Below are 57,330 nucleotides of genomic sequence, written 5' to 3' on the forward strand. Positions count from 1 at the left end.
GAGCAGCGTAAGTTGCGGTTTATTAAAGACTTTTTAGGGTCAAAGTCACTCAAATAGCATGAATTATGTCCATTAGCGACTACCTTCTACTTTTTAGCATGAATTTTGTCCATTACACCAATTGTTGGGTTTGGTATAAAAACGATACAGCGAGATGAAAAGTTGTTTTTCGCAGCATCTGTCGGCGTAGGCACAGCACGCAAGAAAAACAACTTTTCATTGAACGATTTGATAGCGACGTATCTGATTTATTTGTATTCAACTATATATTTTTAGTGCAGCTGATAGATGCAAAAAATAGTACACAACGTCATTATTAGTAGAGTATTAGTTACACAATACAGCTTTTTTACTCAATTCGTTTTAGCGCATAATTGTTCACACATTAAGCGCTAAGTATTTGACTAAAATAATGATGGAATGATAGCAAGTGTTGGCTATCTTAAGTACCTTTGCCCTCGTTATTTGACATGGTTTACATGCTCATTTAACGGGGGTTTTTTCTTATATAAGCGTTGTTTTTCTCGACCTTATTTTTTAAATTTTGTTTTTTTGCTACTTCATTAGCGGCTTTATTTACTGCTATTTTAAAGGAATCTATTATGACCACGCCTATCAATACGCCAGCATTTCAGGCTACGAATAAAAAAGCGCTTAAACACGCCTTCATTAAAAAAAACACTATTCCTACAGCCATATCAATGGTCTTAGCGGGTAGTTTTCTGACGCTAACTGCTGCCCAAGCTGCACCTGAAGTCACGGTCGTACCATCTGTGAGCAACAGCACCACAGTGGTCGAAAGTTACTCAGACGGCAAAACAGCGGTTATCACTGCGACGCCGAATGGCATCACCATGCAAGATGGTATGCCGTTTTACCGCACACAAGTGAGTACTGCGCCCCGTTATGTGGTTCGCTCAGGCGCTAATACTGTCGTTACTCAAGGCAATGCCACGGTCACGAGCGTACCTGTGACCAACCAAGTCACTAATCAAACCAGCAGAGTTGACGTCATAGCGGTTCCAACGACCAGCGTGACCGAAGTCTTGCCTGTGACGCCGGTGACCCAGTTGCCCGTCATCCATACACCAACGACCACCGTCGTCACTAATCAACCGGCAACGACGCAAATCGTTTCTACCTCTTTAGATACTCTGCAATTGACCCCAACTTTTAGCACGCCTGGTGTGGTTAATGCCCAAACCAAAGTCATGAAAATATTAAAGAATAAAGATGGTCGTGAAGTGGCCGTACCCGCCAATCATATCGCGCCTGGTGACGTCATCGAATATCACACCACTTATACCAATACTACCGCGCAGCCTGTTACTGATATCAATGCGATGGTGTCATTGCCAAATGGTGTCCAATTAGTGTCACTAAACAGTCCATTACCAACGCTTGCGACTACTGGTGGCGATAGCTATCAAACTATCCAAAAAGTGGGCAATACCGTGGTTGTAAAAGAAAACTATTCTGGTCTTAAATGGAACTTGGTTGATCTAAGTCCAAATGCTGCTCAGACCGTCGTTATACGAGCTAAAGTTCAGTAATGACGACCTTATAAAATATCATATTTTACTAAAAAATTACTCTAAAGCCTTGCAAACGCGAGGCTTTTGTCATTTTAAAGAAGAATAAATCTCCAACTATATAGTCAAGGAATTTTAGAATCGCTACAAGGTGACCGACCGCAGATAGTATATTGAGTACATCTAGGGCGGGTAACACCGTAGCGGTTTAAAAGTGCTGTAACTATACTTGTTAATATTTTTTATTTTCAAGCGACACTATCTGTCGTCTTGTTTATCTAATTATCCTACCTTTATAATGACTTAAGCCTGATTTTGCTAAAATACATACCTATAAATGATTTGGTAAATCGCGCTTATGGCAACCATCAATTATGAACGACTACAAGGTAAGCTCAATATCTTAGCGGACGCTGCTAAGTATGATGTCTCTTGCTCATCCTCCGCAGGCACTCGCAAAAACCAAGGCGGTGGTCTTGGTGATGCTTCAGCAACCGGTATTTGCCACAGCTATACCGAAGATGGTCGCTGTGTCAGTCTTCTTAAAATCCTTTTGACCAATCACTGCATCTACGATTGCGCATATTGTACCTCACGTAAAAGCAATGACACCCTGCGCGCTGCTTTTAGCGTCGAGGAAGTGGTTGATTTAACCATGCAGTTTTATCGTCGTAACTATATCGAAGGATTATTTTTAAGCTCAGGGATTTTTAAAAGTGGCGATTATACGATGGAGTGCTTGGTCGAGGTCGCCAAGATACTGCGTACCCGCGAGCGCTTTAACGGCTATATCCATCTAAAAACTATCCCCGGCGCGTCAAAAGAATTGTTATTAGAAGCGGGGCTTTATGCCGATCGCCTTAGTGTCAATATTGAAATTCCGACCAAATCAGGTCTGGCATTGCTCGCTCCAGAGAAGTCACATGATGAATTAAAAGCACCAATGGAAACCGTTAAAACTGAAATTATCACTATCAAAGAGAGCCGTAAAACCCATAAAAAAACACCTAAATTTGTGCCAGCGGGTCAAACCAGTCAGATGATTGTTGGCGCCAGTAATGAGACCGATTTGCAAGTCATACAGCTATCGAGCCATTTTTATCAGCAATATGATTTAAAACGTGTTTATTACTCAGGTTACGTACCGATGTTGTCTGATAGTCGCCTGCCAGCGATTGGAACGCCTGTGCCGATGATACGTGAAAACCGTCTGTATCAAGCGGATTGGCTGATGCGTTTTTACGGCTTTGGTGCCCATGAAATCGTTGAGCCTGACTCGCCATTTCTAGACTTAGATTGCGACCCGAAACTTGCTTGGGCAATCCGCCACCGCGAGCATTTTCCCGTTAATATCCAAACCGCCACTTACGAGATGATTGTGCGTATTCCGGGTATCGGTACCAAAACCGCTAAAAAGATAGTGAAGGCGCGTAAGTTTAATCAGTTGACGCTTTATCACTTGAAGAAAATGGGCGCGGCGGTCAATCGTGCCAAGTACTTTATCGCAACAACGGGTAAAAACGAGCATTTGGCGCATTTAACCCGTGATAATTTCCGTCAATATGTACTGGCGCAAACGCAGACCAAATATAAAGACCAACGCAACGGTCAATTAGCGCTGTTTTAATCAGCATGGTTTTAGTCGGCATGGTTTTAATTGCCACTATTTTAAATAGGAACATAAATGTCACAGCTGATGCAAAGTCACGATTACATTGTCGGTCACTTAACGCCCAGTATTGTGCTTTATGAGCCAAGTTTTGAAGGTTGGCTGAGTGCCGTATTTTATGTCTATACCAATAAGTTACAGGACGATGAATCCCTACAACTAATTGCTCACGACTGCTATATACCATCGTTGATTGCACAGGCAACAAGCGTAGCAACGGATGCAGACAACGCCGAACGCGTACTAATAATGCTGCATAAACTCTTAGGTCGTTCAGGTATGCGCAATATCCTCTGGGGATTTTTATCAGAAAAAGCTCATATCGGCACCACTTTATTTCAAGTAATTAAATACGCCATTGACTACCCTAGCCGCCATATTATGCAAGATTTGGGTAATTTGAATGTTTTGGAATTGGTACAAACCGTCAAATCGGTCAGCCGAGAAAAACACCGCATGGAAGCCTTTGTGCGTTTTGAGCACACCACTGACAATATCTACTTTGCCCGCGTTGAGCCTGACTTTAATGTACTGCCTTTGATTGGTGAGCATTTTCGTCAGCGTTATCAAGATCAGCATTGGGCGATTTATGATGTGGCGCGTGGCTATGGCATTTATTATGACAAAAGTAAAAGTACCCCGTCGCGCCCTGCTGACCTACAAACCATCACTAACCTAGATGATACGGTACTGCGTAATCCTGCCAGCATTCATAGTAAGGACGAACAGCGTTATCAAAAGTTTTGGCAAGGCTACTTTACTAATGTCAATATCAAAGAGCGTAAAAACCCACGGCTACATAAGCAATATCTGCCGCAGCGCTATTGGAAATATCTCAGTGAAAAGCAAGTGCTACCAAATGCTGAGCATTTACAAAAACGTCGCTAGTTTAGTAACGTTACCTATTGCCAACTGCTTATTCTCAGCTAAGAAAAGCATGGCAAATTTGACCTTATCTTTTTATCTTGGTGGTTGAGTTTTCGGCACTTTTAACTGACAATAGCAGCTTGATATCCTATTTGGTGACCGACGCTATTATGAAAGTTATGCGCTTACTGTCGTCCTTAAAGCATGATGAATCCGAGCGCGGCATTTTTCATCTGGGTCGCGCTTTGGTTAAAAATGGTCATACTTCCATTATCATTGCCAGCGCCGATGAAGAAAATGACTTGGTCAAACGCCTAAAGCGCGATGGTAATATCTACCATCAGCTTTATATGAATAAGAAATCTTGGCTGTCACTGCTACAAGTCGCCCCGCTGCGCCGCCTGATTGAAAAATACGACCCTGATGTCATTCATGTGCATTCGCGCACCCCTGCATGGATATTGCATTTGGCCTTGCGCCGCGCCCGCCTCAAGCGTCGTCCCAAACTGGTCTCGACCATGTACGGTTTTTATCCGATTAATAAATACTCGCAAGCGCTGCTCGATGTCGATACCATCATCACGGTCTCTGATAGCGTCACCAATTATTTAAAAAAAGGCCTGCGCCGTGAGGAGCTAGAGCCCAAAGTTATTAAACGTATTTACCGTGGTGTCGATACGCGCCGTTATCCGTATCGACACAACCCTTCTGTGTATTGGCTGCGCCATACGTTCGCCGAATATCCTGAACTTGAACACAAAAAATGGCTGGTTTTTCCGACTATCATCGGCAATGAATATGGGCAAGAATGGCTGATTGATATTTTGGGCAATCTGCAAGAACAATTTCCCAATATTCACGTCATTATTATGGATGATGATTACCGCGAAGGTGATGTGGCGCATGAAGATTTTCGTCAACGCAGTAATACGCTTGGATTGTCTGAGCGCATAACTTACGTTGGCAGCAAACGTAATGATATGCGCGAATGGCTGTCGGCGGCCAATATCGTCATGGCGCTTGCCAATGAGCCAGAATCGATTGGCATTAATGCGCTGCAAGCAATTCACTTAGGCACGCCAGTCATTGGCTGGGATCAAGCGGCCTTTAGCGAGATACTACAGCCACTTTATCCGCAAGGATTGGTCAAAAAATACAACGCCAAAGCGCTCTGTAAAGCGGTGCGCAACCAGCTAGAAAGTGTTACCCGTCCTGAGATGACCAATAAATTCACCATGCGTGAGATGATTGAACAAACCCTACTCGTCTATCAAGGGTTATATGACCAATCGCTTGCAGAAGAACAAGCGCAGGCGGATGCAGCGGCGATTAAAAAAATTAAGAAAGGCCTTAGTAAGGCATCTAAATCTATTCCTGAATCTCCTTATGTAAAAATCGAGCCCGCGGATAAAATCAGCAAAGTCAGGTTGTTTAAAGACTCTACTAAAACGACAGATGCTAAAGCAGAGACTAATGCTGCAACCGTTAAAGTAGAAAATGATAAGGCAATACAAACGATAGAAACAGTAAAACCAGCCGATAAACAAAAAGCAAACCAAGACCAAAGCAATATCTAATAGCTTATTTATGACCCCTTATTTTTAGCGAAAAAAAGCACTGCTTCTATTGCTAGATACAGTGCTTGAGATAGTGGCTAATAAACTCTAAACTCTTTATAAATAATAGGCTTTTGCAAAACAGTTTTTAACGCCAATTGAACTTTAATATAAACTTAGTAAGTCGTCGGCGTATGCGCGCTTACGATACGAGTTATGCCATCAGTAGGATTGATAAAGGTGTGCGGTTTAATGGTATCAATCACATAACTGTCACCTTCATTCAACAAATAAGTCGTCTCTTCGATACGAATTAAGACTTTGCCTTCAATAACGGTGCCAATCTCTTCGCCTTCGTGAGCGATTTTTTCTTCGGTCGAGCTATTGGGCTGATAGGTCTCAATCAAAAACCCCAGATTTTTGGTGGTGCTACAGTTATATACCTGTTTGAGCGACACTCTACTGCTTGACTCGCTAAGCTCTATCAAATCCTTTGGTGTGACCACCACACGTGCTTTGGGCTCTTTCCACTCATCACTGAAAAAAGTCGTCAAATCAGACCCTAGCACCTGTAAGATGGCTTTAAGTGTATTGACCGCTGGGCTGACTTTATTACGCTCAATCGCACTGATTGAAGTATTGGTTACCCCTGCCATCCTTGCCAGCTTGCGTTGCGAGTAGCCTTTTGCAAGGCGCAGTTGATTGATTTTTTTACCGATATCCTCTTCAGGCTGGCTGTCCATTTCGAGTTCAGATTCTGACGCATCTTCTTCAGCGCTGTTAACGTCATCAGCATCGTCTTCGTCTTGTTTTTCAGCCTCGTCTTCGAGTAAGTCCATTTCATTTTCAGGCGCAATGTCCTGTTTTTCAATATCGTTTTCTGCACTATTATGAACCGTGTTTTTTGCTGGCATAGTGGATAAATTCCTTGAATAGAAATTTTGACAAATCGTCTTGTGCATAATTTAACTCAGGATGCCATTGTACACCAATCATAAATGGATGTTTTATTAAGCTGATGGCTTCTACCAATCCATCCGGTGCACGTGCTTCGACAAATAAATCTCGACCTACTGTATTGATGGCTTGTTTGTGCAACGAATTGACGTGCCATTTTTCGCCAAACGCTGCCAGTCGCCCCTCAGGCTGAATAATCACGTCATGCACCGGCTGGTATTGCACCTCAAGCGGCTGGGTATTGTCTTCCAAATGCGGCTCATAAAACCCTTCTACTTCACGCCAATCTGGATGCAGGCTACCATCAAAATAGACATTCATCTCTTGCAAGCCTCGGCATACTGCCAATAAAGGCGTACCCGCCTTCTCTGCATGAGCAAGCAGTTTAAAGCTCAGCTCATCACGACCTAAGTCCTGCTTTTCTTCAATATGCGAAGCGCCATAACGTGCAGGCGCGACGTTACTGTAACTGCCCGTCAATAAAATACCGTCAGCAATGGCAATCAAAGCCGCGAAGTTCTCACTCTCAGCGGCAGTATTGGGCAGCAAGATAGGATTGCCACCATAAAAATGTACCGCATCGATATATTTTTGGTACACCGCTTGCGCAGGTTGACCGTCGACCATTTTATGACAGGAGACGATGGCAATAATGGGGCGATAAGTTTGCATTTTATTCTTCCTTGAATGTGATATCTGAGCCTCAAAACTTCAATATACCGAGATTTCTTTGATTAAAATCTAACACAAAATTTCGGACATTGTAAACTATAAACTTCATTTTTAGATAATTAAAACCAATATGAATATAATTAATTACTTTTTAATAGTTTTAAATATCATTTGACAACTATAAATTTCAGTCATATATTGAAGGACATCAGTAAGACAAAAGGTGAATTACCGTCTCTACACCCCAATGTCATTACCGATAAAAACAAGGCTAAGAACAATGCTAAGTGATTCATTTTGCAGTAAAAACATCAAGCAATGATAGGAAGGAAATACTTAGTAAAGTAAACCATGTGGTATCAGCCACGGCAGTTATAAGTGCTGTTTTATTTAGCAATACTGTTTTATTTAACGTCATTCACCATCAGGATTTGTCAATTATGAATGACAGCGGCCATAAACGGCGCAACTATAATCAGAGTAAAAATCAACATCAATAGGGATAATAGACATGACGACAACCAAGGGAATGGTCGAATCTGCAAATAATACGGAATATGTGTATGTTGCAGCGGGGGATATTAATGGCTTACTTCGTGGTAAGCGCATCCCCTTTAATCAGATGGAAAAAGCAGAAAATGGTGCCATACGCTTACCTTTATCAATTTTAGGCGTCGACATCTGGGGCGCTGACGTTATCGAATCCTCTCAGTGCAATGGCGATATCGATGCCATTGCTCGTCCTACCGGCCGCGCTGCCTATCCGCTCCTCAATACCAGCGCGCCCTCATCGCTATTGCCCGTTTGGCTTTATACCGAAGACAACGAGCCTTATTACGGTGACGCACGCCACGTCTTAGATTATGTCAGTAAAAAATTCAAAGCACTCGGATTAACGCCAGTCATGGCAACAGAGCTTGAATTTTATTTGATTGATTACACCGAAGGTGAAAGCCCAAAACCGCCTATCCGTCCAAAGAGCGGCTTAAGGCTAAATAAGACTTCTATTTTAAGTATCAATGACTTATTGCAGTTTGATGAGTTTTTAGACGAAGTTTATGAGCAATGCAAAAAACTTGATATTCCGGTTGATGCCGCTTTAGCTGAGAACGGCTGTGGTCAGTTTGAAATTAACTTATTACACGTCGATGACCCGTTAAAGGCTGCTGACGATGCCATTTTATTCAAACAAGTAGTTAAGTCCGTCGCAGCACGCCGCAAGCTAACGGCTACTTTTATGGCAAAACCCTTTGGATTGCAATCCGGCAACGGCTTTCATGTACACTGCAGCCTGCTCGATAAAGATGGCAATAATGTCTTTGATGATGGCTCAGAAGAAGGGTCAGACATCTTGCGTCATGCGGTCGCAGGTTTATTAAAAACCATGTCGGATTGCACCTTATTATTTGCCCCCCATGTCAACTCTTATCGCCGCTTTACCCCAGGTACACTGGCACCAAACAATGTGTCATGGGGCTATGAAAACCGCACCGCTGCTGTGCGCATCCCAGGCGGCGACTCACAAGCACGCCGTATCGAGCACCGCGTTTCTGGCGCCGATGCCAACCCTTATCTGGTCTGTAGTGCGGTATTGGCAGGCATGCTTTATGGCATCGAAAACAAGCTTGAAGCGCCAGAGCCGGTCAATAGCATCACTTATAACGAAGCCGAGCTTAAAACTTTGCCATTAGACTGGCTGTCCGCTATCCGCAAATTTGAAAGCAGCGACATCATCGATTCTTTATTTCCAAGCGAGATGATTGAGCTATTAATTGCAGTCAAAAAACAAGAAGCCAAACGCTTTGCTCAGCAAGTGACCAACCTTGAATACCTCACCTATTTACAGGATGTTTGATATGTCAAATAACTCAAATAGCAACTTAAATGGCAATGCAGCAATGAACCAAAACCCGCCTTCGAATAACACGCGCAACATTCCGCATTATTCAGACAATGGGCAATATCCTGATAGCTATTATGCAGCCAGCCGTAATCCTAAGCCCGACAGACCGACGCTAAAAAATGATATTCAAGTGGAAATCTGTGTAGTCGGTGGCGGTTATAGCGGCTTATCAACGGCGCTGCATCTCATTGAAACCGATCACGAAGTGGTGGTTTTAGAAGGTGCGCAAATTGGTTGGGGCGCATCAGGGCGTAATGGCGGTCAAATCGTCAACGGTCTTAACGCCAGCCTGCAAAAAATCAAAAAGTCTTATGGTCAAGAAAACGCAGATTTCGTCGGTCAGCTTGTGACCCGTGGCGGCAAAATCATTCGGCGCTTTGTCGCTGATTATAATATCGACTGCGATCTTAAAGAGAAAAATATCTTTGCGGCGTTAAATAATGGTCAGTTAAAAGACTTACAAGAGACGCATGCCCTATGGGAAAGTCATGGGATGCATGATCGAGAAATGCTCGACAAAAATGGCATCCAAGAACATATCAAAACAGACGCTTATGTGGGCGGTATTATTGACCATTCAGGTGGTCATATCCATCCGCTAAACCTCGCGCTTGGTGAAGCCGCTGCCATCGAAAAATCTGGCGGTACTATCTATGAAAACACTTTAGTCGTTGATATTGAATATGCCGATGACCACATCAAAGTTATTACTGAATTTGGTAGCGTCACTTGTAAGCAAGCGGTGCTGTGCGGCAATGCCTATCTCAATAAAGTCATACCTAAATTAACTGACCGCGTCATGCCGGTATCGACACAGATTATCGCCACCGAGCCCTTAGGTGATTTAGCAGACCAGCTGCTACCAACCGACGTCTGCGTCGAAGATGTGCGCTATATCCTTGATTACTATCGCCTGTCAGCGGATAAGCGCATGTTATTTGGCGGCGGTACTGTCTACGGTGGTCAAGACCCAGCCGATATCACCGCCAAAATACGACCAAATATGAATAAGATTTTCCCAGAGCTACGTGATGTCAAAATTGACTATGCGTGGAGTGGTAACTTTGCCTTGTCTTTTTCTCGCGTACCGCAAATGGGCAAACTGCATGACCGTGTTTATTTCGCTCATGGCTATAGCGGTCATGGGGTGACAGGCTCGCATTTATTTGGGCAGATATTAGCTAATGCCATCAATGGTCGCACCAAAGAGTTTGATACCTTTGCCAAGATTCCTTGGATTCCTTTCCCAGGTGGCCGCGCCCTACGCGTGCCGTATTCTGTCATGGGCTCATGGTGGTACGCACTAAAAGACACCACTGGCATGTAACGACGTCAAAATCTAACCATCATTATCTGTCATAACAATGGATTGTTGTGATGGCGCTCGATAGAAAGAAGATGCACTGGTGCGCTACTGACTATCGAGCAACAACCATAAAACAGAGTTTTAAAAAATTAGGTTTTACAGGGAGCGTAAATATGAACATGAAACTCAGCGAAGCTGTCGAGGGGCAGTTTCATAACAAGCGAGTATTTTTGACGGTATTAGCAGGGATTGCCATATATATCGCTTTTGCTTGGCTATCGACCACCCGTGCGCCAAACGAATCTTGGGGTGCTTTATCGCTATTACCTACATTATTAGTATTGGTCACTGCCATTGTTTCTAGGCGTCCATTTGAATCTATGATTGCAGGCTGTGTCGCGGGTCTTGTGATGCTCAATCCGTTTGATTTGGTTTCGCCTTTTGCTGAAAATATATCCCTCGTACTCGGTAATGAAACCATTGTCTGGGTAGTACTGGTTTGTGGTTTGATGGGCGGTCTGATTCAGCTGCTTGAGATCAGCGGTTGTCTCGATGGCTTTAGTGAATGGCTACAAAAAATCATCAAATCACGCCGGCAATCATTACTAGCGACTGCAGGACTGGGCGTGGTGGTCTTTATTGATGATTATTTAAACTGTCTTGCTGTATCGACGTCTGTTAAGAAATTGACCGATTTTTATGGGGTATCGCGAGAAAAACTTGCCTACATCGTCGATTCAACGGCGGCGCCGATGTGCGTTATTGTGCCTATTTCGACTTGGGCGGTCTACTTTGCCGGACTTTTAGAAGAAAATGGCGTCGCAAAAGACGGTGGTGGAATGGCACTTTATATGAGTGCCATTCCTTTTATGGCGTATGCTTGGTTTGCACTGGTGATTGTGTTTTTGGTGGCATATGGCATTTTGGGCGATTGGGGCCCGATGAAAAAAGCGGAAGCTCGCGCCAAAGGTGGCAACCCTGTACCTGAAGCTTTTGTCGATGAGCAATTGGTTTCAAACGTCAAGGCCAAACGCAAGCTATCGTTTAAAGCCAATATCATGAACTTTGCTTTCCCCATGATTTTATTGATTGTTTCAACCATTTATTTTGAAATTGATTTATTAAGAGGGGCATTACTGACCTGTTTCGTTACCGTTCTTATCTATTGGGCGCAAGGTATCTTAAGTTTCGAGACCCAAATGGAAGCCATTTTTAAAGGTTTCCAAGTCATGCTCTATCCATTATCAACGGTAGTCGGTGGCTTCTTCTTAAAAGCCATCAATGATGAGCTTGGCATGACGACGTACGTAATCGAGGCCATCACGCCTTATATGACGATTGTCATCTTTCCTGCTGTCATCTTTGCCGTCATGGCGTTCTTAACCTTTGCCACCTCATCAAGTTGGGGTTTGTATATCCTGGCAATGCCGATTGTATTCCCTATTTCGTTAGCACTTGGTGTCAGCACGCCATTGATGATTGGGGCACTATTGTCAGCGTCTTCATTTGGTAGTCATGCCTGCTTCTTTAGTGACTCGTCGTTATTAGCCTCACAAGGAGCGGGCTGCTCACCCATGCAACATGCCTTTAGCCAATTCCCCTATGCCATGCTTGGCGCGGTTTTATCCATCGTGACATTCCTAGGTTTGGGTTATATGATGGCTTGAGTATTATTTAAAGTATAGGCTGCATACGATGAGCGTTAAGGATTTGCTAAAGCATACAAATAACGACTGAGACAGTGCTGTATCTACAATACAATGATCTTGCTGCTTGATAGTATTAATAACTACCAACCATCACAGATTAAAAAAAATTTAAAAGATAGTGATAATAAAACAACCACAAATGGATTTTGATCAAAAGGAAATAACAATGAGCGACTATCAAATTACTAACCCAGCGACTGGCGAAGTAGAGGCCACCTACCCAACCTCTACTGAGCAAGACATTCAGCAAGCGATTGAAAAAGCTGATCGCGCTTATCAAGATTGGCGCAAGGTAACATTAGAAGAACGCAGTACGCTACTGCATAAAATTGCTGACATCTACCTTGAGCGTCAAGATGAGCTGGCGCGTATCGTCGCAGCAGAGATGGGCAAGCCTATCGCGCAAGCAAAAGGCGAGATTGGCTTAGTGGCTGATATTTTTCGTTACTATGCTGATAACGCCGCGCAGTTATTAGCGCCCCATACCATCGATGTTGATAGCGGTTCTGCCCTTATAGAGAAGCGTCCTGTCGGCGTGCTTTTAGGCATCATGCCGTGGAATTACCCGCATTATCAGGTTGCACGTTTTGCCGCCCCTAACTTTATGGCAGGTAATACGCTGATTTTAAAACACGCGCCGCAGTGTCCGAAAACAGCAGAAGTAATCGTTGATATTTTTAAAGAAGCAGGCTTGCCAGAAGGCGTCTATAACAATGTATTTGCGACCAATGAACAAGCGGCGACCATCATCGAAGACCAACGCGTACAAGGTGTGTCGTTGACAGGTTCTGAGCGCGCTGGACAAGCGGTGGCAAAAATAGCTGGCGGTGCACTTAAAAAAGTCGTATTGGAGCTTGGTGGCTCGGATGCCTTTATCGTTGCAGCCGATGCCGATATCGAACAAGCCATACAAGGGGCAATCGAAGGTCGTTTTGGTAATACAGGACAAGCTTGTAATGCCGCCAAACGCCTTATCGTCGTCGAATCTGTCTATGATCAATTCGTCGAAGCCTTTACCCATGCCGTACGTAACATGACATTGGGCGACCCTCTTGATGAAGAAACCTTTATCGGACCACTGTCCTCTAAAGCGGCGGCAGTCAATCTACAAGCACAGCTCGACAGCGCTATTCAAGCTGGCGCGACGGTACTGGTCGAGGGTGGTATGCTCAAAGACAAACCAGGCGCTTGGTTTGCGCCTGCTGTTCTCACAGATGTTGACGACTCTATGGATGTCTATTACGAAGAGCTATTCGGTCCGGTCGCTGTTGTCTATAAGGCTTGTGATATTGAGCAGGCGATTAAAATCGCTAACGATGTGCCTTTTGGCCTTGGCGCTTCTATCCAAACACAAGATGCGGCGCTGGCTGCTGATATTGCTGATAAACTAGACGTCGGTATGGTGACTATTAATGCACCGTCTGGTAGTGAAGCCAATACCCCATTTGGCGGTGTCAAACGCTCAGGGTTTGGTCGCGAGCTTGGTACGCTAGGTATTACCGAGTTTTTGAATTATAAATTGATTCGTGATAAATCCTAATCTATTTAAATCGCATTAAAAAAGCCTAGCATCTATTGATAGACGCTAGGCTTGTTATGATAAAGGCATTCTTTACTTTTTAGGCGGATTGTCTTTCAACCATAGCTGATTGACGATTTTTAACTCGCGTAGCTCTTCTGCCATGATAGCTTCACTGATGCCTGGATATTTGACGACGGCATAGCTATAAAGACCGATACCGAGCGCTGTCCAACCAAAGAAAATCCACCACTCGATAGCGCTCAGTGCTGACGGCATACCCGGCATATATAAGATGAGCAAGCCAATGCCCAGTACGATGGTAAACATACCGACCAATTTACCCGCTGGCACTCTAAACGGGCGCACCATATCTGGCTCACGGTAGCGTAAGACTAAGAAAGAGATGGCGACACAGGTATAAGCAATCACAATCCCAAAACCACCGGCATCAACAATCCATACTAGCATTTTACGACCAAATAAAGGCGCAAGCGTCGCCAAACCACCAATCAATAAAATAGCATTTTTCGGGGTTTTATATTTGGGGTGTAGTTTACCCAAAAATGCAGGCAACATATGGGCTTTTGACATGGCATAAAGTAAGCGACTGCCACCGATTAAAAACGCGTTCCAACTCGATAAAATCCCAAGTACACCGCCAATAACTAGTAAAATACCCGCCCATTTGCCATGCCACGCATTGGTCATCGCGTCAGCGGTCGCTAAGGTTGATCCTTGTGCTTGAATGAGCGGCAAAGTGCGGCCGACACTCCATGCCACGCCGACATACCACATCACCGCAATAATAATAGAGACAATCAAAAACTTACCGATATTAGGACGGGTCAGATCAATCTCTTCGGCCGCTTGCGGAATCACGTCAAAACCGACAAACATAAACGGCACCATGACAATCACCGTCATCATACCGCCGATACCACCGATAAAGGCAGGCGCCTGCACGGCTGTTGAGTTCGCAGGATTGTAAATTACCGCACCAATAAACAATAACGTACCGACGAATAAAATACCGAGTACGGCTGTTTTTTGGAACCAAGCGCTAACTTCCATGCCGCGAATATTGAGCCAAGTGACGATGATTGAGCCTAGCATACCGACCCCGACCCACGTGGCATACACATCCCAGCCCGCTATCGTCCATAGATAGCCTTGGTTATAATTGGGAATAAAGTATTCAACCACCGTCGGCAACGCTACTGCTTCAAAAGCAACGACCGAGAAGTAACCAAATAAAATACTCCACGAGCAAATAAAGGAAACCGTGACGCCAAGCGCTCGATGGGTATAGGTATGCTCACCGCCGGTGACTGGCATTGACGAGGCTAGCTCTGCATAGTTAACACCAATCATGATAACGGCCAAACCACCAATCATAAACGCTAACATCGCGCCCCATGTGCCCGCCGCTAATATCCAGTCCCCTGCTAAAACGACCCAGCCCCAACCGACCATAGCACCGAATGCTAAAGCAATAATATCAAACATGCCCAGCGATTTTTTTAGCTCAGACATAACCTACTCCTTGTCCGTGTGTCATCCGTGTCAGCCCTTTTTAACGGCACTGATACCCACTATTTTTATGTAATAGGGCGCTGCCCTTTTTTATCTTTTCCTGCCTATCAAGCGATAGGTTTAGTATTATTCATGACATTTGTCTTTTAAAACTTGCTTAGCAGAGACAGCAACGGCGTCTTGATTTGCAAGGCGCCGTTGTAAAACCACCACTCAAAGCAGCATTGTCATTATCCTAAGCTTAAGCTTTCATCTTTTGAATTAACGCCTTGAGCGGTCAAAATACCTTTGATAATATCAAGGCCTTCTTGTAGCACTTCGTCCTCTACTGTCAACGGCACCATCACGCGAATGGCGTTGCCAAACATGCCACAAGACGCAAGCAGCAATCCTTGCTCGAAAGCTTTGGTTTTTAGGTTGGCAGTCGCCGCCGCATCAGGCTTGCCATCGCTGTCGATTAGCTCAAACGCTAACATCGCGCCTTTATGGCGAATATGACCGATGCTGCTTAGGTTCAAATCTTTTAAAAACGCTTCGATTTTGTCACCAATCTCGATACTGCGCTCAAGCAGATTTTCTTCTTCAATCACTTCCATGACAGCAAGCGCAGCCACACAAGCCAATGGGTTACCAGAATACGTACCGCCCAAACCGCCGACTTGCGGGGCATCCATGATATCAGCGCGACCGATAACGGCAGAAATAGGATAGCCACCCGCTAAGCTTTTAGCACTGGTCATCAGATCCGGCTCAACACCCAATTGTTCAGACGCAAACAAGGTACCGGTACGGGCAAAACCACACTGGACTTCATCAAAAATCAGCACAATGCCATGCTCATCGCAAATCTCGCGCAAGGCTTTGGCAAACGATGGTGTCACTTGATGGAAACCGCCCTCGCCTTGTACGGGCTCAATAATCATCGCTGCCACTTCACTTGGATCGATATCCGCTTGGAAAATCATCTCAAGGCTATGCAATGCTTGTGCTTCGGTCACGTTTAGCTCTTCTGCTGGGAATAACGCATGGAACACAGGACCTGGCATCGGGCCAAAGTTCTTTTTATATGGCAATACTTTACCCGTTAGGCTCATGCACATCAGCGTACGACCATGCCAACCACCAACGAAAGAGATGACACCCGGACGACCGGTTTTTGCACGGGCAATTTTGATACAGTTTTCGACCGCTTCTGCGCCCGTAGTCAAGAACAAGGCTTTTTTCGGACCGCTGATAGGCGCTTTTTCGCAAAGCTTTTCAGCAAGCTCGACGTAGCATTCATAGTTAACCATTTGCGCGGCAGTATGGGTAAATTTGTCTAGCTGCTCGTGCACACGCTGGGTGATTTTTGGATGGCTGTGACCAGTATTCAGTACTGAGATACCGCCGACAAAGTCAATATAACGATTGCCTTCGATATCCCACACTTCTGAGTTTTTTGCTTTTTCGGCAAAAATAGGAAAGGCAATGCCAAGGCCTGTTGGCAAAACAGCTTTACGGCGCGCAAGTAATGATTGATTGGTAGTCATAAGAATATCCTTTTCTTTCTTCTTTACGTAGATGCCAATGATGGTATGGCGGTTTATAAAATAAGCTGTGGCTAAATTTGGGATTCATGCTGCTGAATCCCGTTAAATACTAGGTGAAAATCTATAAAAAACAAATGGTTAAAATATAAAACAGCTAACCATTAGCTCTAACTATTAACTAACATCAGAGCACCAATATTTGGTCACGACATATTCTTCAATGCCGTATTTTGAGCCTTCGCGGCCAAAGCCTGACTGCTTGACGCCGCCAAATGGTGCGACTTCGGTAGAAATAAGACCGGTATTATGACCGATGATGCCGTACTCTAAACCTTCAGTGACACGCCATGAGCGAGCATAGCTGCCGCTGTAGAAATATGCCGCCAAACCATAAATGGTGTCGTTGGCTTGACGAATGACGTCGGCTTCATCTTTAAAGGTAAAGATAGTAGCGATAGGGCCAAAAATTTCTTCATGGGCGATATCCATGTCACTGCTGATATCAGTAATCACGGTTGGGTTATAAGACAGTTCTGATGCGCCGTTGGTGCTACCGCCTGTGATAAGGGTTGCGCCTTTATCTAACGCGTCTTTGAGCAGCGCTTGAACTTTATCCAACGCTTTTTTGTTAATTAAAGGTCCGATATCCACGCCTTCATCCATGCCATTACCGACATTAAGCTCAGCGACTTTTTTCACAAAGACGTCGAGGAATTTGTCTTTGATACTATCCTGCACGTAGACACGGTTGGCACAAACACAGGTTTGACCCGCGTTACGATATTTAGAAGCGATTAAGCCTTCAGCGGCTTTTTCAAGATCGGCATCATCAAAGACGATAAATGGCGCATTGCCGCCGAGCTCTAATGACAGTTTTTTGATGGTTGGGGCACACTGTGCCATCAAGGTACGACCGACTTCGGTAGAGCCAGTAAATGACAGCTTATGAATGCGTGCATCGCCGGTTAGGATATCGCCGATGGTTGACGATTTGCCCGTGACGACTTGAATAACGCCTGCTGGAATACCGGCTTGCTCAGCCAATACCGCTAATGCCAATGCAGAAAATGGCGTTTCGGTCGCAGGTTTGATAATCATGGTACAGCCTGCCGCTAGTGCAGGAGCTGCTTTACGGGTAATCATCGCTGCTGGGAAGTTCCAAGGTGTGATAGCCGCGCAGACACCGACAGGCTGTTTTAGGATGACATGGCGCAATTGGGTTTGATTGGCAGGGATAACATCGCCGTATACGCGCTTACCTTCTTCAGCAAACCAGCGGATAAAGCTATTGGCATAGCCAACTTCCCCGCGTGATTCGGTTAAAGGCTTGCCTTGCTCGGCGGTCATAATGATGGCCAAATCTTCTTTATTGGCATCGATAAGGTCGGCCCACTTTTGCAGTAGTTCCGCCCGCTCTTTGGCAGTTTTGGCCGCCCACGTGATTTGCGCCTCATGAGAAGCCGCAACCGCGTCATTGACATCATCGGTCGTCAGGCTCGGTACGTTACCGATAATCTCACCGTTAAAAGGATTGCTGACGTCGATAGTCGCGGCATCACTGGCATCATGCCAACCGTCTTTGATAAAGCACTGCTGTTTGAGTAGGTCTGGATTTGATAGTTGTAGCGTATTTGACTGTTGTGACATGTTGACACTCCTTGTCAGTGTTGTTTTGCAAATAAGGTTTGCAGATTTATAGTGATAAACGAATAGCTAAAAATAAAAACGACTAAAAATAAAAGGTTATGACTTAAATAATTATTGATAACTTGTTATTTGTTCAATATACTGAACATGCATTCTATATATGAGACATCATTATAAGAATGATAATCCCCTATTTGCAACCCCTATTATCAATTTTGTGCTGATTTATCATTTTATTTTGCTACTTCCTTAATTTTATCGTCTTTTATAGGTTTCTTATGAGCACCACTGCCGTTCCTGCTTTGGACAAAACTTTTCAGATTTTAGATTTGATAACTGACAGCGCCCAACCTTTAACGGCGGCGCATATTGCCAAAGCGCTTAACCTGCCGCGTAGCTCAACCCACAATATTTTGCAAAGTTTATTAGCCAAACATGTCATCTATAAAGACAGCGACAGCCGCTTTCATTTGGGCTCGTATTTGATGTATTGGGCGGGCAAATATGAGCAGCAGCAAGGCGTCATCCAGTTATTCAAAGACCTTATTGTCCAGTATCCAATCCTTCTTCAGCATACGGTGACATTGTCCAAGCTCGATTTTGGTGAAGTGGTGTTTTTGGCTTGTCATGAAGCGCCTGCCCCGCTCGGCTTTACTTTCCGCGCTGGTGTACGCGTACCGGCAGTATTCTCTGCCACCGGTAAAGCGATGCTTTCCACCTTTTCTATGGACAGCATAAAATCCATCTATGCCAGTGGTTTCCCTACGCCTATTACCCAATATGGCGTCGATAATTTTGCAGATTTATCTACCGAGCTGACGGCTATTAAAAACAGTCGTATCTCACTTGATGATGGGCAACTGCGCGAAGGTATGTATTGCCTTGGCACTTATATTCGTAACGCTTCTGGCAACGCGGTTGCCGGTATGGCGGTCAGCTTTTTACAAGCAGAATATGAGTCCAAGCGAGCTGAGGTCAGTGCGGTACTGATTGAATTGGCAGAGCAAATTGAGCAGCGTTTGGGTTTTAAGGATGAGCATTAAAATCTAAACGCTGCTAGCTGTTTAATTTTTCCAATCGTTTTATTAATTTTAATAGAGTCTTTTAATCTTCTGAAATCAGCCCTGATAAAAATGCCTGCAAATTTTCATTGAGCTTTTGCAGGTAGTAACCGCCCTCGACCAAGACAATTAACGGTTTTTTTAACGCTTTTAGCTTTTGCGCCAATACGGTAAATCCTTCGGTAGTGACCGCACACCTAGCTTCCGGATCGTCTTTATACACATCAAAGCCCAATACATGAACGATGACATCAGGGTCAAATAATGTCATCGCCTCGATAGATTTATCAACATAGTTAAAAAACCCAGCTTCATCGGTGCCATGTGGCATCGGAAAGTTAACGTTATAGCCTTCGCCCGCGCCGGTGCCCTTTTCAAACTCATGCCCAGTGACGGCCGGATACAAATTAACCGGATCACCATGAACCGAGATATAGAGCACATCGCTGCGCTCGTAGAATATCTCTTGGATACCCTGACCGTGGTGCATATCGGTATCTATAATGGCAATTTTTGCGTATTTCTGCCGTAGGTGTTCGGCGATGATGGCAGCGTTATTCAGATAACAGAATCCGCCTGCGGCGCTTTTACGTGCATGATGACCTGGCGGCCGTGAAAAGCAAAGCTGGATATTATTTTGCCCACGCTCAGCACTTGACGCGTCTTCATTTAACAAGGCTTCAGCAGCATTTAGCGCCGTTTGTGCCGACCAATAGATAGACGTCCAAGAATGCTCACTGATGGGCGCACTATCATCGGCCTGATATTTAGCAGCCTTTGCCATAATGCCGATACCAGGATTGTCATAAGGTACAAAAATCCCCGTCTGTACCTGTGCGCCCAAATCTTCTTCAACCTCCATCCATTCAGCATAGCCATGCTTGAGAAACTCAACATAACCGAAATCATGAACCGCTAATATTGGTCCGATGCCAACATCAGTGGCAGTGGTTACCTCTAAACCTAGTGCTGCTGGCGCTTTTAACAACTCGACCATGCGCTCTGGTATCTCTAACGGCTCATGCATCTTGCCATAAGAGAAATACGGTAACGGTCTGTGCAAACTGAGGTTTTCATGGCTATATATTTTCATGCTTAACATTCCTTTGTTTAACATTTTTTCCAATCGTGCGTTTTTTGATGCTTAACTAAACAATTCCATCGGCTTTAAGCTTGGCGATCATCTCGCTGTCATAGCCCAAATCAGCAAGTGTGCTATCGGTATGTTCGCTCAATTGCGGTGGCGGCGACCGATAAGTAATCGGTGAGGCGGATAATTTAATCGGGCTACCTAGTGCTCGAACAGGGCTACCTTGCGCAGCAAAATCAACCACCATCTCACGTGCCAGCGCTTGTGGCATCGCTAATGCCTCAGCAATATTATGAATCGCCCCGCACGGAATACCTGCTTTATCTAACACCTCTAACCAATAACTGCGCGGTTGCTTGGCAAATTGCTTGCTCAGCTCATCACACAGCATCTCGCGATGAGCCACGCGTTGTGGATTGGTCATAAAGCGTTCGTCCATATGCCAATCAACGCCCAATACGTTACAAAGCTTGGCAAACTGACTGTCGTTACCGCAGGCTAAGATAAAGTGCGCGTCACCCTGCCCTGCAAAAACTTGGTAAGGGACGATATTGGGATGCTGGTTACCAAGTCTCGGCGGGTTTTTGTCGGATGCCAAATAATTCATACCGACGTTGGCCAGCATCGCAAGCGCACTATCAAGCAATGCCACATCGACATGCTGCCCAAGTCCGGTATTTTGACGCGCTAATAATGCCGCTTGGATACCAATGGTCAGCTGTAACCCTGCAAACAAATCAACGACTGCCACGCCTACCTTATGCGGTTCGCCATCGCTTGGACCGGTGATGCTCATCAGCCCTGATAGACCTTGAATAATATAGTCATAACCAGGACGCTTGGCGTCTGGGCCTGTCTGACCAAAACCAGTCAATGAGGCGTAAATCAAGCGCGGATTGTCTTGTTTTAGACTGTCGTAATCTAAGCCGTATTTTTTTAGTCCGCCAACCTTGAAGTTTTCAACGACGATATCGCTATCAGCGACAAGCTGCTTGATAATGGTTTGTCCGGCAGGCGTGGTGATATCGACGGTGAGGGATTTTTTATTGCGGTTAATAGTGGCGTAATAAGCGGAGGTATCATCACTGAATTTTGGCGGCGCCCAATGACGCGTTTCATCGCCAATATGTGGACGCTCAACCTTGATGACTTCAGCGCCCAAATCTGCAAGCACTTGAGTACAAGAAGGACCAGCCAATACTCTCGACAAGTCGAGCACCTTGATACCGTGTAATGCACCTTTTGCCATATCAGTCATAATCTTCCCTTATTATGTAACTTATTCTTTGATAAAAATTTAATAAAAAATTGCCATGTATCATTTAGCTTTTACTGTCTTTTCTTTAATGCCTGAATACCTTTTAAGAATAGACACTGCTAAATAAATGATACATAACAACGATGGATGAAAACAATGTATAAGAACTATGCATAAGAACAGTGCTTAAAAAATGCTTAAAAACTCAGAAACGTACGTTCCTGTTTATAACAGCTTATAAAAAGCCAAACAGTAACGTACGTTAATGGTCTAAAACTGGCTAGCATTGATTAGCTAGCACTTATTAATAAAACGCTTGAATACCAGTCTGCGCACGACCTAGGATAAGCGCATGAATATCATGCGTACCTTCATAGGTATTAACCGCTTCTAAGTTCATCACATGACGAATAATGTGGAACTCATCAGAGATACCGTTGCCGCCATGCATATCACGGGCAATACGCGCAATATCAAGCGCCTTACCACAGTTATTACGTTTAATCAGTGAAATCATCTCAGGCGCCGCATTGTCTTCATCCATCAGACGACCAACACGTAGCGCCGCTTGTAGACCCAAGGTGATTTCTGTCTGCATATTGGCAAGCTTCAATTGTACGAGCTGCGTTGCGGCGAGCGGACGACCAAACTGTTTACGGTCTAGCGTGTACTGGCGTGCTGCTTTCCAGCAGAATTCAGCTGCCCCCATTGCACCCCATGCGATACCGTAACGGGCTTTATTTAAGCAACCAAATGGACCTTTTAGACCACGGATATCTGGGAAAGCATTGGCTTCAGGGACAAATACCTTGTCCATAACGATTTCACCGGTGACTGAAGCACGTAGTGAAAACTTACCTTCAATCTTCGGCGCTGATAAGCCTTTCATGCCTTTATCTAAAACAAAACCGCGAATCTCACCGGCATCGTCCTTTGCCCAAACGACAAACACATCAGCGATAGGACTGTTGGTAATCCACATCTTATTACCTGTCAGCTCATAACCGCCGTCAACTGCGCGTGCACGGGTCGACATCGAGGCAGGATCTGAGCCTGAATCCGGCTCAGTCAGACCAAAGCAGCCAACATATTCGCCAGTAGCAAGCTTAGGCAAGTATCTCTCTCTTTGCTCTTCGGTGCCGTATGCCCAGATAGGATGCATGACCAAGCTTGACTGCACGCTCATCGCTGAGCGATAACCTGAGTCAACCGCTTCGATTTCTTTGGCAATCAGACCGTAAGCGACACTTGATAAACCGGCACAGCCATAACCTTCAATCGTCACGCCAAGCAAGCCCATCTCACCCATTTGACGCATGATATTACGGTCAAAGTTCTCGTTACGATTGGCCTCTAAAATGCCAGGCATCAGCTCTTTTTGAAAAAACTGACGGGCGCTGTCCGTGACCATGCGCTCTTCATCAGTCAACTGGTCGCGTAATAAAAACGGATCTTCCCAATCGAAACTTGGACGCGTAGATGTTGTCATGTGGATCTCCTTGATGTCAGTCTTCCTGACCGACGAGTAGTGATTAATAAGTAAATTGACTGCACAGGTTGTTGACTTACTTATTCCGCTGTGCGAAACTTAGTTTCATAATTTAAATCTATTTAAGCAAAGTTTTACCGCGCTGTAAACCTTTATCAAAAAAAATGAGCATAAAATGACAAAAAATGTATCGGCAGCTCTGCCACTACTCGATCGAATGACCACCATTCTTGAGCAAAGTAAGGACGATAATGACCGGCAGTTTGTCACCGCACTGGGCCGTGGACTCACTTTATTGGCAGCCTTTGAGCAGCATGAGCAGCTCAGTCATCAGCAATTGTGTCAAATGACCACATTGCCAAAAGCGACCATCACCCGTCTTATTCATACTTTGATGACGCTTGGATTTTTACGCATGACCGGGCATGGACAATATCAATTAGGCAGTAGTGCGGTGAGACTCAGCGCAACGGCGTGGAGTCGACATGACATGGTGGCGGCAGCTGAGCCGTTGCTACGACAGTTTGCCAGTAGCAATGAAGTATCGGTGAATTTAGCAACCGAGGTCGAAGGAGAAATGCGCTATCACGCTTGTTGTCGAAGCCCTGCTCGCCTCTCTGTCAATTTACAAGTTGGCTCAGCCGTACCTGTCGCCCGCACTGCCATCGGTCGCGCTTTTTATGCCGTAAGCTCGCCAGCGAGACAGTCGGTGATTCGTAATAATCTACAAGAGCATTTATCCAAAGAAGAGTATGACCGCGCGCAATCTGCGTTAAGCGAGGCGACAGAGCACTATGTAAAATACGGCTATACGGTATCAGATGGGGAGTTTTCTACCGATATATTGGCAGTTGCCGTTGGCGTTTTTGATGTTGCCACTGGGCAGTATGCATATTCGCTCAATGCCAGTGTGCCGAGTGCCAATTGGCAAGCGGAAGAATATGCAGCGATGATTGTGCCGAAATTGCAGGCGTTGGCTGAGAGGGTTGGCAGTGGGGTTTAGAAAAGTTGAGTGGATTTATTTATTTTTTAGCTGTGTATAAAGGTATTGGTAATGCGATGAGAGCACAAAATGATTTGGTGGAAGTGCTATATAGTTTTCGGCATATAAAAACAATCTAATACAATTAAAATACTATAGATCTATCATTTAATAACTAATTCAATTTAGATCGATCACATCATAAACATTGTAAGTCGTTTGAGCGATAGGTTTTAAATCTGAATCAAACTGATAAAAGCGCACATCGTAACTACCTACTTGCCAACCATCAGTCGGGACAAAGCTTACCCAATTATGATCACTACTTGCTGAGATGTTTTTCTTTTCAAACAAGAGAACTTGTCCCGTTTGGTTATTTATCCATTTGACGAAGACGTATTTATCAGCAGGTACCTGACCACGGGTACCAAGATGCGCGTATATTTTCGCAAACTTAGTGACTTGGTTGGTATCGGCACTTACTTCTGGCATAAAGTAATCAAAACTTACTTTAGCAGTGCCAACTAGTTTTTGATTATCGTTTGGGTTATAAAGCTCTTCAATAGCACGTTCTGCAAATCGTCTTTTATCCTGAATAACATCAATTGAATCAACTGTCATAAATTTATTTATATATTGTTCAAGCGCATAATCAGGCATATTGTTTATAATTGCTTTGGCTTGCTCCTCAGAGTAATCATTAAGAATGATTTTACTACTATCGCTCTTATTAATTATTTTCTGCGGTAATGTACCAATATCCATATCATTCTGATCGCCATAATTATCAGCTAACTGACTAAATTGCGTTTCTTGATATATTGCTTTATTAGTAAATGCAGTATCCATTTGTTGCTTACTCATCGCAATATATGTGACAAAGACACCGAACAAAAATGAGAACAGAATAGTAGAAAATGTAAAGACGGTATTTTTCATAGAAACAATTACTTAAGCGCAAATGATAAGTATAAAAAAGGCACAACAGAATGGTTGTACCTTTTTATGAGCTACAAACTGACAGATTAACGACAACTAAATTTGTAGCCATTTAAAGTAATGCCACCGCCAGCTTTGATATTGTCACCTATACTAGCTCCACCACTAGCTGAACAATTTAAATTATATCTTTTGCCTTGGCTATTATTGAAGCTAGAAATAGGAATTAAACAAGCGCTACCCTTTTTACCATATACATTGACACCTTCTGTTTCACAAGGATTGGTAACAGAAGGATCAATAGGATTTGCTGGGTTGGCATTGGTAGCAATTAGCTTACAGTTAGCGGTGCAGGTTTTGTCATCGTCGCATAAACTATAAGCTTCTCTAGTAGAGCAGGTATACCTGTTACCATTTACCAAGGTCTTATTACCAATAAAACCCTGATTACTTGCATCTGACGAGCTATCACTATCACCGCCACAGGCTGATAAAAACAGTGCAGAACAAATGACAAATGAACTAAAAATATTTTTCAATTTACATTCCTTATAAAAAGTATAGGGCTAGAATTATGTTGATTATACTTCTAAACTTTTTCAAATTGAACTTCATTATGAAATTAATTTTTGATATCAATAATAAGTAAGAGTTAAAAACCTATAATAAATAAGAGAGAATAACCATGAAACTCGCCGAAGCCCTCCTCATCCGTAGCGATATGCAAAAAAAGCTCGCCCAAATTAAAGGGCGTATTCGTAGCAATGTCAAAGTCCAAGAAGGCGACGCGCCAAACGAAGACCCAAACGCGCTGATGATTGAAGCCAGTCAAGTCATTACTGAATTATCGGCTTTGATTGAACGTATTCACCGAACTAACGCTGTCGCTCAGACCAATGAAGGTCAATCGATGCTGACACTATTGATCGAACGTGATACCTTAGAGATGCGTCATAAGTTATTGATTGAGGCCATTGAAGCCACTGATACCGAGGTTGACCGTTATAGCCCTCGCGAGATTAAATGGCATATTATGGTTTCGGTTGCCGGTTTACAAAGACAAGCCGACGACATCGCGATGAAGCTGCGCAAAATTAATATCGTCATTCAAGCCAATAACTGGCAAATTGACCTTGTAGAATAAGTATTTTTAAACCATTGATATGAGAATTTTTTGTCCGTTTTATTTATTTAACAATACTATTCGATAATAAACGGATAGACTGCCCCTTTGGAACCGACTGGGCGAGTGTCAGACCCCAAACCGCCACAGCAGGGGGTTGAAAACATACTGTAGTGGCTGCTACGCGTTGCGGGCAGACGCTTTTTTTTACCATTCATGCCCTGCACCCGTCACAACTCACAAGGCACTATTTAGACCTTACTACCAGGCACTGACAGTCGGTTTCAATCTTATTTTTAATGCTTTTCGTTATTGCCATTGAGTGCCTTTTCCTTATCTTCGACGCCAAATCATCAGCAGAAAATCATTTGAAATAATCAATCAGAGCCGATTACGTCTAAAAACTGTTATTTTGAGCGCAAAATTAGCACTCTGTTACCCAATTAAACCGTCGCAGTGATATCATATGTGTATGATGTACGCGATAAATTTAAGCATTTAATCTATTCTTAATAACCATGTTTATGACATGGTTATTTTGTTATGGATACTTTGTTTTTTATCATCGCGTTTTTATTATTTACGTAACACTGTTGAGTATCGTTATGCCCCAATCTCGTACCAATCTAAACCCAAAACCCAAACAGGATTCTCCTTATTTAGTTGGCGTCATGTTGCGCTATAGTACTTTTGCCGCCGCGACCCTGCTGTTTATAGCAGGGCTGTTATTGATGAATTGGTGGCTGATTATTCTTGGCGGATTGGGTGTGGGTTTGGGGATTTATGATGTCATACAGGCAAAGCATGCCATCTTAAGAAACTATCCAGTCGCTGGGCATATTCGCTATGTACTTGAGGATTTTCGCCCTGAGATTCGTCAGTATTTATTAGAAAATGACAAAGAACAAGTGCCGTTTTCACGCCAGCAGCGCGCACTGGTGTATCAACGAGCCAAAAACGTCAGTGATACCAATGCTTTTGGTACGCTTGATAATTTATACGCACACGGTAAAGAATGGTTTTTACAATCAGCGGTCAGCCAACCACTAGAAAATAAAGACTTTCGTATTATCGTTGGCGGTGAGCGCTGTCAACAGCCGTATGATATGTCGGTATTTAATATCTCAGCGATGAGCTTTGGAAGTTTATCGGCCAATGCCATTATGGCGCTTAATCAAGGCGCTAAATTGGGCGGCTTTACCCATGATACCGGTGAAGGCGCGATCAGCCCTTATCATCGTAAGTTTGGTGGCGATTTAATCTGGGAGCTGGGCACCGGTTATTTTGGCTGCCGTGATGAGCTTGGCAATTTTGACCCGCAGTCCTTTGCCGAACAGGCAACCGATCCGCAAGTAAAAATGATTGAGATTAAACTCTCGCAAGGTGCAAAACCAGGTCAAGGTGGCGTACTGCCAGCAGAAAAAATCACGCAAGAGATTGCGGATACGCGCCGCGTGCCGATGGGTAAAGACTGCGTGTCGCCCTCTTCGCACAGTGCTTTTAGCACGCCGCGTGAGTTGGTGACTTTTTGGCAGCAGCTACGTGATTTATCAGGCGGTAAACCGGTCGGTTTTAAGCTGTGTGTCGGTCAGCCGTGGCAGTTTATGGCGATTGTAAAAGCTATGATAGAGATGGACAATTACCCTGACTTTATCATCATTGACGGCGCTGAAGGCGGTACAGGTGCAGCGCCCGTTGAATTTATGGACAACGTCGGTATGCCAATGGTTGAAGGCTTTATGTTAGTGCATAATACTTTGGTTGGTGCGGGTATTCGCGATAAGATTAAGCTTGGCGTTAGTGGTAAAATCGTCTCAGGCTTTGATATTGCGCGTATGATTGCGCTAGGCGCTGACTGGTGTAACTCGGCGCGCGGCTTTATGTTTGCCGTTGGTTGTATCCAATCGCGCTCTTGCCATACCAATACTTGCCCGACTGGCGTTGCTACCCAAGACCCCTATCGCCAAAAAGCCCTTGATGTACCAAGTAAAGCTGAACGCGTGGCAAGTTTTCATAAAAATACGCTAAAATCACTTGCCAGTATCGTTGGTGCGGTTGGTCTTCAGCATCCAAGCCAATTGCAGCCGTATCATATCGCCCGCCGTTTAGACGATGGTCAAATTAAGCTGTTATCGAAGTTCTTTTACTTTGCCGACCAAGGCGCCCTGCTTGAGCAAAATGCTCGCGCCGACGTCTTTAACCAAATGTGGGTGATGGCAAATCCTGATAGCTTCCTTGCCAATAACGATGCGCTGATTGCTTATAACAAAGACTCGCGTGATAAAGGTAAAGAAACCAATGCCCCAACTACCCAACACCCAGATGATTCAGTAGATCTCATCGACGGTGGTCTGTTAATTGGTAACGTCAATAATACTTTCCGCGAAATTCCGCCATTAGACGATTAAGGATTATGGCGGTTTTTAGACCATCTAACGTTATCCTATAAAAAGATAAGTCATCGATGCCAAGTTCTATATTTAGGTTCCCTTACTCATTGTTGGCGGCAGCGCTGGTTGCATTAAGCATCAGCGCTTGCCAGCCAGCAGAAGATAATAACCATGACGCGATAAGTAGTGATGGCAAAAATTGGTCATGTCAGGCGCAAAACACGCCCTTTGCCTATAGCGTTTGCTGTGTTGATGCAAAGGCACTGACCGACACGCGTTATTCATTACAGCTATTTTGGCAACAGAGCGATAGCAATGCTGATAACAACCAGCCGCTACTGACTTTTGATGCTTTACTAGCGGCGCTGCCCTCTAACCAAACCCTCAACTTTGCCATGAATGCTGGCATGTATAATGAAAATTATGCGCCGATTGGCTATACGGTTATCAAAGGTAAAGAGCTGCGCGCATTAAATATCAAAGAAGGCGGCGGCAACTTTCATCTGTTGCCCAACGGCGTCATGTGGTGGGATAAATCTGGCAAAGTACAGATTACCGAAAGTAAAACGCTAGATGAACAGCTCAAAAGTGGTAAAGCACAACCTTGGTATGCGACGCAATCGGGTCCTATGTTAGTCATCAATAATGAGATTCACCCGCAGTTTAAGTCTGACAGCACCTCGCTTAAGCTACGTAATGGCGCCGGTGTTTGCAGTGATGGCAGCATACAATTTGTCAATAGCGAGGCGCCGGTGAGCTTTTATCAATTTGCGGCGTTGTTTAAAGATGAATTAAACTGCCCAAATGCCTTATTTTTAGATGGCGGTATCGCTTCGGCACTCTACGCACCGAGCATTGATAAGCATGATAAAAAAGAGATGGGCGTGATGATTGGGCTCATAGAAACGAAAAATTAGAAATAAAAAAATGCCGCTATATTTTATAACGGCTATTTTTATGAGTGTTTCAATAAACAATAAAACAAATAATTCTTACAAGTATCGACTAGCGCGCCAAATAATTAGTCATCTCTTCCACCCCATGCAAGGTCATCGGATACATTTTATTATCAAAGATTTTTTTAATCTCAACGATGGTTTGGGTGTAATTCCAATACGCAGGATTTTCAGGATTGAGCCAAGCGACTTTATCAAAATGCGCCAGTACCCGTTTTAGCCAGACGATGCCCGCCTCATTATTCATAAATTCGACGCTACCGCCGACCGTCATCAGCTCATATGGCGACATCGACGCATCGCCGACAAATATCACCCGATACTCACGACCATACGTATTAAGCAGCTCATAAGTCGGCATCGGCGCGCTGTGGCGACGATTATTGTCTTTCCAAACATAATCATATAAGCAGTTATGAAAGTAAAAAAACTCTAAGGTTTTAAACTCGTTTTTAGCCGCAGAAAACAGCTTTTCCAATGCTTCGACGTGAACATCCATACTGCCACCAACATCAAATAGCATCAGCACTTTGACGCGGTTGCGGCGCTCAGCTTGCATATGAATATCGAGCACACCTTTTTTGGCGGTGCGCTTAATGGTTTCGTGAATATCTAGCTCATCGGCGCTGCCGGTACGGGCAAACTGGCGCAAGTTACGCAGTGCCATCTGAATTTGGCGCGTGCCAAGCTGATTGTCATCATCGAGATTGCGATATTTACGCTGCTCCCACACTTTGGCAGCGCTGCGTTTACGTGACTCGCCGCCGACGCGCACGCCTTCTGGATGGTCGCCATAGGCACCAAACGGTGACGTACCGCCAGTGCCGACCCATTTACTGCCACCTTGATGACGCTCTTTTTGCTCTTTAAGACGTTCTTCAAGCGCTTTCATCAACTCCTCTAGCGAGCCGTATTTTTTCAGCAAGCGCCGCTGCTCTTCGGTCAGATTTTTTGGATCAAGCTTTAAATCTAGCCATTCTTTTGGAATATCCGTCAACTTTGCGAGCAGCTCATCCATATCAAGACTATCGACGCCCTCAAAATAATCTGCCATAGCACGGTCAAATTTATCAAAGTGACGCTCGTCTTTGACCATACAAAGCCGAATCAGTCGATACATATCCTCGCGACTGGCAAAAGTAGATAGCTCTGGGTTTTCAGGATGCGGCTGCATCATCAGCCCTTGATCTAAGGCCGCGTTTAGGTCAAGCAGCTCACGCGTACTGACCGGCACGCCGTAGGTACGCAGGGTATAGAACAATTTGATAAACATAAAAGTCGCATCACTTATTGGCTGATAGAGTTACGAGTTGGATTGCTTCATTAGCGTCAATTATGACAAACGAGCTATCGCTTAACGACGCATCATATTGGCAAAACGCTGCAATAAACTCACATCGGCTTCGTTTTTCAGCAGCGCGCCATATAGCGGCGGAATAGACTTTTCCCCGCGCAAGTTTTCTTCCAGCTCGTTTTGTGCCATATCATCAGCGAGCAATAACGTTAACCAATCGACCAATTCTGAGGTTGATGGTGGTTTTTTAAGCCCTTGAATATTACGCAGCTTATAAAAAATATCGAGCGCATCATTGACGAGTTTTTCTTGGATATTGGGGAAATGCACCTCAATGATTTGGCGCATGGTATCTTCTTCTGGGAAGTCGATATAATGGAAGAAACAGCGGCGCAAAAACGCATCTGGCAGCTCTTTTTCATTATTTGAGGTGATGATAACCACCGGACGCTGCTCGGCAGTGATGGTCTCGCCCGTTTCATAAACGTAAAAAGACATTTTATCGAGCTCATGCAGTAAGTCGTTTGGAAACTCGATATCGGCTTTATCAATCTCATCAATCAATAACACACTGCGCTCATTACTGGTAAAGGCCTCCCACAATTTACCGGGCTTGATATAGTTGCCAATCTCATAAACCTTATCATCACCCAACTGCGAATCACGTAGGCGCGATACGGCATCGTACTCATACAGCCCCTGCTCAGCTTTGGTGGTCGATTTGATATGCCATGTAATCAGCGGCATCCCTAAACTCTCCGCCACTTCTTCAGCCAGTAAAGTTTTACCCGTGCCCGGCTCGCCTTTAATCAGTAACGGCTTTTGTAGCGTCATCGCCGCATTAACGGCAAGCTGCAAATCATCAGTGGCAATATAGCTTTGCGTACCGGTAAAGCTTTTTTTCGTTTTATCAGTCGTGCTCATAATACATTCTCAATTATTAGAAACAGTTATTAAAAACAGTTATTGTTATCTGTTAAATATAGTAGAAAGCTTAGAGGAAATCGTTAGCAGATACCTAATCATTTAGATTAGCACAGTGCCATTAATTGCCAAAATACTCATGCGTTCGTAGTTATTATTGATTCATTGTAAAGCTTATAAATGAGTATAAAAAAAGACACGCAGGGTGTCTTTTAGTGTAAAAATCTCTAGCAAAAAGCTTTATTATTCATATCTATTATTTGCGGTCTTTTTTTAGGCTAACCTCAGCTTTAGGCTTACTTAATTCAGTCTTAGCCAATCCAGATTTAGACGACAATGCTGAATGATCAAACGACTCTGATAAACGAGCATCGTCTGCCAAATAATTACCAGTGGTCAATTGAGCGGTCGCTTGCGCATCGTCTGCCGTACGGCTGCGGGCTTTATCCAAGCTAGATTCAAACGCGCCGCGAATCAGTTGCCAAACAAAACCCACAAACAAGCCTACTACCAGTACGACCAAAATCGGTAGCATATTGGTAATCGCGCCAGCCGTATCTTTCATCATAATCGCATAAACAACGCTGATACTCGCCGGCGCAATCACGCTAGGGTCACCAAGCGCCGTACCAGGCGCGAGCAAGACCGCAAACAATATCATCCAACTCATACCACCAAGCGGGCGCGGCAAAATACGAGCAACCAACAACCAGAGTATCAAAACGATAATCACGCCGCCAAGATACGCATACATAGGTAAGTCTGCGGGCGGCACATCTTTGACCAGTTGCCCCCACCAAATCGTAATCTCACCGAGGATATCACTGATAGCGCCTATCGGTAAGCTGTCTATAATGCCTTTTAACCAATCCATGCGTGTTTCTTTACCTGCGTTTATTACCTGCGGCGCGTAAGGCGTCAAGCGGTATAGGGTAAATTTTGTCAGACTAACAGTGCGACAAAATACATAATCATCAACTGCACTTAATTATGCGTGTCTAATGGCGATTAGTTTATCACGACTTACTAGCAAAATGCATAAGCGCAAATGTTTCGTCGCTTTTTTGATGCATTTAAGCGAAGTTTCTTAATTTTAAAAAAAGTCTCTTAATTTTAAAACCTCTATTAATCGTAGATATTGTCCTGCGCTTCACGAGCGCGTAGCTCAGCTTGACGGCGCATGACATCTTGCGGCGGCAACTGCACAAAATACCCTTGCGACTTTAGTTTTGCCAATACTTCTTCTTTGTCAACGCGCGACAATTTTGGCGTGCTCGCCAAGTCTAAATGCATGACAAACTGACTACGTCCTAAACTTGCCCGAAACTCTTTTGGCAGTACACCAAGCCAGTCTTTAATCTCATCGGTATCATCAGGATAATCAGGGCGAGCAATGTAAACATACATATCGTCGTGTTTGGGAAATTTATAAATATCGCAATGCATAAAAACAACCTATCAGAAACTATCGCCATAGATTAGCATATTTGCACTCACTTTCAGTAGTCGCTTTACGTTTTGCTATGGTAAATCACTGTAAAGTCCGCTTATTTAGTGACCTTTTACACATGCTATTTATTCATAAGTTTGTCAGCTCTGCTGCTAAAAAGTTGTTTTTAACAACATTATCGACTTTAATGCGGCAGATGGCTTGTAAAAACAGCCTGAACCTTTCATAATAAAAGCGTTTTTCAGGAGAGAGTCTTGGGCATGATATTAAGTGAGCTTATATTTACGAGCTGCGCTAATCACTGCTTGATCACCACCGAAGGCGCATACACCCTGCCAATCGCTCAGGTAAAAGGACTGAAAAACATATGTCACAACTGTTTTATTGCTATCGCAACTGCATAGCATTCCAAAACATAAGGCATAACAAATCTGGAGAGCGGTAAGGACGGACGACGCCTTACCCACCGAAGGGGAGAAAATGCGACATCACTTGCTTGGACTTTTTAAGGCTTTTGCTTTAAAAAATCACCATGATGGTTCGTGTTGAAAATCTCAGGTTACAGGACAGATAGGGCTTTTGCTTAAACCGACGTTTGGCGTCTGTTTGGCTAATTGTTCTATTTTTTTGTACGACCCTTGGTTGCACTGCTTGCGCCCTGCAAGATTGCTACTCACTACTATGATAATGCACATCTGCCCTGCTACTTTGATATTTTATACCTGATTATCAAGTGCTGCTGATGTTCCATAAGGATTTGTTATGACCGACACTCACAATACCAGTTCTCAAAATACCAGCACTTCCGCCCCTAAACGCACGCCCCTTTACCAGTCGCACCTTGATAGTGACGGCAAACTGGTGGATTTCTCTGGTTGGGAATTACCAATCCATTATGGTTCACAAATCGAAGAACACGAAGCCGTGCGTACCGACGCCGGGATGTTCGATGTCTCGCATATGGTCGTTGTTGATGTTAAAGGCTCGGATGCCAAAGCATGGTTGCAAAAGCTCCTTGCCAATGATGTCGATAAATTAAAAACCGTTGGTAAAGCACTTTATTCTCCGATGCTCAATGAGCAAGGCGGTATCATTGACGATTTAATCGTTTATCTGATGAATGAAGACGCGAGCGAATATCGTATCGTGTCAAATGCGGCTACCCGTGATAAAGACATGGCACAATTTGAAAAAGTTGCCGAAGGTTTTGAGGTTGCTTTAACGGAACGTGATGACTTGGCTATGCTCGCTATCCAAGGACCGAATGCCGTTGCAAAGCTGGCAGAAGTCAAACCAAGTTGGGCAGATACATTGGCTGCCCTTAAGCCTTTCGTTGGTGCTGATTTAACCGATATCGAAGGCAAAGATTGGTTTGTGGCGCGTACTGGCTATACAGGCGAAGACGGCGTTGAAGTGATCATGCATGGCGATGATGCACCAGCATTTTTTGAGCAATTAAAAGCCAATGGCGTCAAACCTGCTGGTCTTGGCGCGCGTGATACCTTGCGTATGGAAGCGGGCATGAACCTTTATGGTCATGATATGGACGACAATGTTAGCCCTTACGAGTGCAACATGGGCTGGACACTGGCGCTAAAAGACGAGCGCGACTTTATCGGCCGTGAAGCCTTAGTAAATAAGCGTCAACAAGCAAAAGATGACAACAGTGCCATGAAGCAAGTCGGTTTATTATTGACGACACGCGGCGTCTTACGTGAAGGCATGACCGTGACCATCAATCAAGGCACGGATAATGAACAGACTGGCCTGATTACCAGTGGCACTTTCTCCCCTAGCCTAAAAAATTCGATTGCTATTGCCCGTGTGCCTGCCAGCTTATCAGATGACGATAGCGTGCAGGTCGATTTGCGCGGCAAGGGTAAATTCGTCGACGTCCGCGTTGTCAAGCTGCCCTTTGTGCGTAACGGCAAACAGCAATTTGACTGATATCCCTGATACCTTTTATTATGAGCGTCCCTTTTTTATTAACCATTCTCTATCATTTAGGAGAGAGACCATGAGTAACATCCCAGCAGAACTAAAATACATCGCTAGCCACGAGTGGCTGCGCCTAGAAGACGACGGTACGATTACGGTTGGTATCACTGACCATGCTCAAGACTTACTCGGTGACGTGGTGTTTGTTGAATTGCCAGACGTGGGTGACATTATCGCGGTTGACGATGAAATCTCTGTGGTTGAGTCTGTAAAAGCGGCCTCTGACGTTTACGCGCCTATCTCAGGCGAAGTGGTTGCTATCAACGAAGCATTAGAAGATGATCCAGAAATCATCAACTCTGACCCATACGGCGAAGGTTGGTTCTTTAAAATGAAGCCTGACAATATCGCTGACTACGAAGCTTTGCTAAGTGCTGATGAGTACGAAAACGAGCTGTAATAGTAAGCTAATAGGCGCTAATTAATTAAGCTATCGCTATTTTTAATATTAAAAACACAACTTGTTATGACAGATATTGGCGTCAGCTGGTATCTGTATGCTTTTTCTTAACCTTCTGAGCGCTCAATTTAGCATTTGCAATCGCCCGCTCATTTTTGGGCCGTACTCATTGAGCAAAGAATATTAACCACGCACCTCAAGTATCTCGACACACAAACCTGGCCACGCACTCAATCCCAGCATGGATTTTCATATGACCCCTGATACTAATAAGCAAACCATTATTGCTACGCCTGATCATACCCCGCAGCTACAAGCGTTTCGCGATGTGGTTGAATCACGCCGATCTGTCCGACGTTTTACCGACACCAAGATACCTGATGACGTTTTAGCAGATTGTATGCGTTTGGCCATACTCGCGCCGAACTCAAGCAACCTGCAGCCGTGGGAATTTTATGTAATTGATGATGCAGACAAGCGCAAACGCGCAGTAAAAAACTGCATGAATCAAAACGCCGCGAAAACCTCAGCGCGCTTGATTGCGGTCGTTGCGCGTACCGATGTTTGGCACGACCATGCTAAGCAAATATTGCGTGAATATCCGGATACGCCAGTGCCAAAAAAGGTCAAAGACTACTACAACAAAGTTGTGACCATGGATTTCTTACGCGGACCAGTCAACGTTATATCAGCGGCTAAATGGGGCGCAACACAAGTGGTCAGACGGGTAAAGGGTCCGATTAAATCGCCTTATTATACCTTTGAAGACACCAAAAACTGGGCCACCAACAATACCGCGCTTGCAGCTGAAAACCTCATGCTCGCCTTACGCGCGCACGGTTTTGATAGCTGTCCGATGGGCGGCTTTGATGAGCCTGCGATGAAACGCTTATTAAATTTAAGCGACGATCACCATATCATTATGATGATTGGTGCCGGTGAGCGCGCCGATAATGGCATTTATAACAGCCAGTTCCGCTTTGACCAAACTCAATTTGTCCATTACGTCTAAAACCGTAAACCGTTATTCATTATTCTTTATTCGTTATTTTAGCCATCTCCTTTATCATCCCTTTTATCAAGGACTGTTATGACTATCTCGCAAAACCCAACGTTTGATACCTTTCAAGGTTTATTCAACGAAGCTGAATTTGTCTATCGTCATTTAGGCTCAAATGAAGCCAAACAAGCCGACCTATTAAATGCCGTTGGCTATCAAGATATGGAAAGCTTTATCAATGATACCGTGCCTGAGCCAGTACGCCTGCATAAAGAGCTAGATTTGCCTGTGGCGATGAGTGAGCATGCCGCGCTTGCTAAACTACGTACCATGGCAGACGATATCACGGTTAATAAGAGCTATATCGGTCAAGGTTACTCGCCTGTGCGCATGCCAGCAGTTATTCAGCGCAACGTCCTTGAAAATCCAGGCTGGTACACCGCTTATACCCCTTATCAAGCTGAAATCGCCCAAGGTCGCCTAGAAGCATTGCTTAACTTCCAGCAAGTTTGTATTGATTTAACAGGTTTGGAGATGGCTGGCGCGTCATTACTTGACGAAGCAACGGCTGCGGCAGAAGCGATGGCGATGTCAAAGCGTGTAAGCAAAAGCAAATCAAACCAGTTTTTTGTTGATGACCGTATCTATCCACAAACCTTAGATGTCATCAATACTCGTGCCAAATATTTCGGTTGGAAAGTGGTGGTCGGTGATTTTGAACTGGCTAAATCAGGTGATTATTTCGGTGCTATTTTCCAATACGTCGGTGTTGAAGGCGATGTCAAAGACTTAACCGACGTTATCGCGGCGGTGAAGAAAAACAAAACCTATGTCAGCGTTGTCAGCGATATCATGAGCTTGGTGCTATTAAAGTCACCAGCCGATATGGGCGCAGACGTAGCACTCGGTAGCACCCAGCGTTTTGGTATTCCAATGGGCTTTGGTGGTCCACACGCCGCCTACTTTGCCTTCTCTGATAAAGCCAAGCGTTCAGCACCTGGTCGTATCATTGGTGTCTCAAAAGACTCGCAAGGCAATACTGCGCTACGTATGGCACTGCAAACTCGCGAGCAGCATATCCGCCGTGAAAAAGCCAACTCAAACATCTGTACCTCGCAAGTCTTGCTTGCCAATCTAGCTGGTATGTATGCCGTTTATCATGGTCCAAATGGCGTGAAGCGTATCGCCACTCGTATTCATGCGTTTGCGACTGCCTTTGCTGATGTTATTAAAGGTGCTAACGACAGCAATCTAAATGTGGTACATGAGCAGTTCTTTGACAGTGTCGTCGTTGATTGTGGTTCAGAAAAACTGGCAACGCAGATTTTTGAAAATGCGGACAATGTTGGTTATAACTTATGGCGTTTGGGCGACAGTAAGCTTGGCGTCGCCTTCAGTGAAATCAGCGATGCGCAAGACTTTAACGTTTTAACTCAGCTATTTGTTAGTAAATCACATGATTTACCTGAAGCGGCTAGCATGTCACTGGATAGCGCCCACTTGCGTACTGACGATATCTTGACCCATCCAGTCTTTAACTCGCATCATACCGAACATGAAATGCTGCGCTACTTAAAATCGCTTGAAGACAAAGATTTGGCGATGAACCGTAGCATGATTTCACTTGGTAGCTGTACCATGAAATTAAATGCGACCAGTGAGATGTTACCGATTACGTGGCCTGAATTTGCCAATGTGCATCCATTTGCACCGCGCGGTCAAGTGACTGGCTACATTGCAATGATTGATAGCTTACAAGAGCAATTAAAAGCCATCACAGGTTTTGATGAAGTGTCTATGCAGCCAAACTCTGGCGCTTCAGGCGAATACGCCGGTCTATTAGCAATCCGTCGTTACCATGAGTCATTGGGCGAAACGGACCGTGATGTTTGCTTGATTCCAATGTCAGCGCACGGTACCAACCCAGCTACCGCCATGATGATGGGCATGCAAGTCGTCGTGGTCAAAACTGATGACAACGGTAACGTAGACATCGATGACCTGACCGCTAAATGTGAAGAGCACAGCGCGCGTTTAGGTGCCTTGATGATTACTTATCCATCGACGCACGGTGTGTTTGAAGAGGGCATCCGTCATATTTGTGATTTGATTCATCAACATGGCGGTCAAGTCTATATGGATGGCGCCAATATGAATGCGCAGGTCGGCATGATGCAGCCTGCTGATGTCGGTGCAGACGTACTGCATATGAACTTGCACAAAACCTTCTGTATCCCACATGGCGGCGGCGGTCCTGGCATGGGCCCTATTGGCATGAAAGCACACTTAGCACCATACATGGCCAACCATACCTTGAGCCCTGTGCATAATGCGCAAAATGATTGCTCAGCTGTATCAGCAGCGCCTTATGGTTCAGCGAGTATCTTACCTATCTCATGGATGTACATTGCTATGATGGGACGCGATGGTCTGCTAAAAGCAACCGAGCTTGCGCTATTAAATGCCAACTATGTTGCCAGCCAGCTAAAAGACCACTACCCTGTTCTTTATACCGGCAAAAACGGCCGCGTCGCTCACGAATGTATCATCGATATTCGTCCGTTGAAGGAAGAAACTGGCATCAGTGAAAGCGATATTGCTAAGCGCTTGATGGATTATGGTTTCCACTCACCAACGATGAGTTTCCCAGTTGCAGGCACCTTGATGATTGAGCCCACTGAATCTGAGTCGAAAGAAGAGTTAGATCGCTTTATCAGCGCGCTACAATCTATCAAAGCTGAAGCGATGAAAGCCAAAGCTGGCGACGATGGTTGGACGTTAGAGGACAATCCACTGGTCAATGCACCGCACACCGCGGCGATGATTACCAGCAGCGAATGGTCGCATCCGTACAGCCGTGATACGGCTGCATTCCCGCTGCCTTATATCCGTGCCAATAAATTCTGGCCAAGTGTGGCACGTGTTGATGACGCTTATGGCGACAAAAATCTCATGTGCTCTTGCCCAAGTATCGAAAACTATATGTAATCATCATTGTCGATAAACATTCATTCTCATAATATAAAAAACCTCCAAATCAGCAGCTAATTTGGAGGTTTTTATTTTGCCTATACATTGTCAACGTTTTTCGCTTTTGCTTAGGCCTAACCACCCAACCAACCTTTATCTAAACCACATTCTATCCAGCTCACTTTTACCTGATCTGTAATGTTAGCATTAGGATAAGTAAATGCCCCGCCACCAAGATAAAGCTCATCGCCAATCTTATAGGGTTTTCCTTCAAACAGTAGAATCTCTTTATCTGCATCCCACGAAAATGAAGTATCCGCTAATACCAATAAATATGTATTGTCTTTCGTCGTTAGCTCTTTACTATCTCTAGTCAAAGCAAGACAGTTATTAACAACTGTTAAATATCCAGATACCATAGCTGTCAACCGACCGTTATATTTAGTTGGTGACCAAGTAGCAATTTGCAGAGGTGACTCAACTACTAACGGTTGGCTCACTATTGGTACGCTTGCCAGAACAGACACAGGTTTTTCTAACTCTTGACTAACGCATCCTGATAGCGATAGAACCGCGAATATAAAGGAAAAACACCCTAGATAATTTGACAACCTTTATCCCTAAAGAGTTAATATAAAAGAACCTGTCTGCCCGTTTATTTTAATAAACAAGCGTCGATGATAGATCTTATGATATTACTGATTTGGACATTTCTATGCAACAAAAAGCTTCGAGACAAAAAAACCGCGTTATCCTCATTCACGGTCTGCATCAAACCGCTTGGATTATGCGGCCATTGGCCAAACGCTTACAAGTAGCAGGATTTGACACCCACCAATATGGCTATCGCAGTATGCGTGACGGCATCAAAACTAATAGTGCCCGATTAAATGACTGGCTAGAAAAGCACCATCACCCTGACCAGCCAATCGATTTGGTCGGTCATAGTTTGGGTGGTTTGATTATTCGTGATTTTGTCGCTGAATATCCACAATGGCAAATTGGGCGTTGCGTAACGCTCGGGACACCGCATTTAGGTAGTGTTTGTGCAGATTATATTTGGCGCTTATCCCCAGCGGTAGTGGGGCGTTCGTACGTCGATGCGCTAGATGGCATGGTCGCGCCCTTACCGGAGCATATTACCTTAGGCGTGATTGCCGGTAATCGTCCTTATGGCTTAGGGCAGTTATTTTTGCGATATCATAATCACAAACTGTGTAAGACAAATAATATGCCATCAGCAGAACATCTACTACACGATGGCACAGTATATATAGAAGAAACTAAAATAGAGGCAGCCACTGATCATATTGTCTTGCCCGTCTCGCATACTGGCATGCTGGTCGATAAAACAGTGGCCGCACAAACCAAGTATTTTTTACAACATGGACAGTTTGACCATAGCGAACTTAAGCATTTATGAATGCTAAGTACTTATGAATGCTAAGTACTTATAAAAGCTAATTTTTATCACTTAGCGAACATTAACACCCATACCCTGCTGCAACTCGGTTTTGTGCTTGTTAATTACAGGTATCAAGGTTTGCATCACCCACTCATTGCGCCAACCTTTTAACCCTTCTGGTAGTTCGCTTAACTCTTTATCAAAAGCAATCACTTCATAGAGCTGCGCGAGCCATTTTTTACGCATCAAGACATTAGCAGGCACACCGATTTTTTCTGCTTGCGCATCGATTGCTTGTTGCACAGCTTTTGATAAGACTTTGTTTTTTGAGCGATACGGTGGTAATAGACAGTCTGGATGCTCAGCAGGATGCAGGTTTTTGGCTTCTTTAATCACCTTGAGCAGCTCTTCACCATAGAGACGCAGCATACTACGGTGCATCGTGGTTTTGTGCGCAAGCTCGCGCATACTGCTTGGTTTTTCGGTGATAATCTCGCGTACTGCTTGTTTTTTAATGACAAAGGTACGCGGCTGATTGGTCGCCCGTGCTAGCCCCTCGCGCCATGTTGCCAGTGCTTGCAATATCGCCATCTGCTCAGAGGTATAACGATAATCCGCCATCGTTAGATACATCTCATCGTCGGCCACATGCTGCGCGTCATACAAGTCACTGGCATAAAGCTGACAATCTGCCCATACATACTCAAACAGCCCTTGCTTTTTCAGCTCATATTCAAGGCTTAGATAAAGCGCTGGCAAAAAACGCACGTCATCTATCGCATATTGCTCTTGCTCATCTGATAGCGGACGCTGTAGCCAGTCCGACTGACTTTGTTCTTTATCGATATGCATATCTAACTGCTCATCAAGAGCTTGCTGATAGCCCATTTGCAGCTGACCGGTCAAATACGACAGGGCAATTTGCGTATCAAAAATATTGGTCAATGGCGGGCAGTCAGACAATAGATAAAAAATACCCAAATCTTCACCGCAGGCATGCCAAATCGCCACGTCTACTTTAGCCAAGGCCTGCCATAGCTCAGCCAATTGCAATTGCGGTGCATCCAATAAATATACATGGTTGCCAGTATTCAGCTGTACCAGTGCCAAGCGCGGATAGTAGGTATCGCGCTTGATAAATTCAGTATCTAACGCCACCCGACCGCAAGTTGCCAAAGCATCGATAACTTCAGCCAAATCCTTTTGCTGACGTATCCAAGTAACAGCGGCGTCATCGGCAGCATCTAACAAGGCTTCGATATCAGGCTCGGGTGGCAAATCTGTGGGCGCTACCTCGTTATTGATTGATGGTTTTGATAACTCATTATCAGTAGCAGTATTATCTAAGCGGTTTGATTGGTTAGAAGTAGTTGAAGCTGTTGAAACATGGTTTGACACGGGCAGATACCTGCTGAAATAGAAGAAAATAAAACGCTAAACCGCGCCTTAATAAAAGTGAATATCAAAACCATTATAACAATATCACGAAATAAAATGGACAAGACTTGAGTTTTATAGAGAATTTATAAAATGACCATATTTATAAAACTCCCATAAAGAATACTATAAGAAAGAGCGATTTTGCATGGCTTGGCCAAGGGTCATACTATCAAGGTACTCAAGCTCGCCGCCCATCGGTACGCCTTGCGCCAAGCGAGTGATTTTATTGACATGTCGGCCGACTGCTTCACTGATAAAGTGCGCGGTCGTTTGTCCTTCAACCGTCGTACCAGTTGCTAAAATCAGCTCTTCAACAGGCTCTTGCTTAACCCGCCAGACCAGCTGATCGATATTTAGATCATCGGCACTGATGCCGTCTATGGGCGATAAATGCCCGCCCAACACAAAATAACGTCCACGATAGCCTGCGGTTTGCTCGATAGCCATCACATCGGCGGCAGTTTCAACCACGCACAGCAAGCCATCATCACGCCGTGGATCTTGGCATAATGGACAAATCATCTCGTCGCTAAAGCTATGGCAGCGCTGGCATTCGACAATATCACGCATCGCCTCATCAAGTGCTTGCGCGAGCGCCATGCCTTGCGGACGTTTTTTGGTAAGCAAATGCAATGCCATACGTTGGGCGCTTTTTTGACCCACACCCGGCAAAATACGTAGCTGTTTGACCAGCTGATCAAATTTGGCTGTCAGCAAAGTAACTTCCTTTATTTAACTTAATTTATAAATCGTAGCTATAAAAATGGGGTCGTATCATGTCGATAACAACCCCATTTTTGTGTTCAATCAGCAGTTTTTAGCGCTTATAATTCGCTATTTAGAACAGACCTTGCATACCTGGTGGTAAGCCCATACCTGATGTTGCGCCAGCCATGGTTTCTTCATACAGCTCATCCGCTTGACGCACCGCATCATTGATGGCAGCCGCAATTAAGTCTTCAATCATATCTGGCTCATCTTCCAATAAGCTTGGATCAATGGTCAAACGCTTAACGACGTGGCGACCGGTCATAGTAACTTTAACCAGACCACTGCCCGCTTCGGCTTGAACTTCTTTATTGGCCAATTCTTTTTTAGCGTTTTCAACGTTTGCTTCGACTTTCTTTTGCATCGTTTGTGCTTGTTGCATCAATGCTTGAATATTCATAGTTACCTCTTTTATTTTGTCTTAATGCGTATAATTATAAAGCGTTATTCATCACTAAATCTGATGTTAATGGCGATTATACCTTTATCTTTACAAACTGTCTAAACCACGCGCCAAATCTTTGATGATATCTTCCACATCTTCTAAGCCTACCGACAGACGGATGAGACTATCATTAACGCCTGCTTCTGCGCGCGCCTCAGGCGTCAAGCGAAAATGGGTAGTGGTCGCGGGATGGGTAATGGTGGTTTTGGCATCGCCCAAATTATTGGTGATAGAAACCATTTGCGTTGAGTCAATCACATGCCAAGCAGCGGCTTTTGAATCAGCACCCTTTGAATTAGGGCTAGTCGACGATTTAACTTCGAAGCCCATGATAGCGCCATAACCATCTTTCATATGATGTTGGCGCGTTGCCAATTCATGAGCGGGATGGTCGCTTAATCCTGAAAAGTGCACGGTGCTGACGTTGGGATGATTGACCAAAAAGTCTGCTATTTGATTGGCATTTTGACAATGCGCTTGCATACGCAATTTAAGCGTCTCAAGCCCTTTGGTAAAGACCCATGCGTTAAATGGGCTCATACTGATACCGCCTGAACGCACCACGGTAAACGCCTCTTGTATTAGCTTATCGCTACCGACCAAGGCGCCGCCTAATACCCGGCCTTGACCGTCTAAATATTTGGTCGCAGAGTGAATGACCACATCCGCGCCCAAATCTAACGGTCGTTGCAAGGCTGGTGTGGCAAAGCAGTTATCAACGACCAATAAGATATCGTTGGCTTTACACAGCTGGCTTAAATAACCAATATCACAAATTTGCGCAAGCGGATTGCTCGGGCTTTCGCAATAAATTACCTTGGTATTTGGCTGCACAGCCTGTGCCCAAGCATCATTATCGAAGCAATCGACGTAACTGACTTCAACGCCAAACTTTGCCATATAGTTATTAAATAAACCAATCGATGAGCCAAATAACTGGTTGGCAGCGAGCAAGTGATCGCCAGCTTTAAGATACGCCAAACACATGGTCAAAATCGCGCCCATACCTGAGGCTGTCGCCACCGCACGCTCGCCGTTTTCGAGCGCCGCCAAACGCCGCTCAAAGGTGCGCACGCTAGGATTGGTATGGCGAGAATAAACGTTACCCGTTTTGCTACCATTAAAATGCGCGGCAGCGTCCGCCGCTGATTCATAGACATAAGAGCTGGTGGTAAAAATAGCCTCTGAATGCTCGCCCTCGTCGGTACGATGCTGCCCTGCTCGTACGGCGATGGTTTGCATGCCATAATTAAGATCTAAATTGAGCGCGTCATCGCGCCAGTTTGCATCTAATTTGCTTGCTTGTGATTCATTTGCATCTAATTTATTTGCATTGCTATCATCGTGCGCTTGCGACTGACTCATAAATTTTCCATTGCCCAAGTTATTAGTAAACATTCCGCTTATTTTGATTATAAACAGCATTTGTTCGCGTTATCATAGCATGGCAACTTATTCCAAACAGCTGGTTTCAAAGGCCTGCTAAATATTATTTTTGCATAGCGGTTATGCCTTATTTGCCATTAAACCCTTGCCGTTAAAAAGTTTGCATTGAATCTTTAAGGCAAAATAGCGTAATACATTTCTAACGACACAATGCAAGCGCAAACGATGACTGCAAGATATGTCAATCATGGCAAAATAAGTCGCCGCTACCGAAAAAAATAACGTATTTACAATAGGCACAGATGGCGTCAGCTGTTAAGCTTAGCGGCGCTGCGAATATTGCTTTGAACAATATCATTATAGGTGCCATATTCAGTGCTACCATCGGTGAAAACAACCCATAAATCAAGCCCGTTTTAACCAGTGCTTTATTACATTCAGGTCCACTAAGGTCACTCATTTATGTCGATGTTCAGTATAGAACCAAGTAACTTATCGTTGAGCTTAACTCTCGGCCTTACCTTAGGTCTTAGTGGATGTCAGAGTTTGCCAAAGCAGCCGCATTTGCCTGAAAGCCAAGCTTTATCGGCGCGTATTGACGCTTTATACCAACAAGGCAGTCGCGAGCAAAACAACAATCAAAAAGACGGCCAACAAAATGGCCCAAACCCTAATGCAAAGACGGATAGCACTGACCTAGTAGCGGCTATCAGTGAACAAAACGAGATTCACCCTGATTTATCGGGCTATCATCCGATTGTGACCGGTGCCAACGCCTTTGCTTCGCGCAGTATTTTGACCAACATGGCCACGCGTAATATCGATGCCCAATATTATATCTGGCACGATGACCAAGCCGGACAGTTGATGCTAAAAGACTTATGGGACGCAGCCGAGCGCGGCGTCATCGTTCGTTTGTTGTTAGATGATTTTAATAATAGCGCCAAATTCGATCAGCATTTATTACGTTTTGCCAGCCACCCAAATATCGCGGTACGTATTATTAATCCATTGATGTACCGTAAATTTCAAACCTTGAACTATGTCACGGGTTTACCGCGCATCAATCGGCGCATGCATAATAAAAGCATGACTTTTGATAAGCAAATCACCATTATCGGCGGGCGTAATATTGGCGATGAATACCTAAGTAATGATAAAAACAGCCAATTTGCCGATTTAGACGTTTTGCTCATCGGTAAAGTAGTCGCTGACATTGACAATAGCTTTGCCAGTTACTGGTCAGCGCCAATTTCATTTGATATCCAAACCCTTGCCACCCTTGATAAAGGTGAAACCACGGATTTTTTGGAAGGTTTGGACAAACTAAGAGCCGATGAAAAAAACAACAGTAAGAGCAGCTTAGACGTCTATAAAACGGCTATCGAAGATTCCTTTATTGATAGTGACCTAATTAATAAGCGCGTGCCCTTTCGCTGGACTGACATGCAGTTTTTAAGTGATGACGTTGGCAAATTAACCAAAACTGTCCCAGCCGATACCAATTTGGTGCATCAGCTGCGTACTTTATTGGGCAGTCCAACCAAACGCCTGACGATTATCTCATCCTATTTTGTCCCCACCAAAGACGGGGTCAATACGCTGGTCGAGCTGGCAGAAGCTGGGATTGATATCAAGATTTTGACCAACTCCTTTGACGCCACTGACGTGACCGCGGTGCATTCTGGCTACAGTCAATGGCGCCCAAGCTTATTGCGAGCCGGAGTAAAAATCTATGAGCTAAAATCAACCGCTTCTGAAGAAAAACGCGAAAATAAGCTTTGGAAGGCGCGCAGTCAATCGTCCACCAGCCTACATGCCAAGACTTTTGCCGTTGACGACTACCAAGTATTTATCGGCTCATATAACGTCGATCCGCGCTCCGCCAACATCAATACTGAGATGGGCGTCATTATCAATGATGAAGAGCTAGCAAAACAATTGCATAGTGCGCTCAGCGACGAATTATTGGGTCAAGCCTATGAAGTTAAGTTGTTAGAAAATGGCAGTTTGCAGTGGCATACCGTAGAAGCGGGTGAAAAGGTCGTTTACGATTCAGAGCCGCGCGTCGATATTAGTGATCATGTTTGGCTGGCCATCATGTCATGGCTACCGATTGATTGGTTATTATAAGTTTTTATAAATAGCTAAGACTTTTTAGCGCACGACCTTTATTCTATACGCTTTATTTACCCATTTTAATAAACCCCTCTTTATGTGGATGCGTGATCTATTATGCCTTCTCGTTCTCAATATGCTCTGATGTCTTCTAAAGATAGAAATGCTGTGCTGTTTATCTGCTTTAGCAGCGCAGTCGCGTTCTTTGATTTTTTGATTTACTTATATCTTGCTGATATCATCGCTGCCGCCTTTTTTCCTGCTAATACCAGCGCGGCGATGGCAAAAATTCAAGGGCTTGGGCTTTTTGCGATTGGGTATTTGGCACGCCCATTTGGCGGCGTTATCTTTGGACGCTTTGGTGATATCAGCGGTCGAAAGCCGATATTATTAATGAGTATTTTGGTGACAGCCGCAAGTTTGCTGGCGATGGCTTGCTTGCCAACCTATACCCAATGGGGCATGGCGGCGCCCGCTTTATTCATTATTTTGCGCCTGATACAAGGAATGGCGTTTGGACTTTTTGTGCCTTTAGCTTGGGTTTTTGTGTCAGAGCATGTACCACGCCAATATTTGTCAGTCGCTTGTAGTTATGTGACGGCGAGCTTTTTTGTCGGTGTGCTATTTTCTAACGCCTTTTTTCTTTGGTTGACCAACTCCATGACCACGGAGCAACTGGCCGCTTATGGCTGGCGGGTACCATTCTTTATGGCAGCCATCCTAAGCGTGGTGCCTCTCTTGGCGTGGCGCTGGATAGATGAATCGCCGTTTTTTATCGCTATGAAAGCCGCAAAACCAAGAGACTATATTGCCAAACCCTTTATCCTGCTCTTTAAGCATTGTAAGCATTCTATCTTTATCGGTTTGCTGCTCACCTTTATCATAGCCAGTATCACCACCGTTGTTATTCTACTCCTACCCGATTTAATTGAACTGCGCTTTACCTTAGACACGGATTTATTTGGATTTTCACACAGCTTGGGTATTGTGTTTATGATTTTTGGCTGTGTGTTTTACGGCTTTATATCCAACCATCAAAACTTCGGTAAAGTATTGGCTATTGGCTCTATCTTATTAATTGCGCAGATGTTTGCGTTCTTTTATCATCTACAAGCAAGTGGCGACTACATTCTTATCATGTATGCGCTGTTAGGGTTTTGTGCGGGTATTGTGGGCATGGTTCCGGCCATTTTGGTACAATTATTTCCCACCAACGTGCGCCTGACAGGTATGGCACTTTGTTATAATGTTGCTTATGGGATTGTCGGAGTGTTGGTGCCTTTTGGGCTTGGTTACGCCACTTTATATATCAGCTTTTCGCCTGCCCTATACACTGCCTTTGTAGGCTTTATCGGCATTATCATGGGCATTTATTTTTATAATTTGCCTGAATTCAAAAAAATTGATGAAGTGATTTAGAGAATAATTACTGAGTTTTTCCCTATTTTTGCTTTGTTATTGATTTTCCTATTATTTAACTTATATAGATAGAATAATCAAAAGGCGTCATGAAAATAACACTCATGGCGCTTTATCTATTCTCCTTTTAAACACATTTAAAAATGCACGTAAAAGTATGGTCGGTTCGCAATAAAATTGGCAAATTAATGAATATAGACGTGAGGCTGGTATAACGATTTTAAAACGACCTACTATATGCTTGCATAATAACGAGGCTTTACCCTAATGGTTGCTATGACCGACAAACGACTCTCTGTTGCGCCCATGATCGACTGGACAACGACAGATTATCGCTACTTTGCACGGCTGTTTAATCCGCATGTTTATCTTTATACCGAGATGATTAGTACCGGTGCGCTGCTCAATGGCAATCGCGCGCGGCATTTGCGCTTTGATACGCTTGAGCATCCGCTGGTGCTACAGCTTGGCGGTGCCGATAGTAGCGAGATGACCCAATGTGCCCAATTTGCGCAGCAGCATGGCTATGATGAGGTCAATATCAACGTCGGTTGCCCCTCTGATCGCGTCCAGCACAATAAGATTGGCGCTTGCCTCATGGCAGAGCCGCAGGCGGTTGCTGGTTTGGTCAAACACATGCAGGCAGCGGTCGATATTCCGGTGACCGTTAAACATCGTATTGGTATCGACAATTTTGATAGTTATGAGTTTATGGTAGATTTTGTCGAAAAAGTCGCAGCGGCAGGTTGTACGCGCTTTATTGTTCATGCCCGTACGGCGTGGCTACAGGGCTTGAGCCCCAAGCAAAATCGCGAAATACCGCCATTACGTTATGATGATGTTTACCGTCTCAAACAAGACTTTCCAACGCTTGATATAGAAATTAACGGCGGTATCGAAACGGTTGCCGATATTAAAGCCCATTTACAGCATGTCGACGGCGTGATGATTGGTCGGGCGTTTTATCACAATCCGTACCTACTGGCAGAAGCCAACAGTTTATGGGGCGCGCCGATTCCTAAGCGCTCGGATATTTTGGCACAATTGTACCCTTATCTAGAAAAACAAATCGCTAAAGGTGAAGCACTACCAACGATGACACGGCATTATTTAGGGTTGTTTCAAGGCTTAACAGGTGCGCGCAAGTGGCGACAGGCATTGAGCGGTAAACCGCAGCTAACAATTGATGATATTAAACGAGCCGCTGAAGAAGTCTTAGCCTTAAATCCAAATGCTTAGTCATCAATCACTATAAACATAAAATAACAGCTAATGGGTGCATAGCTAATTGATAAAGACATTCATCAATTAGCTATTTGACGTTTATATATAAACCTTTAACTAACTTCCGCTAAATACTGCGCCATCGCGACGCCATTATTAATAATATGTAACAGCATCGGTAATACTAGCGAGCCTGATTTGATACGCGCATAGCAAAATATCAATGCCAATACCACAATGGTGCCGATTTCATAAATACCATATTGCAAGTGAATTACCGCAAATATCACGCTGGTTACTAGGCTTGCGACTATTGTGCCGCGACGCTCTGCGTTGGCTACGTTTGAGAACTGCTCAGCAATAGCCGACCATAATAATCCACGAAATATCAACTCTTCATAAATCGGCGCGACAATCACCATGGCAAATATCAATAACCAGACTGAGCTGACAGACTGATATAAAGGGTCGACGAAGACCAACGGTGATTCATTGAGCAGGTAAGTTAACGCTTGACTACCAATCATAAATATCAGCAATAACCCTAACATACCGATGCCAACCGACCATGAAAACGGCTTGAGCGCTAGATACTGTTTTACATTGCCGCCCCTCACCCGAATCAATAAAACGCTGACTGCCACCAGTAATACACAGCCAATGATGATAGAAAGACTGACCACCGTACCATCATTGCTACCAAAAAAGAAAATATCGCCCATAGTGGCATTCTTAGTAGCGGGTAATACTAGTTTGCCGGCGATATAGACGCCGATTAATTGACTGATAAAGAACGTCACTACCATCCCAATGAGTAACAGCAACGCACCCAAGCGTGAAAATAGCGGCGCAGGATTGAGTGCTGTGGTCTTAATAGATGCGGTGGTCGCTTTTTTTAGCATAAATCGTCACTCAAAAAAGTGTGCTAGCTGCTCACATTACATTTATCCTAACCTCTAGGATTCACAAGCATCGTTTATTTTGGCAACTGCTTTTTAATAAGTTCAAGCACTTGACGCGCCACCGACTCTGGGTGCTCAAGCGGGAACATATGACCGCCGGCGTGGGTTTCATAATCGATATTCAGGCGTGATTTGATTTGCTGCGGGAAGCGGCGCTTGAGAAAGATACTGTCTTCACCAATGATAAGCGTCACTGGCGGTTTAGGCGCTCGGTTCGGGGTCAGCCAATACCATGACGGATTGGTACGAAAAACTTCGACTTCGCTGGCTTTAGGGATTGCCAATGTGACTTTGCCGTCCGCACGCTCATGTAAACCATGCTCGATATAGCCCTGAAAACTACGCTCATCGAAATCTTTAAAAAAGCCCTTATGACGCAGCTTATCATAGGCGTCTTCGCGGCTATCCCAAACATCACGGCGATGCTTAGACACACCCGCTGGCGACAGCTTATCCATCAAACGATTATTCATCAGCGGTAATCTATCGGCGGTTTTGGCCAAATGCCAGAGCAGGCTGACTTTGCCATAAATCCATGGTGGATCCAACAGCACCGCTTGCGCAAATATCTCCGGCGCACGGTATAACGCCTGCATAGTACACATGGCACCAAGCGAATGTCCAACGCCTACTAACTGACTTACGCCATGCTGCTCACACGTGCGTTTAACGCTATCAATAATCTGCTGGGTCAGGCTTTGCCAATGGTTATCGACTGGATAATCGGGCGTATTACCCAGCATAGGGATATATTCAATGGTAAAAAATTCAGCAAGTGGGGCAAAAAACGGCGCATAAACGGCGCTTGGCATACCATTGGCATGAGCAAAATGAATGACAGGTTTTTGGGTTATCTTAGACTTGGGTAATGTCGCAAAGGTCTGTGGATTAATGGCACTCATGACAAGCTCTCAGTAATTTAAATAGCTGTTTATTATAATAATCGAAATTTATATACAATTAAGGCTGAGCATAATCATATACTCAGCCTTAACAATCATACACATTAAATCCAAAATATAAAGCGCTTAGCGCATCTGCGCCTGACCCTCTTCTTGCGGTAACACGTCAAGCTTGATACTTGAGCCAAGACCTGCGCCTAACTTAACGGCAAAGCGATCCATAAATAAGCTAAATGGGTCGGTCGGCGTATAATTGACGACGTTATCAAGCTTCAGTTTCTTCTCTAAAGTCGAAATACTGCCCTTTTTGTCAGCTAAACCCAACTCAATCGACTGCTCGCCGGTCCAAAACAGCCCTGAAAACAGTTTGTTTTCCTCAGGATTCTTTAGACGATCGCCGCGACCTTCTTTGACCGCATTGATAAAGTGCTTATGAGTATTGTCCAGCACTTTTTCGACGTGCTGCTCTTCATAATCAGTGAGCGGACGTGACAAGCTTAAGATATCTTTATACTCGCCTGCGGTAATGGTGCGGTCTTTAACGCCGAATTTATCCATTAAGCCTTCGATATTATAGCTTGGCATAATTACGCCAATCGAACCGACTAAGCTTGATGGATTGACATAAATCTCATCCGCAGCTGAGGCGATATAATAAGCGCCCGAAGCACCCATATCACCAATCACCGCGTAGAGTTTTTTGTCAGGATATTCTTGACGCAAATCCATCATCGTCTGCCAGATTTCATCAGACTGTACGGGTGAGCCGCCGGGCGAGTTGATGTCAAGCGCCACGGCTTTGGCATTACTGTTTTCAAAAGCGCGCGTCAAGGCCTCATTAACATCGTAAGCATTGGCGATATCACCACTACTAATCGTTCCTTGGATTTCAACCACCGCCAAATGCGGCTTACTGGTATCAACGCCCTCAAGCCCGGACGGTGTTTTGGTACTACAACCGCGACCAATGGTCAAAAATATCAATAAAATATAACCAAAGGTCAATAGCTTAAAGAAAATACTCCAGCGACGGGCGCGGCGCTGCTCAACCACACTGGCTAATAACGTATTTTCAAGCAGTCGCCACTCTTGTCCGCTCGGCTGATTTTGCTGCTGCATCGGCGTTGGCTGATTTGACGAGTTGTCAGGACGTTTGTTAGGGTCTGGTGGCCAGTTGGGCATATAACTTCCTAAGTCAGAAACAATGTAAAACGATGAAAGAAATAGTGTTAGAACTTAATAAAGCAAAAAATTAATAAAACCGCAATAAAGATATTTACTTAGACAATTACGTTTTTTAGCGCTTTGATAAAGTTGAATAAGCTACTAAGTATGGTGGCATTTTGCTCATGGTTCAATAGCAGAACTGTGAAATAGCTTGATATTATAAAGGCGACAGGTTATAGGAGCGAGGTATTTTATAAGGATAATACCAATAAGTCAGATTATAAGGTTAATCCTTACTATCGGCCTCAAAAGCTAGAGCGGCATCTAGTGACTTATTATCATAAGTGATTGTCTCATGGATTTGTTGCGCCCTTATTGCATCTGCAGAGATATGCGAAGTGCTGTGCCCAAGCCACGTTGTACTGTTTATGACATTACCTAAGGCGTTGTTTAAAGAGTCTTTTAAAGTGTCATTTTTAGTATTTGGTTCAATCGCGCATAATAACGACCACATTTGCCACACGCGCGGATGGGTATCGACATTTAAAACCAAACGTGATTGAGCATTTTTAATCTGAGAAGGTGTCGCTTTGTTATCGGACTGAAGTGTTTGTACTTTAGTAGCTAATGATTTGAGCGGGTCAGCAGCATTGTAGTTTATCACGTGAATAGGCAGTCGACTGTCAAGTTCAAGCGTACAGTCCCAGACACTGGCATCGTTTATTTTGCTCCAGCCTGTGATAGCTTGCAACGTTAAATCACCATTGGTGAGTTGCCAGATTTTACCTTGCTCACAAGTTTGGGCGCTGATGGTTGCATGAGTTCTATTTTTACCAGATTGACTGGCTAGTTGATAAGCGCGCTGGAGCTCGGGCCAACGCTCACTACGCCCTGCTTGCCAATACTGAGCGGTTGGGAGACGTTGACTTAGCTCAGCGACGGTCATTGGTAGCAGCTCAGAGCCGTTTGGCTTATAGATGGTCTGCTGCAATGACTTACGGTTGTTATTTTTTAATGTCGCTAAAGACGATGTCAAGGCCGCGCTACTGCTTTGCACCACAATACCTTCTAGACGCTTGATAGATAAGCTGCGCAGTTGCTGCTCTAGGGTCGCAGATAACTTGTCAGCGGTTAGCGTGCTTGGCATCGTACGAGTATCATAAGGCCTATGATCGGCTAAAATTAACCAGCTAACGTTTGTCTTATTATCTTCATTATTTAGCACAGGGTATTGTAGCACCGCCGCGCTTAAATATTGGTCGCCCGTTGGCAGAATATAGAGAGTCGGAGTCATGGTTAATGACTGCTGATTGGCGTATACCGTCATAACCAGTAGCGTTAACGGCGCTAGCGCGAGCCAACGACTGATAAGCCCGCGCGGTAATAGCCATGGCAGCATCGCCAATAATACCATCAGCAAAATTGCCATATTCACTGGCGTATAAAGCCATGCCCCTGAGAATATCGGTAACGCCGTTAGCCGCGTGATAAGCTCGTGTAAATGAGCGACGAGAGCAATCACCAGTGCCCAAATAGCATCTGCTAACGTGGGCGAGATAAGATAGCACAGCCCAGCCAGTAAATTTAGCGGTACAATCACCCAACCAAATAAACCGATGGCAAATAAATTAACGATAAGCCCTAACAGTGATGCCTTACCGAATAACAATAAGGTTATGGGTAATAGCGCGATAAATAGCCAAAACTGTAATTTGAACAGACGTTTAAATCCCAACCATGTACGTTGAAGTATCTTCGCATTTTTATTGTCATTAGAATTCGTGGTCGTTAAGCTTGCAGACTCTGTTTGACTCCATGCTACTGAACTATCTTCGTACTTTAATAGCAGCGCTACCGCTATAAAGGACAGCCAATAACCAGCCTGCCACAGTACATACGGGTCGAACCATGCCATCAGTATCGCCAGCGCCAACAATATACGCATGGTACTAATTGGCAGTAGCGTTAAGCGTATCAAACCTATGGCTAATAACATCCACGCGGTACGCGCAGCAGGTACATCAAACCCAGTAAATAAGGCATAAATAAAAGCCGCGCTCATCATAACCCACCAGCGCAATTGCCAGCGCGGGATATGGCGATAGAGAGAGGGGTAAAAACGATTCAACAGTAAGACTAACAATCCCGCTAATACAATCGCTAAAAATAGAACATGCGTTCCTGAGATGGCCAATAAATGAGAAATACCTGCCAGCTGATATAAATCTTTGGTACCGCGATTGATTAAACTGCGATCACCGGTCAGCAAACTCAAAGTCACCGCTTTTGCTTGCTGCTCTGCGAGAGTTTGCGCTGCCCAATCCTGATAAAAATGCTGACGTAGTTGCCAACGTCCTTGGTCTATCGCGTTACGAAAGCGGTATAAATAAGAATTGTCCGCTTTAGATAATGCTGCTGAGCCATTAAACAGAATAGTTGAGGTACTGGTCGCTAATATAGTGGCAACCCCATCGATATGTCGCCCTCGTAACCAACGATAACTATCAAATCCGGTTGGATTGTTCAGCGCTTGCTCAGAGTTAGCAAGTGGCGCCAGCGTCAAAGTCATCAATAACTGATCACCTGGCTGCAAATGATTTAGTTCTATAGTCTTCGATTTATTCTCAGTACCTTTCTTAGAAGGTTTTTTAAGGAGCGACTTCTTAGAGTAAGATTTTTTTGGATAAGCGTTTAGCAGTATACGATATTGTTTATTTTCGAAATATTCGAAATTATCTCCGTTTAAATTATTTTCCTTATTGCTTAGGCTATTATCAGTCACCTCTTTATAATTGGCATTGTAATTTACGCTCAGTTTGTCCAAATCCTGCGACGTTAGCTCGGACAGTAAAGGCGATATATGGCTAATGGTAGCAACCTGCCGATAGCCACTATTACTTGCGTCATCATAGACACTGTCACTGATGCCTTCGATGCTCACCAACGCTTGCACGCGCACAGTTTGTTTGATGGCATTACTTTGCGCCTGCTGCTGACTTATCAAAGCGAGCAGCCCACTACCAGTAATCAGCGCTAACGCTAATACCGTCGTTAATAAATAATGAGGAAATTTATAGAGTAATGGTGATGTAGAAGATCGGGTTTTAGCAGAATTTTGAACATCAAGACTTTGAGCGGAGGAATTTTTAACATACCTCTTTTTAGCGTCAATCGAGGGTGCAAACGCAATGTAACGCTGATTGATAAATAGCAGAACGATGGTCAAAGCTATTAATAATAACGGCAAGATAGAAGATGTGCTGAGGTCTGTTAATAAGGAGCCAACTGGCAGCGGCATAGTATCTGCAACGGCCAAAACTCCCATCATAACGATGATTATCAAGCTACCAATTAACCAGTACACCAGCGCTCCTCGCTTGCTTGATAGCTCGTCCATTGCATATAAGTTGTGTGATGAATAATGACCGTTCTAAACATTGAACCAACCATCAAGTGCGCAAACCGTCTAGCGATGGCATTTATGTGGCTATTACCCTATACTTACCAGAAATATTGCAATAGTGATTATTCAACATTATCTAGCCGCTTTTCTGATAACATTTATAGCTATATTTCTTATTAATAATATCACTGTATATCAGCCCATCAATATGATTGAGCGGGCTGAAGATAACATGTAAAGGCGATTCTGTGCCAAACAAACGTCTAAAAGACCTACTTCCTACCCCTGAAAAAATCTTAGAAAGTCGCTCATTAAAACTATTTGCGCCGCAACTTGCCGACCCGCGTTTATGGCATTTTAATCGCCATAGTTTAAATAAAGCGGTTTATATTGGTGTGCTCAGCGCATTTTTCCCGCTGCCAGGACAGATGTTACTGGCTTTAATCGGCGCGCTTATTTTTCGTGCCAATGTGCCAATGGCGCTTGGTCTGACTTGGATTACTAACCCGCTGACGACTCTGCCGGTGTTTTATGCTGGCTACTATATCGGTGCCAAAATCCTTGATGTGCCGATGATTAGCTTACGAATTATCGGCAGAATGATTTCTGACTTTAGCTTATGGCTCATATCTGATGGCGCCAATCCTTTCATCACTTATAAAGGTACGGTATCTATCGCCGCTTTTTGTCTAGGGCTAACAATTTTAGCGGTCATCAGTAGTATTGTCTGCGGTTTGGCGTTTAAAGCCATCTGGCGCTATAAGACTGTCACCAGCTGGCAAAAACGTCAGAAAGACTCTGCTGAAAAAACCAGCAAGCATGAATAGCCTTAATTATTAATAATCGGGTGGTGTATCAGAAAGTATGCTGAGGAAATAAAAGGAGGAGTGACAGCCAGAGCAAGATGATATATTTGAGGTTATGAAGACACAAATAGATATCAGTTGCCCCGACTGTCACAGTAA

45 protein-coding genes and 2 riboswitches are annotated in these 57,330 nt (G+C 44.3%); of the genes, 22 read left to right on the forward strand and 23 right to left on the reverse strand.

Annotation, left to right across the window (positions count from 1 at the left end):
* Positions 1-602 precede the first annotated feature (602 nt).
* From A7325_RS01560 to A7325_RS01575, 4 genes are all read left to right on the forward strand, one after another.
* Positions 603-1,553 (forward strand): hypothetical protein, encoded by a 951-nt coding sequence (locus A7325_RS01560; RefSeq protein WP_227514916.1) that lies wholly within the window; start codon positions 603-605, stop codon positions 1,551-1,553.
* A gap of 337 nt (positions 1,554-1,890) precedes the next feature.
* Positions 1,891-3,159, forward strand: coding sequence for a putative DNA modification/repair radical SAM protein (locus A7325_RS01565; RefSeq protein WP_068404034.1), 1,269 nt, complete (start codon positions 1,891-1,893; stop codon positions 3,157-3,159).
* Between the two features lie 57 nt (positions 3,160-3,216).
* Positions 3,217-4,089: a TIGR03915 family putative DNA repair protein gene (locus A7325_RS01570; protein ID WP_068404035.1), complete on the forward strand. Its 873-nt coding sequence runs from the start codon at positions 3,217-3,219 to the stop codon at positions 4,087-4,089.
* Between the two features lie 149 nt (positions 4,090-4,238).
* The gene (locus A7325_RS01575; protein WP_082894248.1) at positions 4,239-5,645 is read left to right on the forward strand and encodes a glycosyltransferase; all 1,407 of its coding nucleotides are present in this window, start codon (positions 4,239-4,241) and stop codon (positions 5,643-5,645) included.
* Positions 5,646-5,800: 155 nt separating this feature from the next.
* Here the strand turns inward: A7325_RS01575 and A7325_RS01580 are convergent, their stop codons facing one another.
* Positions 5,801-6,538 carry a cupin domain-containing protein gene (locus A7325_RS01580; RefSeq protein WP_082894245.1) on the reverse strand — a complete coding sequence of 246 codons (738 nt, stop codon included), beginning with the start codon at positions 6,536-6,538 and terminating at the stop codon, positions 5,801-5,803.
* A complete protein-coding gene (locus tag A7325_RS01585; protein ID WP_068404036.1) occupies positions 6,513-7,253 on the reverse strand; it encodes a gamma-glutamyl-gamma-aminobutyrate hydrolase family protein in 741 nt (246 codons plus the stop codon). The genes A7325_RS01580 and A7325_RS01585 overlap by 26 nt, the downstream gene beginning before the upstream one ends.
* 511 nt (positions 7,254-7,764) lie before the next feature.
* Between A7325_RS01585 and A7325_RS01590 the strand changes: the two genes are divergently transcribed.
* The 4 genes from A7325_RS01590 to A7325_RS01605 all read left to right on the forward strand — a co-directional run bounded on the left by A7325_RS01590 (position 7,765) and on the right by A7325_RS01605 (position 13,711).
* A complete protein-coding gene (locus A7325_RS01590) occupies positions 7,765-9,108 on the forward strand; it encodes a glutamine synthetase family protein (protein WP_068404038.1) in 1,344 nt (447 codons plus the stop codon).
* Position 9,109: 1 nt separating this feature from the next.
* Positions 9,110-10,483, forward strand: coding sequence for an NAD(P)/FAD-dependent oxidoreductase (locus tag A7325_RS01595; protein WP_225211645.1), 1,374 nt, complete (start codon positions 9,110-9,112; stop codon positions 10,481-10,483).
* A gap of 152 nt (positions 10,484-10,635) precedes the next feature.
* On the forward strand, positions 10,636-12,129 hold the full coding sequence (locus tag A7325_RS01600; RefSeq protein WP_068404040.1) for a Na+/H+ antiporter NhaC family protein: 1,494 nt from the start codon (positions 10,636-10,638) through the stop codon (positions 12,127-12,129).
* A gap of 208 nt (positions 12,130-12,337) precedes the next feature.
* Positions 12,338-13,711 carry an NAD-dependent succinate-semialdehyde dehydrogenase gene (locus tag A7325_RS01605; RefSeq protein WP_068404041.1) on the forward strand — a complete coding sequence of 458 codons (1,374 nt, stop codon included), beginning with the start codon at positions 12,338-12,340 and terminating at the stop codon, positions 13,709-13,711.
* Between the two features lie 72 nt (positions 13,712-13,783).
* Here the strand turns inward: A7325_RS01605 and A7325_RS01610 are convergent, their stop codons facing one another.
* The 3 genes from A7325_RS01610 to A7325_RS01620 all read right to left on the reverse strand — a co-directional run bounded on the left by A7325_RS01610 (position 13,784) and on the right by A7325_RS01620 (position 18,402).
* Complete coding sequence (locus A7325_RS01610; protein WP_068404042.1) at positions 13,784-15,226, reverse strand: APC family permease; 1,443 nt, start codon at positions 15,224-15,226, stop codon at positions 13,784-13,786.
* A 230-nt stretch (positions 15,227-15,456) separates the two neighbouring features.
* Positions 15,457-16,755, reverse strand: coding sequence for a 4-aminobutyrate--2-oxoglutarate transaminase (gabT, locus tag A7325_RS01615; protein WP_068404043.1), 1,299 nt, complete (start codon positions 16,753-16,755; stop codon positions 15,457-15,459).
* Between the two features lie 174 nt (positions 16,756-16,929).
* Positions 16,930-18,402, reverse strand: coding sequence for an NAD-dependent succinate-semialdehyde dehydrogenase (locus A7325_RS01620; protein WP_068404046.1), 1,473 nt, complete (start codon positions 18,400-18,402; stop codon positions 16,930-16,932).
* A gap of 278 nt (positions 18,403-18,680) precedes the next feature.
* Between A7325_RS01620 and A7325_RS01625 the strand changes: the two genes are divergently transcribed.
* Positions 18,681-19,445 (forward strand): IclR family transcriptional regulator, encoded by a 765-nt coding sequence (locus A7325_RS01625; protein ID WP_068404047.1) that lies wholly within the window; start codon positions 18,681-18,683, stop codon positions 19,443-19,445.
* A gap of 61 nt (positions 19,446-19,506) precedes the next feature.
* Here A7325_RS01625 and A7325_RS01630 read toward each other — a convergent pair whose 3' ends face one another.
* The 3 genes from A7325_RS01630 to A7325_RS01640 form a co-directional block, all read right to left on the reverse strand.
* Entirely contained in the window at positions 19,507-20,556 is a 1,050-nt protein-coding gene (locus A7325_RS01630; RefSeq protein ID WP_068404048.1) for a histone deacetylase family protein, read from the reverse strand.
* Positions 20,557-20,611: 55 nt separating this feature from the next.
* The gene (locus A7325_RS01635; protein ID WP_082894246.1) at positions 20,612-21,811 is read right to left on the reverse strand and encodes a CaiB/BaiF CoA transferase family protein; all 1,200 of its coding nucleotides are present in this window, start codon (positions 21,809-21,811) and stop codon (positions 20,612-20,614) included.
* A gap of 304 nt (positions 21,812-22,115) precedes the next feature.
* Positions 22,116-23,300, reverse strand: coding sequence for an acyl-CoA dehydrogenase (locus A7325_RS01640; RefSeq protein ID WP_068404049.1), 1,185 nt, complete (start codon positions 23,298-23,300; stop codon positions 22,116-22,118).
* 175 nt (positions 23,301-23,475) lie between these two features.
* Here A7325_RS01640 and A7325_RS01645 point away from each other — a divergent pair, with 175 nt between their 5' ends.
* Positions 23,476-24,303, forward strand: coding sequence for an IclR family transcriptional regulator (locus A7325_RS01645; RefSeq protein ID WP_068404050.1), 828 nt, complete (start codon positions 23,476-23,478; stop codon positions 24,301-24,303).
* 159 nt (positions 24,304-24,462) lie between these two features.
* Here the strand turns inward: A7325_RS01645 and A7325_RS01650 are convergent, their stop codons facing one another.
* Together A7325_RS01650 and A7325_RS01655 are read right to left on the reverse strand one after the other, a co-directional pair.
* Positions 24,463-25,221, reverse strand: coding sequence for a hypothetical protein (locus A7325_RS01650; RefSeq protein ID WP_156508474.1), 759 nt, complete (start codon positions 25,219-25,221; stop codon positions 24,463-24,465).
* An 86-nt stretch (positions 25,222-25,307) separates the two neighbouring features.
* Positions 25,308-25,760: a hypothetical protein gene (locus tag A7325_RS01655; protein ID WP_068404053.1), complete on the reverse strand. Its 453-nt coding sequence runs from the start codon at positions 25,758-25,760 to the stop codon at positions 25,308-25,310.
* A 146-nt stretch (positions 25,761-25,906) separates the two neighbouring features.
* Here A7325_RS01655 and A7325_RS01660 point away from each other — a divergent pair, with 146 nt between their 5' ends.
* The 3 genes from A7325_RS01660 (at position 25,907) to A7325_RS01670 (ending at position 29,651) form a co-directional block, all read left to right on the forward strand.
* Entirely contained in the window at positions 25,907-26,365 is a 459-nt protein-coding gene (locus A7325_RS01660) for a DIP1984 family protein (RefSeq protein WP_068404054.1), read from the forward strand.
* Between the two features lie 584 nt (positions 26,366-26,949).
* Entirely contained in the window at positions 26,950-28,752 is a 1,803-nt protein-coding gene (locus A7325_RS01665; protein ID WP_068404095.1) for an FMN-binding glutamate synthase family protein, read from the forward strand.
* Between the two features lie 56 nt (positions 28,753-28,808).
* Complete coding sequence (locus A7325_RS01670) at positions 28,809-29,651, forward strand: phosphodiester glycosidase family protein (RefSeq protein ID WP_068404056.1); 843 nt, start codon at positions 28,809-28,811, stop codon at positions 29,649-29,651.
* Between the two features lie 88 nt (positions 29,652-29,739).
* On the opposite strand, the gene A7325_RS01675 is transcribed toward A7325_RS01670, so the two are convergent.
* The 4 genes from A7325_RS01675 to A7325_RS01690 all read right to left on the reverse strand — a co-directional run bounded on the left by A7325_RS01675 (position 29,740) and on the right by A7325_RS01690 (position 33,354).
* Entirely contained in the window at positions 29,740-30,963 is a 1,224-nt protein-coding gene (locus A7325_RS01675; protein WP_068404058.1) for a vWA domain-containing protein, read from the reverse strand.
* 81 nt (positions 30,964-31,044) lie between these two features.
* Positions 31,045-31,908, reverse strand: a complete 864-nt coding sequence (locus tag A7325_RS01680) for an AAA family ATPase (RefSeq protein WP_068404060.1) — start codon at positions 31,906-31,908, stop codon at positions 31,045-31,047.
* A gap of 256 nt (positions 31,909-32,164) precedes the next feature.
* A complete protein-coding gene (locus A7325_RS01685) occupies positions 32,165-32,782 on the reverse strand; it encodes a hypothetical protein (RefSeq protein WP_068404063.1) in 618 nt (205 codons plus the stop codon).
* A gap of 251 nt (positions 32,783-33,033) precedes the next feature.
* The gene (locus A7325_RS01690; RefSeq protein ID WP_068404065.1) at positions 33,034-33,354 is read right to left on the reverse strand and encodes a YcgL domain-containing protein; all 321 of its coding nucleotides are present in this window, start codon (positions 33,352-33,354) and stop codon (positions 33,034-33,036) included.
* Positions 33,355-33,590: 236 nt separating this feature from the next.
* Positions 33,591-33,727, forward strand: a riboswitch (glycine riboswitch).
* A gap of 52 nt (positions 33,728-33,779) precedes the next feature.
* Positions 33,780-33,938, forward strand: a riboswitch (glycine riboswitch).
* A gap of 182 nt (positions 33,939-34,120) precedes the next feature.
* Between A7325_RS01690 and gcvT the strand changes: the two genes are divergently transcribed.
* From gcvT to gcvP, 4 genes are all read left to right on the forward strand, one after another.
* Entirely contained in the window at positions 34,121-35,305 is a 1,185-nt protein-coding gene (gene gcvT / locus A7325_RS01695) for a glycine cleavage system aminomethyltransferase GcvT (protein ID WP_068404066.1), read from the forward strand.
* 70 nt (positions 35,306-35,375) lie between these two features.
* The gene (gcvH, locus tag A7325_RS01700; protein ID WP_068404068.1) at positions 35,376-35,756 is read left to right on the forward strand and encodes a glycine cleavage system protein GcvH; all 381 of its coding nucleotides are present in this window, start codon (positions 35,376-35,378) and stop codon (positions 35,754-35,756) included.
* A 253-nt stretch (positions 35,757-36,009) separates the two neighbouring features.
* Positions 36,010-36,768 carry a nitroreductase family protein gene (locus tag A7325_RS01705; RefSeq protein ID WP_068404070.1) on the forward strand — a complete coding sequence of 253 codons (759 nt, stop codon included), beginning with the start codon at positions 36,010-36,012 and terminating at the stop codon, positions 36,766-36,768.
* 78 nt (positions 36,769-36,846) lie between these two features.
* The gene (gcvP, locus tag A7325_RS01710; protein ID WP_068404072.1) at positions 36,847-39,744 is read left to right on the forward strand and encodes an aminomethyl-transferring glycine dehydrogenase; all 2,898 of its coding nucleotides are present in this window, start codon (positions 36,847-36,849) and stop codon (positions 39,742-39,744) included.
* A 116-nt stretch (positions 39,745-39,860) separates the two neighbouring features.
* Here the strand turns inward: gcvP and A7325_RS01715 are convergent, their stop codons facing one another.
* The gene (locus A7325_RS01715; RefSeq protein ID WP_068404073.1) at positions 39,861-40,337 is read right to left on the reverse strand and encodes a hypothetical protein; all 477 of its coding nucleotides are present in this window, start codon (positions 40,335-40,337) and stop codon (positions 39,861-39,863) included.
* Between the two features lie 104 nt (positions 40,338-40,441).
* Between A7325_RS01715 and A7325_RS01720 the strand changes: the two genes are divergently transcribed.
* The gene (locus tag A7325_RS01720) at positions 40,442-41,149 is read left to right on the forward strand and encodes an esterase/lipase family protein (RefSeq protein WP_068404074.1); all 708 of its coding nucleotides are present in this window, start codon (positions 40,442-40,444) and stop codon (positions 41,147-41,149) included.
* 51 nt (positions 41,150-41,200) lie between these two features.
* Here the strand turns inward: A7325_RS01720 and A7325_RS01725 are convergent, their stop codons facing one another.
* The 4 genes from A7325_RS01725 to A7325_RS01740 all read right to left on the reverse strand — a co-directional run bounded on the left by A7325_RS01725 (position 41,201) and on the right by A7325_RS01740 (position 45,026).
* A complete protein-coding gene (locus A7325_RS01725) occupies positions 41,201-42,529 on the reverse strand; it encodes a ribonuclease D (RefSeq protein ID WP_068404076.1) in 1,329 nt (442 codons plus the stop codon).
* 165 nt (positions 42,530-42,694) lie between these two features.
* Positions 42,695-43,288 (reverse strand): recombination mediator RecR, encoded by a 594-nt coding sequence (gene recR, locus A7325_RS01730; RefSeq protein ID WP_068404077.1) that lies wholly within the window; start codon positions 43,286-43,288, stop codon positions 42,695-42,697.
* 121 nt (positions 43,289-43,409) lie between these two features.
* On the reverse strand, positions 43,410-43,739 hold the full coding sequence (locus A7325_RS01735) for a YbaB/EbfC family nucleoid-associated protein (RefSeq protein ID WP_068404078.1): 330 nt from the start codon (positions 43,737-43,739) through the stop codon (positions 43,410-43,412).
* Positions 43,740-43,829: 90 nt separating this feature from the next.
* The gene (locus A7325_RS01740; protein WP_068404096.1) at positions 43,830-45,026 is read right to left on the reverse strand and encodes an O-succinylhomoserine sulfhydrylase; all 1,197 of its coding nucleotides are present in this window, start codon (positions 45,024-45,026) and stop codon (positions 43,830-43,832) included.
* Positions 45,027-45,632: 606 nt separating this feature from the next.
* On the opposite strand from A7325_RS01740, the gene A7325_RS01745 reads away from it, so the two are divergent.
* From A7325_RS01745 to dusA, 3 genes are all read left to right on the forward strand, one after another.
* Positions 45,633-47,303: a phospholipase D family protein gene (locus A7325_RS01745; protein ID WP_068404079.1), complete on the forward strand. Its 1,671-nt coding sequence runs from the start codon at positions 45,633-45,635 to the stop codon at positions 47,301-47,303.
* 102 nt (positions 47,304-47,405) lie between these two features.
* Positions 47,406-48,707 (forward strand): MFS transporter, encoded by a 1,302-nt coding sequence (locus A7325_RS01750; RefSeq protein WP_068404080.1) that lies wholly within the window; start codon positions 47,406-47,408, stop codon positions 48,705-48,707.
* Between the two features lie 267 nt (positions 48,708-48,974).
* Entirely contained in the window at positions 48,975-49,946 is a 972-nt protein-coding gene (gene dusA, locus A7325_RS01755; protein WP_068404081.1) for a tRNA dihydrouridine(20/20a) synthase DusA, read from the forward strand.
* Between the two features lie 98 nt (positions 49,947-50,044).
* Here dusA and A7325_RS01760 read toward each other — a convergent pair whose 3' ends face one another.
* The 4 genes from A7325_RS01760 to A7325_RS01775 all read right to left on the reverse strand — a co-directional run bounded on the left by A7325_RS01760 (position 50,045) and on the right by A7325_RS01775 (position 56,326).
* Positions 50,045-50,833 carry a CPBP family intramembrane glutamic endopeptidase gene (locus A7325_RS01760; RefSeq protein WP_068404083.1) on the reverse strand — a complete coding sequence of 263 codons (789 nt, stop codon included), beginning with the start codon at positions 50,831-50,833 and terminating at the stop codon, positions 50,045-50,047.
* Positions 50,834-50,907: 74 nt separating this feature from the next.
* Positions 50,908-51,795, reverse strand: a complete 888-nt coding sequence (locus A7325_RS01765; RefSeq protein WP_068404084.1) for an alpha/beta fold hydrolase — start codon at positions 51,793-51,795, stop codon at positions 50,908-50,910.
* A 126-nt stretch (positions 51,796-51,921) separates the two neighbouring features.
* Positions 51,922-52,977 carry a signal peptide peptidase SppA gene (gene sppA / locus A7325_RS01770; RefSeq protein WP_068404086.1) on the reverse strand — a complete coding sequence of 352 codons (1,056 nt, stop codon included), beginning with the start codon at positions 52,975-52,977 and terminating at the stop codon, positions 51,922-51,924.
* 271 nt (positions 52,978-53,248) lie between these two features.
* A complete protein-coding gene (locus A7325_RS01775; protein WP_068404097.1) occupies positions 53,249-56,326 on the reverse strand; it encodes a ComEC/Rec2 family competence protein in 3,078 nt (1,025 codons plus the stop codon).
* A gap of 287 nt (positions 56,327-56,613) precedes the next feature.
* On the opposite strand from A7325_RS01775, the gene A7325_RS01780 reads away from it, so the two are divergent.
* Positions 56,614-57,192, forward strand: a complete 579-nt coding sequence (locus A7325_RS01780; RefSeq protein ID WP_068404088.1) for a DUF2062 domain-containing protein — start codon at positions 56,614-56,616, stop codon at positions 57,190-57,192.
* Positions 57,193-57,330: the final 138 nt, after the last annotated feature.

Source organism: Psychrobacter sp. SHUES1, assembly GCF_001652315.1.
Classification (GTDB): Bacteria; Pseudomonadota; Gammaproteobacteria; order Pseudomonadales; family Moraxellaceae; genus Psychrobacter; species Psychrobacter faecalis.

What these genes read in the sequence shown, in the direction of transcription:
- A7325_RS01560 (WP_227514916.1), top strand. Translation starts at nt 603, where the DNA reads ATGACCACGCCTATCAATACGCCAGCATTTCAGGCTACGAATAAAAAA.
- A7325_RS01565 (WP_068404034.1), top strand. Translation starts at nt 1,891, where the DNA reads ATGGCAACCATCAATTATGAACGACTACAAGGTAAGCTCAATATCTTA.
- A7325_RS01570 (WP_068404035.1), top strand. Translation starts at nt 3,217, where the DNA reads ATGTCACAGCTGATGCAAAGTCACGATTACATTGTCGGTCACTTAACG.
- A7325_RS01575 (WP_082894248.1), top strand. Translation starts at nt 4,239, where the DNA reads ATGAAAGTTATGCGCTTACTGTCGTCCTTAAAGCATGATGAATCCGAG.
- A7325_RS01580 (WP_082894245.1), bottom strand. Translation starts at nt 6,538, where the DNA reads ATGCCAGCAAAAAACACGGTTCATAATAGTGCAGAAAACGATATTGAA.
- A7325_RS01585 (WP_068404036.1), bottom strand. Translation starts at nt 7,253, where the DNA reads ATGCAAACTTATCGCCCCATTATTGCCATCGTCTCCTGTCATAAAATG.
- A7325_RS01590 (WP_068404038.1), top strand. Translation starts at nt 7,765, where the DNA reads ATGACGACAACCAAGGGAATGGTCGAATCTGCAAATAATACGGAATAT.
- A7325_RS01595 (WP_225211645.1), top strand. Translation starts at nt 9,110, where the DNA reads ATGTCAAATAACTCAAATAGCAACTTAAATGGCAATGCAGCAATGAAC.
- A7325_RS01600 (WP_068404040.1), top strand. Translation starts at nt 10,636, where the DNA reads ATGAACATGAAACTCAGCGAAGCTGTCGAGGGGCAGTTTCATAACAAG.
- A7325_RS01605 (WP_068404041.1), top strand. Translation starts at nt 12,338, where the DNA reads ATGAGCGACTATCAAATTACTAACCCAGCGACTGGCGAAGTAGAGGCC.
- A7325_RS01610 (WP_068404042.1), bottom strand. Translation starts at nt 15,226, where the DNA reads ATGTCTGAGCTAAAAAAATCGCTGGGCATGTTTGATATTATTGCTTTA.
- gabT (WP_068404043.1), bottom strand. Translation starts at nt 16,755, where the DNA reads ATGACTACCAATCAATCATTACTTGCGCGCCGTAAAGCTGTTTTGCCA.
- A7325_RS01620 (WP_068404046.1), bottom strand. Translation starts at nt 18,402, where the DNA reads ATGTCACAACAGTCAAATACGCTACAACTATCAAATCCAGACCTACTC.
- A7325_RS01625 (WP_068404047.1), top strand. Translation starts at nt 18,681, where the DNA reads ATGAGCACCACTGCCGTTCCTGCTTTGGACAAAACTTTTCAGATTTTA.
- A7325_RS01630 (WP_068404048.1), bottom strand. Translation starts at nt 20,556, where the DNA reads ATGAAAATATATAGCCATGAAAACCTCAGTTTGCACAGACCGTTACCG.
- A7325_RS01635 (WP_082894246.1), bottom strand. Translation starts at nt 21,811, where the DNA reads ATGACTGATATGGCAAAAGGTGCATTACACGGTATCAAGGTGCTCGAC.
- A7325_RS01640 (WP_068404049.1), bottom strand. Translation starts at nt 23,300, where the DNA reads ATGACAACATCTACGCGTCCAAGTTTCGATTGGGAAGATCCGTTTTTA.
- A7325_RS01645 (WP_068404050.1), top strand. Translation starts at nt 23,476, where the DNA reads ATGACAAAAAATGTATCGGCAGCTCTGCCACTACTCGATCGAATGACC.
- A7325_RS01650 (WP_156508474.1), bottom strand. Translation starts at nt 25,221, where the DNA reads ATGAAAAATACCGTCTTTACATTTTCTACTATTCTGTTCTCATTTTTG.
- A7325_RS01660 (WP_068404054.1), top strand. Translation starts at nt 25,907, where the DNA reads ATGAAACTCGCCGAAGCCCTCCTCATCCGTAGCGATATGCAAAAAAAG.
- A7325_RS01665 (WP_068404095.1), top strand. Translation starts at nt 26,950, where the DNA reads ATGCCCCAATCTCGTACCAATCTAAACCCAAAACCCAAACAGGATTCT.
- A7325_RS01670 (WP_068404056.1), top strand. Translation starts at nt 28,809, where the DNA reads ATGCCAAGTTCTATATTTAGGTTCCCTTACTCATTGTTGGCGGCAGCG.
- A7325_RS01675 (WP_068404058.1), bottom strand. Translation starts at nt 30,963, where the DNA reads ATGTTTATCAAATTGTTCTATACCCTGCGTACCTACGGCGTGCCGGTC.
- A7325_RS01680 (WP_068404060.1), bottom strand. Translation starts at nt 31,908, where the DNA reads ATGAGCACGACTGATAAAACGAAAAAAAGCTTTACCGGTACGCAAAGC.
- A7325_RS01685 (WP_068404063.1), bottom strand. Translation starts at nt 32,782, where the DNA reads ATGGATTGGTTAAAAGGCATTATAGACAGCTTACCGATAGGCGCTATC.
- A7325_RS01690 (WP_068404065.1), bottom strand. Translation starts at nt 33,354, where the DNA reads ATGCATTGCGATATTTATAAATTTCCCAAACACGACGATATGTATGTT.
- gcvT (WP_068404066.1), top strand. Translation starts at nt 34,121, where the DNA reads ATGACCGACACTCACAATACCAGTTCTCAAAATACCAGCACTTCCGCC.
- gcvH (WP_068404068.1), top strand. Translation starts at nt 35,376, where the DNA reads ATGAGTAACATCCCAGCAGAACTAAAATACATCGCTAGCCACGAGTGG.
- A7325_RS01705 (WP_068404070.1), top strand. Translation starts at nt 36,010, where the DNA reads ATGACCCCTGATACTAATAAGCAAACCATTATTGCTACGCCTGATCAT.
- gcvP (WP_068404072.1), top strand. Translation starts at nt 36,847, where the DNA reads ATGACTATCTCGCAAAACCCAACGTTTGATACCTTTCAAGGTTTATTC.
- A7325_RS01720 (WP_068404074.1), top strand. Translation starts at nt 40,442, where the DNA reads ATGCAACAAAAAGCTTCGAGACAAAAAAACCGCGTTATCCTCATTCAC.
- A7325_RS01735 (WP_068404078.1), bottom strand. Translation starts at nt 43,739, where the DNA reads ATGAATATTCAAGCATTGATGCAACAAGCACAAACGATGCAAAAGAAA.
- A7325_RS01740 (WP_068404096.1), bottom strand. Translation starts at nt 45,026, where the DNA reads ATGCAAACCATCGCCGTACGAGCAGGGCAGCATCGTACCGACGAGGGC.
- A7325_RS01745 (WP_068404079.1), top strand. Translation starts at nt 45,633, where the DNA reads ATGTCGATGTTCAGTATAGAACCAAGTAACTTATCGTTGAGCTTAACT.
- A7325_RS01750 (WP_068404080.1), top strand. Translation starts at nt 47,406, where the DNA reads ATGCCTTCTCGTTCTCAATATGCTCTGATGTCTTCTAAAGATAGAAAT.
- dusA (WP_068404081.1), top strand. Translation starts at nt 48,975, where the DNA reads ATGGTTGCTATGACCGACAAACGACTCTCTGTTGCGCCCATGATCGAC.
- A7325_RS01760 (WP_068404083.1), bottom strand. Translation starts at nt 50,833, where the DNA reads ATGCTAAAAAAAGCGACCACCGCATCTATTAAGACCACAGCACTCAAT.
- A7325_RS01765 (WP_068404084.1), bottom strand. Translation starts at nt 51,795, where the DNA reads ATGAGTGCCATTAATCCACAGACCTTTGCGACATTACCCAAGTCTAAG.
- sppA (WP_068404086.1), bottom strand. Translation starts at nt 52,977, where the DNA reads ATGCCCAACTGGCCACCAGACCCTAACAAACGTCCTGACAACTCGTCA.